Source organism: Streptosporangium sp. G12, assembly GCF_052983175.1.
Genome location: NZ_JBRIQO010000015.1, coordinates 113151 through 168920, shown reverse-complemented (window position 1 = coordinate 168920; position 55770 = coordinate 113151). Strand labels below are relative to the sequence as shown.

Genomic DNA, 55770 nt, shown 5'->3' with positions numbered 1-55770 from the left:
GGAAGATCGTCGGCACTGTGCACCAGGCCGACCTGCTGAAGGTCTTTTCCCGGCGGGCCTGTGATGTTCTGGCGGATGTGGCGGTGGCCGTCGCGCGTCTGAGTCTGGATCCGAGAGCGCTGACGATCACGGTTGAGGCGGGGGTGGTTCGTGTCGCGGGAGAGCTCGCCAGGCGTTCGCAGGTCGCTGAGATCGTCGAGGCTGGGCGCCGAGTGGACGGGGTCGTCGATCTGGACGTCGATGCCACCTATGACGAGGACGATGTGCGAGGGGGATCGACGTCACTTTCGTAGTCATGACGTCCTTTGCCTTCGCGTGCGTCGCCGGCCTTCTTCGGGCTGTGGATCCGCGGGGGTGGGGTGCGTCCACGTATTCGTTCTTGTGTGGATCGGGTCGCGTCGAGGATGTGGCGGCTCGTCTGTTTTTCGATTGTTTTCCTCTGGGGCGTCCGCTGGTGGGGTCGTTCTTGGGGGTGCGGAGCGGCGAGTCGTGTTCACCCGGTCCGCTGACGCGATTCTCCGTTCGTATGCTCGGCACCCCTCGTTTCCCGGTGGGGGGTGTTGTCCCGGTCCCAGGTGAGTTCGTCGATCACGTCGACGACTCCGTTGATCTGCCGGGTCATCCACAGTGTGGTCCGCGTGTCCGCGCGCAGGGTCATCCGCCCGCTCAGGGTCACCACGCCGTCCTTGACCGTGACCTGGACACGGGAGGTGTCCATCCACAACGATCGCGTCAAGACCTCCACGCGGACCTCGTGTTCGATCTCGCTGTCGGAGCGGATGAACATCTTCAGCAGGTCGCAGCGGCTGATGATGCCCGCCAGGCGGCCGTGTTCGTCGATCACCGGGAGCCGTTTGACGGCTTTCTCGTGCATCAGGCGGCCGGCGGCCACCACCGAGGCGTCCTTTGAGATCGTGACCGCGGGGGTGCTCATCAGGTCTCGGGCCACCTCGCCCCCGGTCCTCCCCGCGCGCGGCTTTTGTGGTGGTGTGGTGGGCGATGGGTGGTGCTCGCCGGGAAACTGCTCCCAGAGCTGCCGTCCGCGCAGCAGGTCGGCTTCGGAGACGACACCCGCCACGTGGCCCTCGTCGTCCACCACCGGCAGGGCGCTCAGCGCGTGGGTGAGAAGCATCTCGGTGATGTCCTTGAAACAGGTGTTCTCACCCGTTGAGATCACCTGACAGGTCATCACGTCCTTGACGGTGACATGGTGCATCTCTGCCTCCGGACACGTGGTGAAAATTGGTCCATAGGGGCAGGATCGGTCATGCTCACGGCATTCTGTAGGGTCCAAGTGCTCTCCGGGCGGGGACTGTCGGCTCTAAGAGGTGCGGTCGAACCGATCAGCGGTTGCACTTCTTCCCTTCAGCCGTGGTTCGGCCGGATCGGAAGGGGGCGGCCGAAGGCGGGTGGTCATTCGAGTGGCCGCCCCGGCGTGGCTCACCGGCCGTGCCGGATGCGGCGGCCGGTGATCTCGGCGGGGGTGATCTTGACGTAGAGCTCGCGGTCGCCGCCGGCCCAGGGCTGGACGCTCAGGGCCGTCACGGCCGTCTGCTCCTCGGCGGTGGAGACGTGGTGGACGCCGCCGCGGATGAGCACGCTCCAGCCCTCGCGGTTGGCGTCGTCGATGCGATCGACCTCGAAGGCGATTTTGAACTCGACCCCCTCCACCCCGGTGCTGAGGTTGGCGTCGAGCGGGCCGCCGAAGGCGGTGCGGAAGATCACGCAGCCCTCGTGGAGGACGTAGTTGACCGGCAGGATCGTCGGGCCACCGAGGTCGTCGAAGGCCAGCCGTCCGACCCCGCCGGGTGAGATGAGCCGCAGACACTCCTGCGTGTCCAGGCTCTCCAGCTCGGGATGAAGGGCGGCTCGTCCCTGCCCGGGCGGCTGGTCGATGGTCGCTCCGAGGAGTTCGGCGGTGCTGGTGTCCAGAGCGGCGGCCAGGCGCTCTATGGTCTCGACGGCGGGTGCGGCCGCCCTCTGCTCCACGTAGGCGAGGTAGGAGGGGGTGATTCCCGCCCGGTTCGCCAGCTCTTCCCGGTCCAGGCCGAGGCTTTCGCGTCGGCTGGCGATCCGGCGGCCGAGGTCGCCGGCGGCGGCGAGGCGTTCAGCCATGGGATTCTCCCCTCAAAAGGCGGACATCGTCGGCGGAGGCCGACTTCGTGCGGCGTGCGGCGGGGCCGCATCGGACACGGCGCCGGGCTCTGGTGGGCGGCCTCCGGCGACGTCTTCTCACTGGGAACGCTATGGCCAGGGGAACGGGAGGCAACAGGGCCGAAAGTCCTGTTCATCGCGGCCGGGTGCCCTTGTCGGTTCAGGCACCTGACCCGGGCGGGCACCGTGGCCGGCTCATCGCACCGCTCATCCATCGTGGCCGCCGGGTGCTCGTCCCCGCGACGGGCGCGTTCGCCTGAGCTCGGCGAACTGCCGGGTGCGCTTGGCCCGGCCGGCCACTGTCTCGCCGGCCCTCGGTATCTTGGTGAGGAGGACGAGGACCTCCAGCCCAAGCCGTACTCCGAACGGGCACAGCAGATCATCGACGAAGAGGTCGCCCGCCTGATCCGCGAGGCCGAGAGAGGCCGAGAAACGCGCGGGCGACGCATCTGGACCTGGACGCCACCACACGGGGCCGCTAGTCAGGACCTTCAGCCCTATCGCCGGCGTGGGTTTCCCGTCGATGGTGGTGAGTGAGGTCTCGTTGTCGCAGGTTGCGAGGTGGGCGAGATGTTCGTTGATCGCCATGACGCGGGGACGCGGCTGGCCGAGCGGCTGCGCGGGTTCGCCGGTGCTGGGAACGTGGTCGTCGTGGGGCTGCCCAGAGGTGGCGTGCCGGTGGCGTTCGAGGTGGCCAGGGCCCTTGGTGCTCCGCTGGATGTGATCGTCGTCCGCAAGCTCGGGGTGCCGTTCCAGCCGGAGGTCGGGTTCGGCGCCCTGGGGGAGGGCGGGGTGCGCGTGGTCGATCGCGACATCGTGCGGCGCGCGAATCTCACCCGGGAAGAGATGACCGTGGTGGAGGAGCGGGAGCGGGCCGAACTCCTGCGCCGCGGGCGCCGCCTGCGTGGTGAGCGTGCCCCAGTGGATCTGGCGGGCCGTACGGTGATCGTGGTGGATGACGGCATCGCCACCGGCGGGACGGCTCGCGCCGCCTGCCGGGTGGCTCGCGCGCGTGGTGCCTCGCGAGTGGTGCTGGCGGTTCCGGTGGGAGCGCCGGAGACGATCGAGAGCCTGCGTGAGGTCGCCGATGAGGTGGTCTGCCTGCGGGCGCCGGAGTTCTTCTACGCGATCGGTGCCTGGTACCGCGATTTCTCCCAGGCCACCGATGATCAGGTGGTCGAGCTGCTGAGCCGGGCCGCAGCCTCGGAGGGCGAGCGCGAGGGAAATGCGCGGGAATCCGATCCGCCCGGCCCCGCCGGGGAGGTTTGGATGGATGCCGGAGGGGTCCGGCTGCCCGGCCGGCTCGTCGTTCCGCGGAACGCCGCGGGGGTGGTGGTGTTCGTGCACGGCAGCGGCAGCAGCCGGCACAGCCCGCGCAACCGGCGTGTGGCCTCGATGCTCAACCGCGCGGGTCTGGCGACGCTGTTGTTCGACCTGCTCACTCCGGAGGAGGAGTTCGACCGGGGCAACGTGTTCGACATCGGGTTGCTGGCCGGCAGGCTTGTCCGGATAACGGGCCGGCTGGATGGTCATCCTGAGGTGGCGGGTCTTCCGGCCGGTTATTTCGGGGCGAGCACCGGAGCCGCGGCCGCGCTGTGGGCGGCGGCGGAGCCGGGCGTCGAGATCGCCGCCCTCGTCTCCCGGGGTGGGCGGCCCGATCTGGCCGGGCCGCGACTTCCCGCGGTGCGGGCGGCGACCCTCCTGATCGTGGGAGGCCGCGACGAGGCGGTGATCGGCCTCAACAGGGCGGCACAGAGGCGGTTGCGTTGCGAGAACATGCTCCAGATCGTCCCTGGCGCCACACACCTGTTCGAGGAGCCTGGAGCGCTTGAGCGCGTCGCGGCTCTCACCCGGGACTGGTTCGCCCGCCACTTCGAGCCACCGCTGAGCTGACGTGGCGGCGGAGCGTGTGGATCTCATCGCGCTGGGATGGTCACAGCGCCTCGACGGCCGCCCGGGCAGGCCGAGAGGCGAAACACCTCACCAAAGGTCGAGAAAGGGTAGTCAAGGACTAAAAGTCCCTCCCGGGTGGATCCATGGAACCCGATGGGGTGGAGGGAGCGGGTCCATGATGAAGGTATGGGTCCGGCCGGCCATTTCGACGCCTTCCGCGCGCCGGCCAACCGGCGTGGACGTCCCGGTGCCCGGACAGGTCTTCTGCGCCTTTCACTTCCCCTCCGGCGGGGTCAACACCCTGACCTCCGATCACGCGGACACCGTGACGTCATGCCCGGAGTACAAGGTGACCGCGGTGCGGCTGGTCCCCGGGTCCGCCGCCGCGGCGCGACGGGGTGAATGACCTTCGCGCGCCGCCCGGATCATCCGCGGGCCCGTCCCGGGCCGGCCGGCGGGTGCGGTCCCGTGCCGAAAGGCGGAAGGTTCTCCGAGGACGGGATCTTCCGCCCTGCTGATGAAGCTCGGCATCGCCGAACGATGGAACAGAGGTGAGGACCATGACGAAACAACGCGGGATCGTCATCGGCTATGACGGTTCGGACTTCTCCCTGCGGGCCCTGGAACGGGCGACGGAGGAGGCGGAGTGCCGCAGGCTCCCGCTCACCGTCGCCTACGCGTGGCGGTGGCCGTACGGCGAGGCCGACGGCGAGGCCAGGCTCCATCTGAGCAAGGCGGCCGAGCACGTGCTGCTCCACGGCGCCAAATGCGCCCACGCGCACTCCGCGATCGTCGAGGTGGTGACCGACCTTCACGAGGGCTCGGCCGCGCGGCGGCTCGTCGAGCTGTCCGCCGACGCGGAACTGCTCGTGGTCGGCGCCCACGCCCAGGGGGTGACCGCCCGGTTCATGATCGGCTCTGTCGCGGCGTTCGTGGCGGCCCGCGCCCGATCTCCGGTGATCGTCGTGCGTGAGGCGGGCCAGGTGCCCGTACTCCCGCAGCCGAGGCCCGTCGTCGTGGGGGTCAGGGACACCACGGCCGACGCGGTGCTGGATTTCGCGTTCCAGGAGGCGGCCCTGCGGCATCTGCCCCTGTGGGTGGTGCACGCCGGTCATCCGCGCTCGCTGGCATGGGGCATCGCCATGGCCCACGTTCCCGATCTCGAAGACTCGGCCCGGGTCTGCCGCGAGCGGGTGGAGGAGCGTCTCACACCGTGGCGGCGGAAGTACGCGGACGTCCGCCTCGAGGTGCGTTCGGCCACGACCGCGCCCAGGGAGGCTCTGCTGGTCTCGTCGGCCGAGGCCGGCCTCGTCGTGGTCGGCAGGGGCCGGACGGCGTCTCGCACCGGCCACCTCGGAGCGATCCCCGGATCCCTGGTCAGGCACGCGTCCTGCCCCGTGGCCGTCGTGCCGTCCTCCGAGGAGCACGGCTCCTCGCCCACGCCGCCCACCGGGTAGGCGAGGGCCCCGGGAGGGCCCCGGGAGGGCACCGCGAGGCCCGCCCGGCGGTCGGCCCCTCGGGAGAACGGGCTGGTGGCGGGCTGGTGACGGAGGTCGGAAGTCCCTGACGGACGGGTCTTTGGGCCGCTGTGGAAAGCGCCGCCGGCCGGTGGAATGGAGGGGAGAAGCCAAGGAGGTCGGTATGGCAGCGCATGTGGTGGTGGGTGTGGATGGGTCGTCTCCCGCGGACGGTGCGGTCGAATGGGCCGTTGATGACGCGGTGCGGCGTGGGTGCGCCTTGAAGATCGTTCATGTGTGTGAGCCGTGGCCCGGCGACATCCCGCTCCAGACCCCGCCGGGTTTTCGTGATTCCGTCGCCGAGCACGGCCAGGGGGTGCTGGAGGGCGCGGCCGCGCTGGCGCGGGGGCGTGCGCCACATCTGGAGGTGGAGACCCTGCTGGAGGCGGGCCGGGTGAGTGAGGTCCTGCGGCGCGAGGCCGAGGACGCCGAGCAGGTCGTGCTGGGCAGCCGCGGGCTGGGCGGGTTCACCGGGTTGCTGCTCGGATCGGTCTCCCTGGCTTTGGCCGGGCACGTGGCCACCCCGGTGGTGGTCGTCAGGGGCTTACCGGAGCGGACCTACGACCGGGTCGTGGTGGGCTTCGACGGCTCCGATCATTCGGCGGTGGCGCTGGAGTACGCCTTCGAGGAGGCCGCCCGGCGCGGTGCCAGGCTGCAGGCGGTCCACACCTGGCAGATGCCCGCGGTGGGACCGGGCGCCCTGGTCTACACGCCGTTGGTCGAGGACATCCTCGCCGCTGAGCGGCAGGTGTGTGCCGGCACGCTCACCCCGTGGCGGGAGAAGTACCCGCGGGTCGAGGTGGAGCAGACGCTGGTCTGCGGGCATCCGGTCGGTGTCCTTTGTGAGGCCTCGGCCGCCGCGGACCTGGTCGTCGTCGGCTCGCGGGGGCTGGGCAGGTTCGGCTCGGCGGTGCTGGGCTCGGTCGGTCACGGCGTCCTGCATCACGCCCGCTGTCCTGTCGCGGTGGTACGGGCCCGGGGGGAGGCGTGATGGACATCGGTGCCCTCACGGTGGCGCAGGTGATGAGCCGGACCCTGGTCGCCGTCGATCTTGAGGAGTCTCCGCTGCTGGCGTGGGAGATCATGCGTCGTGCGGGGGTTCATCACCTGCCGGTCCTCGACGGGCACGGCTGCCTGCGCGGGATCTTGACCCGCGAGGATCTCACCGCCCACTGGTCCGGTGGCCCGGTCGAGCAGTCACAGGTGCGGGTTCGCGCGCTGCTGGCCGATCGCCGCCGCCCGCACACCACGCCCGGCACGCCCCTGGCCGACGCGGTGGCCGCGATGCTCGACGCCGGCGTCGACGCGATCGGGGTCATCGGAAAGGATCACCGGCTGGCCGGGATGATGACCTCCACCGACGTGCTACGGGCCGTGGCCGGCCGCGTCATCGAGCGCCAGGAGCCGCCCGAGCTGATGACGGGAATGTTCCGCCTGGTCCCGGTCCTGCCCTCCCATGTCCCCGCAGGATGAGACCGGACTTCGGGCTCGGTGAGCCAAGGCCCGCGCCAAGCGAGTAGGCCGGCCCGCCCGGAACGAAACAGACCATAAGTCCCTCTGATCGGGGGACTTTCGCCGCTGACGCTTTCCGGACCGCTTTGCGATGGTTGCAGTGAGGAGGTGCGTCATGAAGGTCAGGGAAATCATGGGCGCCGTGGCGATCGCGGTGCGGCCGGAGGCGACGTTCACCGAGATGGTCGACGCCATGCGGCGCTTCAAGGTCGGCGCGCTCACCGTCATCGACGCCGACGATCACCCGATCGGGGTGGTCGCCGACGATGATCTCCTGCTCAAGGAGACCGATTCCGGTGCGCGCACCGGCAGCGTCTTCGACAGTCGCAAAAGACGTCAGGAGCATCGCAAGGCCGCGGGTGGTACGGCCAGGCAGATCATGACCACCCCTGCGATCACCATCACGAAGGACGCCACCGTCCGGGACGCGGCGCGGCTGATGCACCGGCATCGGATCAAGCAGCTGCCGGTGATCGACGCGGTCACCGGGCGCTTCACCGGCACCGTCCACCAGAGCGATCTGCTCAAGATCTTCGTCCGTCCGGCCGAGGAGATCGAACGCGAGGTCACCGAGATCTGTGAGCGGCTCGCCGTCAACCCCGAGACGATGACCGTCGGCGTCGAGGCGGGGGTGCTCACGCTGAGAGGCCGGATCGCCTTCCGGTCACAGATCGCACCCCTGGTCGCGGCGGCGCGCGAGATCGACGGCGTCCTCGACGTCGAGAACGCCCTCACCTGCCGATCCGATGACCTGGCCCCCGTTCCGCCGTTCCTGTGACAGAGGTGACATCATGAACGCCCATACAACCGAGGAGATCACCTCGTTGCTCCGTACGGCGGTCCGGGCCGCCACGTGGGCGCCGTCGGTGCACAACACCCAGCCCTGGTCCTTCGGCGTCGACGGCGACGAGATCGCACTGCGTGCCGACAGCGACAGGAAGCTGCGCGCCGGCGATCCCGGCGGCCGGGAGCTGCTGATCAGCTGCGGCGCGGCCCTGACGAACGTGCGTCTGGCGTTGCGCGTGCTCGGTCACGAGCCGCAGGTGCGCGTGCTGCCCGATCCCGACCGGCCGGCCCTGCTGGCCACGGTGCGGCCGGGAGCGGCCGTGGCCGCCGATGAGGACACCCGGCTGCTGCACGCCGAGATCGAGCGTCGCCGCACCCACCGGGCCGGCTTCACGGAGCTGCCCGTCCCGGAACGTCTGCTCGAGGCGCTGGTGGCCGAGGCGGGCGGGGAGGGGGTGCGGCTGACGCCGGTCCGCTCCGAGCCGGCGATCCGGGTGCTTTCCGCGATCACCTGCGCCGCCCAGGACGTGCAGTCCCAGGACCGGCCGCTGTCGCTGGAGGTGATCGGCTGGGCGCGGCCGCCGGGCAGCCCTCGCAAGGACGGCGTGCCGGCCGAGAGTTATCCGCGCGCCCCCCGGCAGACCCACCCGCACTTCGCCCAGCGCGACTACGCCCACGGCCGCCCCTGGGGCAGCGACGCCGACCAGTCCTTCTCCGCCTCCACCGGCGTCGTGGCGGTCCTGACCACCAGGGGCGACACCCGCCAGGACTGGATCGCGGCCGGCCAGGCACTGCAACGGATCCTGCTGCACGCCTCCGCCTACGGTCTCAGCGCGGCCTTCCACACCCAGGCGCTGGAGATGTTCCACCTGCGGGAGTTCCTGCGCCAGGAGCTGTGCTCGCAGGAGTACCCCCAGATGATCATGCGGTTGGGCATCACCTTCGACGACAGCCAGGGCGTCCGCCGTCCGGTCACCGAGGTGCTGGAGGAACGCTGACCGAACCGGCCGGCAGCCCCAGGGGCGGGGATGCGGTGCGGAGGTCGGCTACGGGGCGCCCTCGCCCAGGACCTCCTCCCCGAGGAAGGTGTTCACCGCTTCCACGTACCGGCGGGGTCTCGACATATGGATCACGTGATTGGCTTTGATCTTCCTGTATCGACTGTGCGGTACGAGCCGCCTGATCCGGGCCGCGTCCTCGTCGTCCATCGCGCCGATCAGGCCGCGGCCCGGCACGCGCCGCCAGTCACCGTGCAGCACCAGCAGCGGGCACGACACGTGAGTGAGCGCGTCGGCGTGGTCGAGTCCCTTGTAGAACCGGCCGTCGACGAAGGCCCGCGCGAAGTCCACGTCGTACATGGACAGGCACTTGAGCAGCAGACGGAGCTTGAGAGGAAAGTAAGGGATGTCCACCGGCCGGCCGGGATGGCGAGTCTGGAATGCCTGGACGCGGCGGGACAGAAAGGAGACGAACCAGTCCGGGACGCGCTTCTCCCGGGTTTCGGAGACCGGGAGCGTCAGGCCGCGGAAGTAGTCGGCGAGATCGCGGTGGCGGGGGTCACCGAGGGTGTCGACGAGGTGTTTCAGCCCGCCGTACACGAAGCGGTCGCGGTCACGGAAGCGGGGCATCTCCGCGGAGAAGACCGGGGCGTCCTCCAGGATCGCCGCGGCGACCTGGTCGGGGAGGTTGGCCGCGCACCACAGGGCGAGGAGCCCGCCGGAGGAATTGCCGGCGATGACGGCAGGGGATCGCACGACCTCACAGAGGAAGGCCGTCATGTCCGCGCCGAGGTGTTTCCAGGAGTACTCGCCCGGGGTCCAGCTCGACGTGCCGTGCCCGCGCACGTCGACCGCGTAGACCCGCAGCCGCCGTGACAGCGGCACCAGTACCCGCTGGTAGCTCTCCCAGGTCCCCATCTGCGCCGGCAGCAGGACCAGCGGAGGTCCGTTGTCCGGGCCCACCACGTAATTGAGCCGCACGACCCCGGTATCGAACCGGTGTTGCCGGAAACCGGCGTCGCGGACGGCCTTGATGTCGATCGTTTCGGATAGGCCCTCATAGGGGTTGCGGTACGGATACGTGCTCATGAGGGTCCTTCTTCCGTGCGGTAGGGGTCGGGGCCCGGTGCGCGGTCTTCGGAGAGGTCCGACGACACGAGCTCGATGAGCTCGTTCAGGGCGCCGGCCAGCGCCGTCCGGCCCTGCGCGCTCATGCGTCCCAAGATGGCCGCGAACCTCTCCGCCGACCGCTGGTCCGTCGTCGTCAGCATCCGTTCCGCCTCGTCGGTGAGCTTCAGCCGTATCCGCCGGTGATCGTCGGGATCGCTCACCCGGTACAGAAGCCCGGCGCGGACCATCCGGTTCACCAGAGCGGACGTGGCCGCGAGTCGCCGTCCGAGGGTTTCGGCCAGCTCTGAGACCGTGCAGCCGTTTCGGCGACGGACGGCGAACAACACGCGCAGCTGCGGCAGCGTGAGGTCGAGGTCCAGCCATGCGTCCGAACGCTGCAGGGTCAGCATCCGCAGCCGGGACGCCAGGTGCTCGACGTCGCGACCTCCACCCGATGTACTTGCCATGATGTGAATAGTCTACATCGCGTTGACCATCGGGTGTCCTTGCCCGATCCGTGATCTCGAGGCCCTTCCTGCTCCACGGGGGGCGTAGACGATCTCCGCAGGGGGCGGGCCGCGGTGCCGCCGGGTGCCGGGCTTTCCCGTACGACGGAGCCTGCTGGACGACCACTTCGCCACCATCGTCGGCGCGGTCGAGCTGGGCCGGGCCAGCTACGCCGACGTCCGCCGCTTCCTCACCTGCCACCTGACCGACAACGTCGCCGAGCTCACCCCGTTCCCGGCACGTGTCCCCTCCACCGGCTGACCCGCCTACCCGACACCGCGATCTGCGGCAGGTGATCGATCGCCGACACGGAGGACGGCGGCGCCGGTGACACGGTCGGCGGCCAGGTCCGCCAACGCCTGGTCGGCCTGCTCGAAGTCGTAGGCGGTGGTGGTGACGCGCAGTGGATGGCGGGTGGCGTGCTCCAGCAGGGCCCGGCCGTCGGCGCGGGTGTTGGCGGTGACGCTGCGCAGCGTGCGCTCCTGGAACAGGTGGTCGGAGTAGTCCAGCGGCGGGATGTCGGTGAGATGGATTCCGGCGACGGCCAGGGTGCCGCCGCGGTCCAGGGCGGCCAGCGCCACCGGGACGAGGTCGCCGACCGGGGCGAACAGGACGGCGGCGTCCAGCGGTTCGGGAGGAACGTCGTAGGCGCCGCCCGCCGAGGCGGCGCCCAGCTCCAGGGCGAGCCCGCGGGCGGAGGCGGAGCGGGTCAGCACGTGCACCGTGGCGTCCTGGGCGAGGGCGACCTGGGCGGTGAGGTGGGCCGAGGCGCCGAACCCGTACACGCCCAGCCGCCCGCCTGGCGGCAACTCTGCGCGGAGCAGTGCCCGGTAGCCGATGATGCCCGCGCACAGCAGCGGGGCCAGCTTCTCGGCGGGCTGGTCCTCGGGCAGAGGATAGGCGAAGTCCTGCGGCACGGTCAGGTACTCGGCGTAGCCGCCGTCGGCGTCCCAGCCGGTGTAGCGCGAGTACGGGCAGAGGTTCTCGCGGCCCCGGGTGCAGTAACGGCACTCACCGCAGGCGGAGCGAAGCCAGGCCACGCCGATCCGGGTGCCGACGGAGAGCCGCTCGGCTCCGGGGCCGCAGGCCGCGACGCGCCCGACCACCTCGTGCCCGGGCACCGTGCCGGGCCGCCGGGGGGCCAGGTCGCCCTCGGCCAGATGCAGATCGGTGCGGCAGACGGCGCACACCTCGACCCGGACGAGCACCTCACCGGGGGCGGGCTCGGGCACGGGCAGCCGTACCCGCTCCAGCGGGTGGGTGGCCATGGGGCCGGGGCGGCGGACCACCCAGGCGGTCATCGTCTGCGTCACCCTCCCATCGTCACACGCACCGCCGTCTCTGCCGCTCCTAGGCGCGTTCGGCCAGGGTGGCCCGGCGAACAGGCGCCGTAGCGCGCCGCGGGCGCTGTTCGGGGGCCACCGGGACTCAGCGGACCAGGCGAAAGAACGTCCGTACCTCGTCCACGAACGCCTCGGGTTGTTCGAAGGCGGCGAAGTGGCCGCCCCGGTCCAGCTCGTTCCAGTGCCGGATGTCGGTGAAGCGCTTGGCGGCCCATCGGCGGGAGGGGCGCGGGTTCTCCTTGGGGAAGATCGAGCATCCCGCCGGCACCGTCACCACGTCGGTCGTCGCGTCCGCGAAGCGCCGCTGGACCTGCTTGAAGCTCTCCCAGTACAGCTGGGCGGCCGACGCGCCGGTGCCCGGCAGCCAGTAGAGCATGAGGTTGTCCAGCAGTTCGTCGCGGCCGAGGGCGTTCTCCGGATGCCCGTCGCAGTCTGTCCAGGAGCGGAACTTCTCCACGATCCACGCGCACAGCAGCGCCGGGGAGTCCACGAGGCCGTAGCCGATGGTCTGCGGCCGGGTGGACTGCTCCAGCGAGTAACCGTCCTCCCACTCCTGTGCCTGCTCCAGCGCGGCCAGCGCGGCGCGTTCGGCGTCGGTGAGGTCGTCCATCGTGGCCGGGTCGGGGGCGGCGAGGGGCGGCATGAGGTGGATGCCCGCCACGTGCCCGGGGTCCTGCCGGCCGATGCTCGTCGTGATGCTGGTGCCCCAGTCGCTGCCCTGGGCGCCGTACCGGTCGTAGCCCAGCCGGGCCATGAGCCGGACCCACGCGGCGGCGATCCGCTCGACGCCCCAGCCGGTGCCGACCGGCTTGTCGCTGAACCCGTAGCCCGGTAGCGACGGGCACACGACGTGGAACGCGTCGGCCGCGTCGCCGCCGTGGGCCGACGGGTCGGTCAGCGGGCCGATCACCTTCAAGAACTCCACTATCGAGCCCGGCCAGCCGTGCGTGAGAACGAGCGGCAGCGCGTCCTCGTACGGTGAGCGCACGTGCACGAAGTGGATGCCGAGCCCGTCGATGGTCGTGCGGAACTGCGGCAGCGCGTTCAGCCGCCGCTCCGTGGCCCGCCAGTCGTACTTCTCGGCCCAGTAGCGGCACAGTTCCCGCAGGTAGGCGAGCGGGACGCCCTGGGACCAGTCATCCACGGTCTCCTTCTCCGGCCACCTGGTACGGGCCAGGCGGTCGCGCAGATCGCGCAGATCGGCCTCGGGGACGTGCAGGCGGAACGGGGTCACCGGATGAGACATCGTGTCGTCCTTTCGATCGATCGGCCTTTGCGGGGTCCGTTACGGGCTCGACCTCGTCATGGGCGAGCGCCGGCGGCAGTGCCGTGACGAGGAATGCCGTCCGCCGGTCATCGAGCCGCTGGCAGGAGCGCCTGCTGCGGCGCGAGGCGGACCCGGCCGCACTTGGGGCGGTCGGCGGTGACCGCCGGATCGTCGCTGTCGAACACTGCGGGCACCGGCGGCTCCACCTCGGCCGACGGCGTGTCGCGCAGGTTCGCCACCGCCCGCGGATCGCCCCGGCGGTAGGCGGTCACCGGTGCGCCGGCCTCCTGCCTGGTCACCGCGTCGGTCACGGCGAGGAGCCCGGCCAGCCGGCGCCGGACCGTCAGGAGGTGGCGCAGGGCGTTCAGGCACGTTCGACTGATGCGTCGGAGTCGACGAGGGTGCCGTCCATGTCCAGGAGCACCGCTTCGAGCGCTTCGAGATCCAGCCGTTGTCGCCGCACAGGGGCCCCCTCGGATAAACTCGTTACACGAGGATATAGGAGGCGTCGGCACCCATGACAAGCCCCGCAGGCCGCGCGCGGTCCGTCCGCGCGCGGGACGCCCGCTGGCGCGGCGCGCTGGCCGTGCTTGAGGAGATGCGCCGCGAGCCGGGCGTGACCCGGGCGGGCGTGGCGCAGCGGCTCGGCCTCACCACGGGGTCGACCACCGAGATCACCGCGCGGCTGCGCGAGCTGGCGCTGCTCGTCGAGAGCCCGGCCGCCGTCTCCGGCCGGGGCCGCCCGACGACCGTCCTGCGCCCGCATCCGGACGGCCCGGTCGTCGTCGCCGTCGACGTACGGCAGGAGGACTGGCGGATCGCGGTCGCGGAGCTCGACGGCAGGCCGCGCCTCGCCGAGGCGGCCACGCACGCCGGCCGCGACCCCGGCCAGGTGATCCGCACGATCGCGGAGGCGGTACGGCGGGTGCACGAACGTCACGGGGGCCGCGTCCGGGCCGTGTCGGTGGCGGTCGCCGCGACCGTGCGGCACGGCCGGGTCGTGCAGTCCGCGGCACTGGGCTGGGACGCGGTGGACCTCGCCGCACTGGCACCCGAGCCGCGCCTGCCGCTGTTCGTCGGCAACGACGCGACGCTGGCCGGCGCCGCCGAGGCCCGCTACGGCGCCGGGTCCGAGGTCGGCACGGCGTTGCACGTCACGATCGAGGTGGGCGTGGGCGGCACTTTGGTCGTGGACGGCCGCCCTGTCACGGGCGCGACCGGCACCGGCGGCGAGCTCGGCCATCTCCCGCTCGGCGATCCCGCGCTGCGCTGCCCGTGTGGCGCGCTGGGCTGCTGGGACCTCGCAGTCGACGGCCGGGCCATCGCCCGTCACCTCGGAGAGCCGCCGCCTCGCGACCCGCGCAGCTACGCGCAGACGGCCCTGGCCAGAGCGAAGGGGGACGCGGCGGTCCGGTCCGCGGTGGGACGGGCCGCGAGCGGGTTCGGCCGCGGCCTCGCCGGACTGATCAACGCCCTGGATCCCGGTATCGTCACGCTCGGCGGCTTCGCCGAACCGCTGCGCTCCGCAGCCGCCACGGAGTTCGACTCGGCCCTGGCCGACGGGCTGATGAGCTTTCGCCGCCTGGACCCGCCACCGGTGGTGGCTGCCGTCCTCGGCGAGGACGGAGCCTTGCACGGGGCAGCGGCCACCGCGCTGGACCAGGTCCTCACCGAAGAAAGCCTCGGCGCGTGGGCGGCTGAGCGCTCCGGCTGAGCGGCGGGCGGCTCACAGCGCATCCGGCCGACGCGGCCCCCGCCGTCGCACCCGGTGAGAAGGTTCCACTCATCTCGCGGCAGGGTCCAGCGCTCGACCAGAACATCGACGTCCGACGGCGGCTTGCCCATGTCCTCACATCAGTTCGCGCCCGTCGGACATCACCCGGCTTCAATCAACATGATCATCCACGTTGTCGGGTCGGACCGGGGCGCGGTGCTGACCTTGCGGCCACTCCGTTTCCCTGGCCCGCCCGCCGAACGAGGAACGCGCCGCCACCGACGGGCAGACAGGTGATGTCGCCCACGTAGCGGCCGTTCGGCTCCTCCGCGGTGAAGCCGGGTTGTCGGTAAGAGTCGTGCAGCCAGGTACACGCGATTGAGTTCACCCAGGTCAGCGACACCGCTGACGGACCACTAAGGGATCTTTCTCGGATTGTCCGACGTCGGCGATCGTGTGTGGCCAGTATTGATCCGGATTCGTGAGGTATGCGGCGGCTCGACTGACCGCTTCGCGAGAGAGCCGGATGCCGCGTGGCGCGTGTGCCGGACGAGAACGAGCTCGTTGGGAACTGGACGCCGGTCAAGGACTTCATTGAGCCGGCCCGTGCGCAGGTAATCGAGCCACTCGAAGTGGGGTGCTCACGAAGGACAGTAGAGCCTTTTGGGTGGTAGATGCTGAATTGGGCGCTTTAGTGTGGTCTTTGGTCGACGTAACCGCTAGATGACCGTCCTAGCAGCACGCAATGCGGCTGGAGGTCATTTCCGGCCGGGTCGGCGCCGGTTCAGGCACCGGCCTCGAGCACGGCGAGGTCGCGCACCGCATAGCGGTGATGCTCGGCCTCTTCCTTCAGCACCACCTTGAGGCAGCGGCGCACGACGTACTCCTGGTCGGGATACGGGTCCGCCGGCCTGCGACCGCATACCCGATCGAGCTCGGCCTCGGTGAGCCCGTCGACGACACGCCGCATCGTGGCCATGCGGGCGAGCCGCGGCGCGAGCACCTCGTCGAGTGTCGGGGTGGCGTCGAGGGTGAGACCGAGCTTCGCCGTCGCGTCGGACGGCATCCCGCCGTAAGGGAAGCCCAACGGATGGTACGGCGCTTCCTCCTCCAGCACGGCATTGCCGAGCCAGGCATCGCCGGCGAACAGCAGGTGCCGTTGGGTCTCGACCAACGACCACTCGCCGTTGACCTGCTCGTGCAGCTTGGCCTCGGGCAACAGCCTGGCGCGGTCGAGTGTCGCCGCCCACAGCGCCTCGATGGCATCCCAAGTAGCCCGGTAGTCGTCGGGGGACGCGGCCTCACGCGCCAGCACCCGCGTGGGGTGCCGCCGGTCGAGCTCGGCCTCGACGTAGGCGGTCACGTCGATGTCGTTGACGACGAGACGCTCGAAGTCGCCACCGAGGTAGACGTCGCTCCCATAGCAGTCGACGATCTTCAGGCCGCTGACCTCGCAATCGCGGATCTCGAGACCGGAAAGGTCGCACAGGTGGATGCGGGCACCACGGAACCGGTCACTCTGGGCGTACTCAGCAGCCATCGAGGCAGTCTTCCGCACCCGTCCCGCCCGCGCCACCTTCGGCAACCAAGTTTCGGGGCCAACGTGCTCACGCCCGCGTTCCGTTTCGCTTGGGCGACATAGGCCGGCCGCGGGGCGCCGATCGCCCGCTTCTTCACCCAGCTCGGACTCGGCCCCGCCGTCGTCCGCCGCGACGACGCCCCCAAGCTCGCGCCCCGCGCCCTGGACGCTCGCCAGGGGTTCTGGCCCGGTGGGTTCGCCTGGACCTCGGGGTGCGTCCGGGACCGGTTCAGTGCTGGACGGTGACGACGATCTTGCCGAACTGAGTGTTCGATTCCAGGTGGTGGTGGGCCTCGGCGACATCGGCCAGGTCGAACGTGCGGTCGATGACGGGGGTGAGTGTCCCGGTGCGCAGGCCCGCCCCGATGAAGGCCCCGGCGCGCGCCAGGCGCTCCGGGTCGGCGGTGATGAGATCCACGTTGAAGCCGTGCACGGTCAGCGGCCAGTTCAGCGGCAGGGGGGCCGGTCGCGGGTCCAGCCAGCCGTACACGATCAACAGCCCGCCCGGTGCCACCGCGAGCGCGGTCTCGCTCAGCCCCGGACCGGCGATCGCCGGCGCGCTGCACGCCCTGCACCGCAACCCCGCCCACGCGTGGACCGTGCAGGCGCTCGCCGCCCGCGCCGGGTTGTCGCGGGCGGCCTTCGCCAGGCGGTTCGCGGCCGTCGTGGGGCAGCCACCGATGGCGTACCTGACGTGGTGGCGGATGACCGTGGCCGGCCGGCTTCTCGCCACGAGCGAGGCGCCGCTACGCGTGGTCGCGCAGAGCGGCGGGTACTCCTCGGAGTTCGCTTTCGCCAAAGCGTTCAAACGGGAGTTCGGCATGCCGCCCGGACAGTACCGGCGCACCCGGCCGTGGTCGTGACGGGGGTGGACGGTTGCGGCCGAGGCGGTCGACCTCCTGGACGCACAGCAGGTCCCCCTCCGTCAAAGCGATCTGCTCGCGTTGACGCTCTCGGCTCCCAATACGTTCAGAAGAGCCAGAACCTCGGCGTCACGGGATCCTGACGGCGCACTGTAGAGCACGAGGTTTTGGTCACGGTCGGTGAGCGTGAGTGAGTCGCAGTCGACGGTGATCTCCCCGACGACCGGGTGACGGAAGGTCTTCGTGAGCATCGGTGCGGCCTGCACGTCGTGTCGTTCCCAGAGCCGGGCGAACTCGGGGCTGCCGTCGCGGAGTTCGTCGACGAGGTTGATCACCGCGGGGTCGGACGGGTACCGGGCGAGGGCGGATCGAAGCCCCATGACGGCGTGGTGCCGGAACTCCGCGGCGTCGGAGATCCCGTACAGCGCCGCGTCGGTGCGCGCCGAGCCGAGGAACGCCCGGCGCGCGAGGTTGCGGTCCTTGGGGGCGAGGGCGGAGAAGTCCTCCATGAGCGCGGCCGCGAGATCGTTCCACGCGAGCACCTCGAACGCGGCGGATGTCACGAAAGCGGCCGTCTGCGGCAGCCGTTCGAGGAGCGTGAGGATGCTCGGCCGGACGTCGCGCCGGTGCAGTCCGCTACGGCTGGGCGCGGTGCCCGCCAGGACGTGGAGATGATCGGACTCGGCGTCGGTCAGCCGCAGCGCGCCCGCGATCCCGGAGAGGACCTCGCCCGACGGGCGCGGTGCCCTGCCCTGCTCGAGCCGGACATAATACTCCGTGGAGATGTGGGCGAGGACCGCCACCTCCTCGCGGCGAAGACCCGGTGTCCGGCGTCGCGAACCCGAGGGCAGGCCGACGTCACGCGGCCGGAGCCGCTCGCGGCGGCTCCGGAGGAAGGCTCCGAGCTCCTGCTTGTCCATACCCCCAGTGTGCACGCCGGGCGGCGACGGATCCTGGTACCGCCTGTGCCTGTATCCGGCCGGGAGGCCGGCCTGACGCTGTCGTCATGACGAAGACCATCGAAATCGCACCCATCGGCCTGCTCACCGGCAAGGTCGTGTTCATCACCGGTGCCAGCCGCGGCATCGGGGCGGCCGCGGCCCGGCTTTTCGCCTCCGAAGGTGCCGCCGTGGTGCTCGCAGCCCGCAGCACCGACGCCCTCCAGCGGATCGTCACCGAGGTCCGCGCCGGCGGCGGCGTCGCGGATGCCGTGACAGTGGACCTTGCTGACCGGGCGAGTGTCCGCGCGGCGGTCGATCACGTCGAGGAGCTGCACGGACGGCTCGACGGCGCGTTCAACAACGGCGCGGCGATCCAGCGGCCCGGGCCGCTGGACACGACGAGCGACGAGGACGTCGAGGAGCAGTTCGCGGTGAACTTCCGCGCGCACTGGACCGCGATGACGGCCGAGGCCGCGCTCATGCGCCGGGGCGGTGGCGGGGCGATCGTCAACACCTCGAGCATCGGCAGCCGCCGCGCGAACCCGGAGCTTCCCGCGTACGGCGCGATGAAGCGCGCGCTCAACAGCATCACCGAGACTGCCGCCGTGACCTGGGGACGGCAGGGGATCCGCGTGAACGGCATCACCCCCGGCGGCACCGCGACGGAGATGATCGACACGTGGGAGGCGGCGTCCCCGGGTACCGTCGAGCGCATCAACGCGGGCATCCCGCTCGGCCGGATGGCCGAGCCTCGTGAGGTCGCCGAGGTGGCCGCGTGGCTGCTCAGCGACCGGGCCTCGATGGTGACCGGCGCGATCGTGCCGGTGGACGGCGGCGCCGGCGCCTGAATCGTGCCGTCGATGTCCGCGCGCTGAAGGGATGGATCGCGGCCATCGCCACCCCACATGGGGTTGCCCGGTTCCGGCCATGTTGAAGGAATTCCTGGACGCCATTGTGGTCAAAGCCAGAGACGACCACAGCGTCCAGGCCAGGCCTGCCTACCTCGCGGTCGGACATCGACGCCGACGGCGAGAAGCACGTCCTCGGGATTTGGCCGGCCAAGACCCCGCTCGACCACGCCACCGCCGGCGAATCCGCCCGCTTCTGGACCTCGGTAATGACCGATCTGAAAAACCGCGGCGTGCGCGACATCCTCATCGCCTGCGCCGACACCGACGGCCTGAACGGCTTCGAAGACGGAGGTCGGCGAGTTCATTGCCGAGGGATGCGAGCCTGAGCGTCGGCGCAGTACACGTGAGCAGCTGTCTCAACGGCGCCGACCACTCAGCGGTGGCGAGCCGCTGGTGTTTTGTGCGGGCCCGGCGAAGATCAGGCGTTTCGGGGTATTCGGTCGGGGGGCATTCCGGGGCCGATCGTGGCGTGGATCTCGGTTGGGTCGTCCACGCGGCCGCAGTGGGCGCATACCGTTTGCTGGGTGATTCCGGCGCCGCACTCCGCGTGGGTGTAGAGGATCGGCGGCTCGCCGTCGGTTGACCACTGGTCGCCCCATTCGGTGAGGGCGACCAGTGCGGGTGCGAGCGCACGCCCTTTTTCGGTCAGCAGGTACTCGTAAAGTTCGGGCTGCTCGGAATACCGGTGGCGCCGCATGATCCCGGTCTCGACGAAGCCGTCGAGGCGGGTCTTGAGGATGTTGGTCGCGATGCCCAGGCGGCGGTGGAAGTCGCTGTAGCGGGTCGCTCCCGCGAACAGGGCGTCGCGGATGATCAGCAGGCTCCAGCGTTCGCCGATCAACTCGAGGGCGCGTGCGATCGAACACACCTCTGAGTCGTAGGTCTTCCCCAGCATGCGTCACAGTCTACCCACATGCTTGCGTCATGAAAGTTGCTTGGTTAGCATGACTTTCATCACGCAAGTTGCTCCCGGCCTCTCCAGCGGGTGTACGCCGACGCATGCGAATCCCATACCGATCGGGACAACGCGCCGCTGACGTGGCAAGCCGCCCAAAGAGTCCCCCGTTCCACCTTTCACCAGCGTCGAGCGACAAGGAGTCCGTAATGGCCGGAAGCGCATTGTTTCTGGGGTCATTGGACGAGGCGCACGTAGACGCGGGGCGTTCGCCCGGCGCGACGCTCTTCTCCGTAGTGAGGCCTCGGCGGCCTGCGTGCCTGGCTCGAATCGGCCACACCCGAGCATCGAAGGACAACGATGAACCGAAAGAAACTTCTCCTTCTCGTAGGCGGATTCCTCGTCCTGACCGCGTCCGTTTCGGCACCTGTCGCCGCTGATGCGGGAACGACCGCGTACAACTCCAAGACCCAGTACCTTTCCCAATGGCCGATAGACAACTGGGACACCTCGTGCGTGGACCGTCGGATCTACCTGGCCGCCGGCAACTATGACTGGGAGCAGTCCTGGAGCCACGCTGTGACGCCGCTGCGGACGAATTTCTACCTGGGCGCCGGCTGGTACACCTGGATCGACTGTTTGGATCCCAGGAACAACTACTACGACCACACCACTTCGCTGGACCCCGACAACCCCAGCTGGGAGACGGTGGTCGGCCAGGTCACGTGGCAAATCAACAGCTCTGGCCAATACACATGGGGCTCGTTCCTTGAGCCGAAGTCCTTCTAGGCAAGCCCGAAGGAGTCATCGGACGCGAGCCCGACGGTCATGTCGCGCGCCGAATGACAGCGGCCGGAGAGTGGGGGGGGCGGGCCACCCGTCGCCCGCCCCCCGGGTCGCTCCTCCCGTGGGTGAATCGGGACGCTGGTCAAAGGCGTCGAAGAGTTCGGTGTTCCGCCGCTGCGACACTCCTTCGTACAACCAGGAGGACCAAGGACAGCCGCCAGAGGGACAGACCCGCCGCGGTCGGATGATCAGGATTCATCTGGGGGTCCGGTAGGAGCGAACGGTGAACCCGGGCTGGTGTCACATCCGTTGACAGGATCGCCGCGAGCCGGTGTGTCACCAGGCACGACAGCCGTGTTTGGGGGTTGAGGAACATCGGAACGAAAAGTGGCGCCAAGGGAACGTGATCATGGTTCTTATCGTGACCGGCCGTTCCGCTGTGCTGGGCTCCCAGCTGGACAGGGTGGCAAAAAGGTACGTAGGGAGCATCACGACCTGCAGGAACAGGACCCCGGTCGTTACCGCGGCGCGAGATGCCGGACCTGATCTCGTGACGTTCAAGCCCGAGACCTCTGCCTGTGACGGCCAGGGGCAGGCAGCCCGCAGCGGGGGACCTGACCTGGGATAATGGGGCTTAGCGTTACTTTTCGTTCCGATGTTCCTCAACCCCCGCAACCTGAAGGATCACGCGATGGCCGTCCTCATTTCACGGCACCACGCCCTCTACCTGGGAAACTCGTACACCACCTCCGTGGAGGCAACCGCAGGAAGAGCCTCGATCAGCGTTGGTACACCTTGGTGCTGAGGTACTTCAGCCCCGAGTCGACCAGCAGGGTCGCGACCCTGGCCTGCGGCCCCAGCCGCTGCCCGAGCTGGATGGCGGCGAGGACATTTGCTCCGGACGACGTCCCGGCGAATAATCCCTCTTCCCGAGCCAGACGCCTGGCCATCTCCTCGGCGTCGGCGGTGGAGATGGGAACGATGTCATCCGGAAGGGTGGGATCCCACATCGGCGGAAGGTAGCCGATGCCAATGCCTTCGATGCGGTGTGCGCCGGGCTGGCCGCCGGAGAGCACGGCGGACTCCGCTGGTTCTACCGCGACGACTCGAAGCGCTGGATTGTGACGCTTGAGGGGAGTCATCGCTCCGCGAAGTGAGGCCGTCGTCCCGATCGAGTGGACGAATGCATCGACTCGTCCCCCTGTCTGCTGCCAAATCTCCTCGCCCATGGGGTGGTAGCCGACGATGCTGTCAGCATTGTTCAGCTGATCGGTCCAGTACGTGCGCGGTTGCCGGCTGAACTCCCGGGCGGTTTCGATCATGCTCTGGATGAGGGCCTTGGTGATCAGCCCGTTCTCGCTGGGCACGAGGGTGAGCTCCGCGCCGAGCGCCGCCATTTGGATCAGCTTGTCCTCACTGAAGGCATCCGAGCTGACAATCCGCAGACGGTAGCCCTTGGCCGCGCACACCAGAGCGAGGGAGGCACCGGTACTGCCCCCCGTGTACTCGACGACGGTGTCACCGGGCCTTAACCGCCCATCGCCCTCGGCTCTCGTGATCATTGACTGGGCCATTCGGTCCTTCATGCTCCCAGTCGGGTTCTGGCCCTCCACCTTGACGAAGATCTCCGCGCATCCGGCCGGTACGACCCTGCGCAGTCTCACCAGCGGCGTGTTTCCAATCGCCGTCAGTACGCTGTTGTCACTGTCCATGATCCATTATTTCCTTTCGATGTCCGTGCTGCGCTTCGATCGTCTGGCCGATCGCACGCCGCATCCAGTTCAAATTTTGAACCGCTGCGAACGTCGCATCGGGGGTTGAGGAACATCGGTACGAAAAGTAACGCTAAGCCCTATCGCCCCAGGTCTCCCACTGTGACGGGCTGCCTGCTCCTGGCCGTCACGGGCAGGGGTCTGGGGATTGGATGCCTATCCCCAGACCGGCCGGGGCCGGTGTCTGCTCATCGGGTGATCCGCCGCCGTTGTGATCGATGGATGCCGGGCTGATGAGCCTGACTTTGGGAGGGTCTTCAAGACCTGACCCCAGACCGGCCCTCCTGGCGTTCGCCCGCCACGACTACGGCTTTTCGACGAGCGTGGTGTTCGTGGTTCGAGCCCGTCTGCGGGGTCGACCTCCTAAACGCGGCCGAGCTGGTGAGCTCTTGCAACAGGAGGCCCCGTGGATCGCTGGGGTCGCGAACGGCTGATCGGATGTCGGACCGGCGAGTCCTTCGATTAGCGGGCCGCGCGTCTTCGCTGCGGTTTTGAGCTGCACCGATGATCGGCTGCTTGTCTTTGGAGGAGCACTGGCGAAGCTGTTTTGCGGGATCGACTGGGCCGAACACCACCACGACATCGCCCTCGTCGATGGCACCGGCGGCAGGGTCGCCGAGACCCGCATCAGCAACGACGCCGCAGGCCTGCGCGCGCTGCTGGAGCTGCTGGCCGGCGTCGGCGACCATTCTCGGCCAGCGGATCCGGTCGCTGTTGCACGACTACTTCTCCGCCGCCCTGGAGGCGTTTGCGCACCTGCGCAACGGCGGCGTCACCAGGGCCGAGGCCCGGGTCATCCTCGCGCCGGCACCCACTCCCGCCCGCGCCGCCGTCCTCACCCGCGGGCAACTGCGGGCCGCGCTCGAACGGGCCGGGCGAGTTCGCCACGTCGACCAAGGCGTCGAACGACTTCACGCGATCTTCCGCGCCGAACACATGCGTCTACCTGATCTGGTCAAGCAGGCCATGGGTCACCAGCTCACCGCGCTGCTCAACCAGCTCGAAGCGGCCTGCACAGCCGAGCAGAACCTGGCCACCCTCGTGGAGGAGGCCTCCACCCGGCACCCCGACGCCGAAATCATCACTGTTTCCCGGGGGCCGGCCCGCTGATCGGTGCCCGCATCCTGGCCGAGATCGGTGACGACCGGACCCGCTTCGCCGATGCTCGCGGCTTGAAGGCGTATGCCGGCTCGGCGCCGGTCACCCGAGCCAGCGGCACGTCGCGGCACATCATGACCCGCAAGGTGAAGAACGACCGCCTGGCCGCCACTGGCTACATCTGGGCGTTCGCCGCACTACGGCCCTCACCAGGGGCGCGGGCGCACTACGACCATCGCAAAGCAGCCAACGACGCCCATACCGCAGCTCTACGGCACCTGTTCAACCGCCTGATCGGCTGCCTTTATCACTGCCTCCAAAAGCGCCGAACCTACGACGAGTCCGTCGCGTTTTCACCTCGCCTATCAGCCATCGCTTGACACCACAACGTGCTCGGATGTCTAGGGACACGTTCGGGAGCAGGAGGCCAACCACGCCGCCAGCTCGACGACGACTTCTGATCACCGCCCGCGCCCGCTGCCAGCACCATCACGCCGTGTCGAGGCGGGCCAGCAGCGCGGCCGCGGCCGCCGCCCGCACCCCCGCCACATCTACGCCGACGGCATCAGCGTGGTGTGGTCGATCCGCCGCAAGTACGGCGCCCGGCTGGAGCGCATCGCCGGCATCGACCTGTGGCACGCCCTGATGCGGCACGCCGGCCGCGACCAGGTGCCGGTGTTCCCGCTCGGCGCCTGCCCGGAGGTGGTCGCCGTCGTGGAGCAGCGGCTGAAGGACGAATGGCAGGTCAGCGTCGTCGGCACCCAGGCCGGAAGCTCTCCGCGGGTTCTGCGCCATGCCTTCAGGCGCGTTTCCAGAAGCCGGTGGCTGATCCACTTCCGGAATCGAGTGATTCCGGAAGTAGCACCTGACGTGCTGACGACACCTTCGTGACCGGCGATCATGCTTTGAGCGTCAACAGATGTGACACCAACCCGGGTTCACCGTTCCACACCAACATGACCCCCTACGGTGAGATCCGGCTGCGCACCGACCGGCGCCTGGACCTCACCGACCTGCCGACTGCGTAACGCCGGACGCTCGCCCGTTCCGGCGGCAGCGCGGCTGGACATCCCGGCGCTCGATGCCGGCGGGGCGTCGGCGATACTGTGGGCGTGGAGTACATGTCCAGAGTGCCGCGACCGCCGCTGGACGGGCTGATCGACGACCTTTACTACCTGGAGGGTGCGCCGCCGTACGCCCGGCTGACGCTGCCGCCGAGTCCGTCGGCGTTGCTCATCGTCAACCTCGGGGCGCCGTTCCGCATCCGCGCCGGCACCGACATCGAGACGGCCGAGTACGCCGACGGCTGCGTGGTCACCATGCCCACCCGCGCCTTCGAGTTCGGCTATCCGCCGGGGACCCGGTCCGTCGGCGTGCACGTCAAGCCGTGGGGGCTGGCGCCGTTCCTGCCGATGCCCGCGGCCGAGCTGTGTGACCGGCCGGTGACGGTGGAGCAGGTTTGGGGCCGGCCCGCCGTTGCTGAGCTGCGAGACCGGCTGGCCACGGCGGACGGACCGCACGAGATGCTGACGCTGCTCGAGGAGGAGCTGATGCGACGGCTGTGCGAGACCGCCGGCCTGGGGCTGGTCCGCCATACGAGCAGCGTCATCGCGGCGGCCAGCGGGGCGGTGGCGATCGGCGACCTGAGCGTGGCGGCCGGTGTCAGCAGCACTCATCTGGCACAGCGGTTCAAGGAGCTCATCGGTGTCACGCCGAAGCGGCTGGCCCGCACCTACCGCTTCGCCGCCACCGTGTTCGCGATCAACCCCGCCGGACCGATCGACTGGGGCGACCTCGCCGGTGGCGCAGGCTACTTCGACCAAGCCCACTTCGGCCACGAGTTCCGGGCGTTCACCGGGCTCACACCGACCCGGTACGTCGAAGTCCGGCGGCGGTTCCTGCGCGAACATCCCGGCCACGTGATGAACGGCTGGCCGCTGCCGGCCGATTGATTTCTTACAAGAGCGACAGCTCACGACACGCTAATTTGGGGCACCCCAAAGTAGAGGAGAGCCCCGTGGGCAAGGTGGTCATGTACAGCTCGGTGTCGGTGGACGGCTTCGTCGCGGACGAGAATGACCAGCCCGGACCGCTGTTCGACTGGTTGTCCAGCGGTGACGTCCCGTTGGACGAGAGCGGTGAGCTGAAGGTGTCGCAGACGTCCCACGACTACACCCGGGCGTACTGGGACCAGATCGGAGTCACGATCGTCGGCCGCCACGTCTTCGACATGACGGACGGCTGGGGCGGCAAGCCGCCGGGCGGGATCGACCACGTGGTCGTCGTGTCGCACCGGCCGATGCCCGAGGGCTGGGACCCCGAGGCGCCGTTTCACTTCGTCGACGGCGTCGAGGCAGCCGTGGCCAAGGCGCAGGAGCTCGCGGGTGACCGCTTGGTCGAGGTCGCCGCCGGCGACGTCGGTGGCCAGCTGCTTGCCGCGGGTCTGGTCGACGAGGTGCGCATGGACGTCGTACCCGTGGTGTTCGGGTCCGGCAAGCGCTACTTCGGGTCGGTCGACGCGCAGCACCTGTTGGAGGATCCTGACGTGGTGATTCAGGGCAACCGGGTGCTTCACCTGCGCTATCGGGTGCGCCGTTGACCGACCGGATCGCCGAGCTCGTCGCCCTGGACGACGACGTCCCGCTCTCGGCGCGCAAGGGCAAGGTCATCGTCCGCTCCGGCAAGGGCGATACCTCCCGCGAGATCCCGCTCCCGGACGGCACCGCGCGGACCTCCATCACCGAGTGGCGCACCGACCGCGCCTCCTGGCCCGGCGCCGACACCCCGGCGTCGTTCCTCAACCGCCGCGGCGGGCGGTGGGAGGCGGCCAACGGTTCGAGAAGTGTCGCTCATCGCACCGCCAGCCGTCATACGGTTTCTGCACGCAACATCCCCAATTAATGCGACATATCTTCACCAACACCGACACCCTTCGCGATCTTGCTCTGCGAGAATGCCTTCATTCCTCTCACACGGGGTGAGGGCATCCTCGTAAGCATTCACGTGAAGCGCTTCATCGCCGGGCTCACCGGCGTCGCGACCGCCGTCGTGGCCCTGCCCGCTTCCCCCACGACCGCACCCGCCCAGGCGGCCACCGTCTCCTTCGCCGTGGTCAATCCGGTGAACGCGCTCAAACAGCAGTTCCGCACCGGGTACGGCGTGCGGCTCATCGAGACCGTCCGTCTCGACTGGAAGAAAAACGCAACGACCGTGCGCCGCAAGGGCACGCTGCAGTTCGGCCCCTCCGGTGTCGTCGCCGCGGACGTCGTGCGGCGCGCCACCTCCAACCGGCCTGATGGTGCGGACACTGCCGTCTACGTACAGCACATGATCGACGTCGATGGGAAGCACTACCACTGCGACGTCGCTCCGGCCAGCACCTACCTTCCCGCCGGCAAGACATGGGAACGCGCCGGCGTCGACAGGCCCTCACAGAAATGGGGCACCGTCTTCGGCGATCAATCCATCAACGTGTTCGAGCCGGCCACCTTGGCGCTTCTGCTGCGCGCCTCGACCCACCGCCTGCCTGATCAGGGCGGCACCCAGTACCGGGGCACGATCACTCCGGCGCAACTCCGCACGGCCTCCCGCTCCTACCGCGAGATGACCTCCTTCGGACGGGGCGGCAAGGACAAGCAGGGAAAAATCACCTGGCGGCTCTGGGTGAACAACAAAGGGTTGGTGACCCGCCTGGTGACCCGCGACGCGTTCGCCTTGCGGTGAGCTGGGGGCTGTGATGTGCGACTTGGGCGGAGTGGATTCACGTGGCGCACGGCGACCTCACCAGCCCCGGACCGCGGCCGGCGGCCGCTTGCCGTGAGGCTATGAGCGATGACGAGCCGAAGTTCGGCCACGGCCTGGGGCGGCGGCCGCTGTCGGGCGAGCGCGGTTGATGTCGATGAGGGAGGTGAGGGTGGGTTTCATGGTGGTTTCCACTTCTGGCTCACGCGAAGGAGAGGGGGTGAGGGGTCGGCCGCGCGGGTGGCCTATGGGTGATCGGCAGGGCCGGGGTCGGGCTCTGGGGTGGCGCGCAGGCCGCGGTCGACGAAGTCGATGAGCCATTCGAAGCTTTCGTCGATGTCGGCCGACCATTGGAATCCGTTGGCGGCCTGCAGGGTGGCGAAGCCGTGGAAGGCGCTGCGTAGCGCGCGTAGCGCGTGGGGTATCTCCTGCGGGGCGATGTCGTATCCCCGCAGTACCGCCTCGAAGGGGCCGAGTCCTCGCCTCTCGGCGACCGTGATCGGGTCGTCTGGGCCGGTCGAGGTGATGCCGATGGTGGCCGCGTAACGGCCGGGGTGGGCGAGGACGAAGTCACGCAGCGCGCGGGCCGCGGCGGTCAGGGCGTCACGCCCGGCGCGGCCCTGGGTGGCCGTGCCGATCGCATCAGCGGCCTCGGCGAGGGTGAGCGCCGCGATCTGCCGGTTGAGCTCGGCCTGGCTGGCGATGTGCTTGTACAGCGACGGGGTGCGTACTCCGACCCGCTCGGCCAGCCGGCCCATGGTCAGCTCGGTGAAGCCGATCTCGTCGGCGAGCGCGGCGCCGGCCGCGGCGATCGTGGCCGCGTTCAGGCCTGCCCTAGGCACGGACGCCGCCCAAAAAGCGCAGGATCGCGGCGAGGGTCTGCCGGGGGTGTTGGACGTGCGGGTAGTGGCCGGCGCCGTCGATCATCTCCAGCCGGCCCAGTCCGGTCGGCAGGCCGGCGACGATCGCCTCGCCCTCGGCGCGAGGTGAGGCCCAGTCGGGGTCGAGGCTGCCCTGGACGATGAGCGTCGGGCAGGTGACGTTGCCCAGCTGTTCACCGGCGTCGGCGGGTGAGGTCTTGCCCATCGCCTGCAGGACCTTCATCCGGCCCGGCTCCTGCAGCATCGCGGTGATCTGTTTCATGCGCACGTCCCAGTCGGCCGGCTTGACGCCGGGGTAGGCGAGGTCCAGGTACTTGGCCCACTGCCGGGTGCTGCCCAAGATGGTGGTGCCCATCAGATGGGTCGCACCCCGGCGGTAGGCGGACACCCGCAGGTCACCGAGCCGGACCTGCTGCTTGCGGGTGAAGGGTGCGAGCTCGACCAGCGCGGTGACCAGTTCTGGGGCCTTGGCCGCGGCGATCGTGGCCGCACCGCCGGCGATGGAGTGCCCGACGAGCACCGCCGGCCCGCCGAGGTGGCGCATCAGGGCGATCAGGTCACCGGCGAGGGCGGTGCGGGTGCAGGAGGCCCACCCGACGCTGGACTCACCGTGGCCGCGCAGGTCCACCGCGGCGACCCGGTACCCGGCCTCCACAAGGGCGGGGGTGAGGAACCGGTAGGCCTCGCGGCTGTCGCCCATGCCGTGGGCGAGCACCACCAGCGGGCCGGCGGTGCCGGTCACCTCGTAAGCGATGGTCCCGCCGTCGACGTTCAGGAACTCGGTCATGACTACCTCCAGGTGGTTCGTCAACGCCTAGCTAATCACATTAGCTAAAAGCTATCTGCTTTAGCTGGCGAGTCAACCCCTGGAGCACGCGCCGTTGACGGCAGAGGTGGGGGATGCCTCCAAGCCCTGGACGCACCCGGTCCCACAAAGATCTGGTTGGGCGTCCTTCTCTCGAAGGTGGATGGGGTCGTCTGGTCCACGTGCCCGCGGTGTCAAGTAGGCGGTCGATCAGATCGTTGGACATCGGGCCGGGTTCGAGCAGGCCGCGATACGTGGGAGTCGTCACAAAAGTGTCATTGCAAAATCGTCGCTTCGTGTCAATGTCCAGCTCAGAGGCTATTTCGACCCTTAATGAAGATCGTTTCGAATGACGAAAAGCTTCGTCGAGCTCTTCCTGACGTACAGTGACGGTTTCTGCTGACATGAAGTGGCGAACCTGCTGGTCAAAGCCTATGGATGTCTGCTTTATCGCAGCAGTTCGTCATCGGATGTCGGTGGATGTCATTCGGCGGGCCATGGTCACCGCCACCGTGACGGCCGGGGGCGGCAAGGCTAGCGGGGGAGCAGGTAGGGCCGTCGCAGCGGGAGATCCAGCCGACACTCGGATCGTGCTGCTCTTTCGTGTGTCCTACCAGAGGGTGGACGGTCCCGCGACGACCCAGCCGGCGTCGGTAGGCTTGACCCAAAAGCCCAATGACACCTCGATCATCTGCGCGCGGTAGGTGACCTCGACGTAGAAATGGCTGCCAGTGTGGCCCCAGTCGAAGCCCCCGAGATCGAGTTCGCAGAGCCAAGACAGATCCTGCTCCCACCCGTCGGTAGCAAGGTTGCAGCTCGCCTCGTCCGCATCGGCGCTCGCTCCAACCGAGCCGGCCCATAGCGACTTGAGCACATGCCGGACCGATGAGTGATCGACGAGCTGTTCGGCCTCAGGGATCTTCCCTGCTCGGAGCAGGCTGAAGTAGCGGCGAACGACCGCTTCGACGTCGGTCTTGGTCGGGCGCTCCGTCCAGATCTCCACCGCGAGATCATAAAGGTTGGATGACGCCGCCGAATGTTTTCATCCCGCTTCGCGGACCTGAAGAACGAGGATCGCTTTGACGAGCTGACCTGCGAGAAGTGGGCAGCATCGGAGTTTGCGCAGGATGCGCCAGGTTTTCAGTTGTGCGTTGGCGCGCTCGCCGGGTCCGCGGAGCTTGGCGTGGGCGGCGTTGGCGGCCTTCTGCGAGGCGGGCTTGTTGCGGCCCTTGTAGGGCACGTGCACGTGCTCACCGGCGTCGACGTACCTCCTATCAGGCAGGGTGACCAGGTCGGCGGTCTGCAGGCGGCGCAGGATGCCCCAGATCCGGGCGGCTTTGAGGTCGTGCACCGAGCCGGGCAAGGAGCCGGAGGTCCACAGGAGGATGCCGTCAGGAGCGGCCAGGACCAGCGGCGCCTGCCGAGCCGGGTCCAACCGCCGCCACCGGCAGCGGCGTTCGGTCCGCTGCGCGCGGGTCAGTTCGGCCAGGCGGACCAGGGTGCGGTTGGACAGCGGAATCGCGGCGGGTAAGACAGCAACGAGGCTCCCGGCTGGGGCATCGGATCTTGGTCGACTGCTGTCTTACCGGGAGCCTCCTCTCGCCCGCCACTGCTCTGCGCAGTTCGTCGTGGCCAGGGCCGTCAGGCTGAAAAGAGCTCCATGATCAGATATCCCTTGGATGCTCTGCGGACGACCCGCCGCCTACGCATGGTGCAGCCGGTCACAAGCACACGACCGGCGTGCACGGCGTCGCCGACACTGCCGGGCCGCCCACCGGGGGGCGCCATGAAAACACCATGAAAACGATCATGGGCGGCGATCCGCCTGACCAGGCCGACATGATCGGACCGGCGCTGCCGGCTTGACACGGCCCGCGCGCCAGGTGATCGTCAGGGCCCGGCCTTCCCGGGTCACTCGCGAACCGCCCTCCACGGCAGGGAGACCCATGCCCGTACGGAAAGCCCCCCTCGCCTTGCCGGCGGCGCTCGCCGTCGCCGTGGCGATCGGGCCGGCAGCGGGTGGGGCGGCACCTGGACGACCGGCTCCCAGGACGTGGAGTCATTCCGGCCGCGGAGAACGCGACCATCCCGGCGGGCGGCTCGGTCACGGCCGGCTTCGTCGGTGTCGACGAGGGCGCCTACCCCTCGCCCGCGGTCTTCCGGATCAACGGCACCATCTGCACCACCCAATAGCACCCCCGGTCCGTCGTCCGGCGCCCCGGCGCCGGGCCGGAGCAGGGCAACGGGACGGCGATGCCCGCGTCGCGGGCGCCGCCGTGGGAGGGGCCGACCGGCGGACGTGCACGCACGAAGGACGGAGAGTGACGACATGACGGACACCACGGGCGGCTCCCCAGACGGCACTCGCCTGCCCCGGGTGACACGGCTCTCGGACCACGCGGCCCAGGCCCCCGCCTCCCGGGAACGGGGCGCCGCGGCCGCGGCTTCGGTGGCACACCGCCGCGGGCAGGGGAGCGCGGGCCGTGCTCCGGACGTGCCGCGCGACGCGGGAGGGAACGGCACGAGCGCGGTCCCGGCCGCCCCGGCACGCGGGCGGGGCCGGTCCGGACGCCTCGTCCGTGCCGTGACGGCCACCGCGCTCGCACCGGTCGCCGCCTTGGCCCTGGCCGCCCCCGCGGTCGCCGCACCCGGTACCGCCACCGGGGGCAAGGGACTGCGGTGGGAGGCGTGCGCCGGGGTGAGCACGCCGGACCTGCGATGCGCACGGGTCACCGTCCCCCTCGACCACCGCCGCCCGCGCGGCCGCACCATCTCCGTCGTCATCTCCCGGCTGCCCGCCACCGACCCGGCGCGGCGCCGGGGTGTTTTGCTCACCACCGGCGGCGGACCCGGTGGGCCGGGCGTCCCGCTGCCCGTGAGCCTCGCCCCGGCGCTGTCCGCCGAGGTCCGCGCCCGGTATGACCTGGTCGGGTTCGACATGAGATTCGTCGAGCGCAGCACGCCCATCGGCTGCGGGCAGCCCGAGGAGGAGCCCGGCGGGTTCTGGGTACGCCCCGCGACCCCCGGACGCTTCCCCGCCGAAGCCGCCGAGGCCCGGCGGTACGCCGAAGACTGCGTACGGGCCTCCGGCTGGGCCCTGCCGCACGCCACCACCGCGAACGCCGCCCGCGACATGGACCTCATCCGCGCGGCCCTCGGCGAGGAGAAGATCTCCTACCTGGGCGGCTCGTACGCGGGACTGCTCGGCACCGTCTACGGCACGCTGTTCCCGCACCGCGTGGACCGGTTCGTACTGGACAGCCCGGTGAACGCCGATACGATCTGGCGGCCCTACGAGATGGGCCGCACCCCTGCGTTCGAGGAGGGAACAGTGGCCCTCGCCGCCTGGGTCGCCGGGCGGCATTCCGAATACGGTCTGGGGGAGACCTCCGCACAGGTGCACGCCACGCTCACCGGGATCCTCGACCGGGCCACCCGAGCGCCCATCGTCATCGGCGGTCACGCCTGGACCGTCGGCGAGCTGGGTGCCCTGCTGGTGGCCGGGATCTACGACGAGCGCGCCTTCGGCGTCGTCGCCGCGGCCTTCGCCGCCGTCGCGGCCGGACGTGAGCCGTCCCTGCTATTCCCCATCCGCCCTCCGCGGCCCGAGGGCGTGCCCGGCGTGCCCGGCGACCACCACACCGCCACCAACATCGCCTACCGCTGCGCCGATGCCCCCTGGCCGCGCGACCCACGCGTCTACCTGCGCGACATCGCCTCCCAGCGGGACCGCCACCCGCTGTTCGGCCCGGTCAACGCCAACATCAACCCCTGCGCGTTCTGGCCGCCCGCCAAGGACGAACCGGTGCGGCTCGACGGCAACCGCGCGCCGGCCGCCCTGGTCGTCGCGGCCCTGCGGGACGTGGCGGTGCCGCCTTCTGTGAGCAGAGCCGTGGCCGCGCGCATCCGCGGGTCACGCCTGGTCACGATCGACGCCCACACCCACGCCCCGTTCCCGCACTACGGGAACGCTTGCCTCAACGCCACGGTCACCCACTACCTCACCACCGGTGAACTGCCGGCCACCGACACCGCCTGCTGACCCCGCCGCCCAGCGCAACGTCCGGCTCCACACCCCGAGGTACGGGCTGATCGAGATGCGGGCCAAGGCGATCGAGTTCCCCGAGCCGGACGGGTCGCCGAGGCCCGGGCACGCCTATCCCAAGCGGTTCACGGTCGACCACGTCAGGGGCTACCGTCCCGTCGCCACCGCCCGCCACCCGGACGCGGGCCGGAGGGACGGAAGCACGCGACGGCCCGGCGGCGGGAAACCGGCACCCGGGCCGCCGAGCACGCCGCCATCTTCAGGTCCGCCAGTCCTGGCGCATGGCCCAGGCGTGCAAGCTCGTCGGTCCGGTCCTGATCACCGTGGGGTCCGGGGCCGGAGGGGGTGGCGTTCCCGGCGGGGGTGGGGTGTAGGCGGCGGCGACGCCCGCGGCGGCCTCGGCTCCGACGTACGGGGCCAGCATCCGCTCGTACTCACCCGGCTCGACGCTCCGCCACCGCACCTCGTACCCCAGCGCGGCGGCGAGCTCGGCGGCGACCTGGTCGCCCGTCATCGCCTGGGGACCGGCCATGATCCGCAGGGACGGCGGTTGCGGCTCGGTGACCAGCGCGGCGATGGCGGCGGCCAGGTCGTCGAGCGCGAGCCAGGGCACCGGCAGCTCCGCGGGCAGCGGGTAGGCCACCTCCCCTGCGGCCACGCGCGCCAGTGACCAGGGGGCGGTCAGGTTCTCCATGTACGTGAACGCCGGACCGACGACGGTGGCGGTGCCGACGACGCCCGGCAGCTCGGCGGCCAGCAGCGCCCGCGCGTCCACGAACGGCACCCCGACGGGCTCGGCGACGGGCGGGCCACCGGTGTTGAACACCACCCGCGGCACCCCCGAGCCCTTGAGCGCGCCAAGCACCGCCTCGGCCTGCGGCACCGCCGCCTCGGCGGCGAAGACCAGCGGCAGCTGCACGACGACCGCGTCGGCCCCGGCGTAGGCGTCGGCCAGGGACGCGGGAAGGGACAGGTTCGCCAAGACCGGCTCGGCACCTGCGGGCAGGCCGGGCGCGGCGGTGTCGCGCACGGCGGCGCGCACGCGGTGACCCGCAGCGAGCAGGCGCCGGACCACGGGGCGCCCCTGGGCGCCGGTCGCTCCATGAACGACAACAGTTGATCTGTTCATGGAACGGCACATTAGTTTCCATTGTGAAGTAGTACCTAGAAGGAAATATAGTGTCCGCATGGAAACCAACGGCGGGGACGTGGCCTCCCGCCTGGCGACGGCGTCGCCGCGCGGCTGCGGCGTGGAGCGGACGCTCAGGGTCCTCGACGGCAAGTGGTCGACGCTGATCATCCGGGAACTGCTCAGCGGCCCAAAGCGGTTCGGGAAGCTGCGTACCGCTTTGGGTGACCCCAGCGCCAAGACGCTCACCGACCGGCTCCGCACCCTGGAGAACCAGGAGATCCTCACCCGCACGGTGCACGCGGAGGTGCCGCCGCGGGTCGTCTACGAGCTCACCGAGCAGGGCCGGAGCCTCAGCGGCATCCTGTACGCCATGCTCGCGTGGGGCGAAGAGCACCCGCTCGCCGGGGAGCCGCAACGACCGTGATCCCGGTTCCGGAAGCAGATCAGCCACCGGCTTCTGGAAACGCGCTCGAAGGCATGGCGCAGAACCCGCGCAGAGCTTCCGGAAACACGACTGTCGTGCCCGGTGACACCCCTGCTCGCGGCGATCCCGTCAACGGATGTGAGACTCCTCCCTGACGACCTTCACGATCTTCGGCAGGGCGACGGGACGCGCCCCCGCGTCCCACCGCCCGGCGACAGCTCGCTTCGCGCTGCTTCTCGCTGGACGTGACCTGGTTCCGGTGCTCCCACGGGCGGCCACGGGACAGGGGCAGCGGAGCCGACCCGGTTTGGTGGTCACCCGCGCGGGAGCCGGAGTTCGAACGCGGCGCCCGAGTCGGACGGCAGGGCTCGGGCGTGCCCATGGTGCGCGGCGGCGACAGCCGCGACGATGGCGAGCCCCAGGCCGGTGCCGGAGCGGCGGGTGGGGTCGGCGCGGTAGAAACGCTCGAAGGCGCGCACCGCCTGCACGGCGCTCAGCCCCGGACCTTCGTCGCGCACCTCGACGACCGCGTCGTCGCCCTCCGCCCGGACGGTCACCGTCGCCGCCGTGCCCGCCGGGGTGTGCGTACGTACATTGACCAGCAGGTTGTCCAGAGCCTGGCGCAGGCGCGTGCGGTCGCCGCGGATGAGGACGGGTCCGGTCGCCCGGAGGGCGAGAGGACGGCCGAGATCCACGGCCGCGGAGGCGGCGACGGCCTCGGCGGCGAGATCCGCGAGGTCGACCGGCTCGCGTTCCAGCGGGCGCCGCTCGTCGAGCTCGGCCAGCAGGAGGAGCTCGTGCACGAGGACGCCCATGTGCTCGGCCTCGGCCTCGATCCTGGCCATGGTCTTGGCCAGGTCACCGGGGCGGTTCGCGGCGCCCCGCCGGAACAGCTCCGCGTACCCCCGTACGGAGGCCACGGGCGTGCGCAGCTCATGCGAGGCGTCGGCGATGAAGCGGCGCAGCCGTTCCTCCGAGGCGGTGCGCTCGCGGAAGGCGGCCTCGATCTGGCCGAGCATCGCGTTCAGTGCCAGCCCGAGCCTGCCCGCCTCGGTATGCGGCTCGGCCGGCTCGACCCGCCGCGTGAGATCGCCGCCGCCGATGGCCTGGGCGGTCTCGGAGATGTCGTCCAGGGGGCGCAGCGCGTGGCGGATCGCTCGAAAGGCGACAAGGGCGAGCACGCAGAGCACGAGCAGCGTGATGGCCGCGAAGACGCCGGTCAGCCGCTTCGTGACGGTGTCGTACTCGGCCGTGCGGATCCCGCTGACCAGGATCCGGCCGTCCGGCAGCCAGGAGTGGCGAAGCCACCACTGGTCCTCGCTCGCGAAAGGGCCGCCCAGGTCGGGGGCGGCGTCCTCGCGTACGTAGACGGCCCCGTCCGGGTCGGCGGTGGTCGGGCGGCGGGGCGAGGTGGCGCCGATGTGCACGTCGGCGGAGAGAACAGTCCTGATCATGTTGCCGCGGGTGTCCCGTACCTGGAGAAGAACCGGGGTCGCCGCGGCGGAGAACAACCGGGCCGTCTCCTCGTCCGGCGAGCGGCCCTCGGCGAGGAACGGAGTGACGGCCGCGGCGAAGCGGTCGAGCCGGTCGCGGGCGCGTTCCGCGCCGGCGTCCCTGGTGATGCCCCACGTCACCAGAGGCACGCCGACGAGCCCCGTCGTCAGCAGGGCGAGCACGGTGAGGGTCAGGCGCGCCCGTAGCGACCGCGTGCGGATCACGACCGCGGCAGGCGCAGCATGTAGCCGACGCGCGGGACGTTGTGAATGAGCGGCGGGTCGCCGATCTTCCTGCGCAGGTAGCTCACGTATGTGTGGACGAGGCCCTCGCTGCCGCCGCTCTCGGACTCCCAGACGTGGTCGAGTATCTGCTGTTTGGTGAGCACCCGCCCGGCGTTGACCAGCAGGTAGCGCAGCAGCGTGTACTCCTTCGGACTCAGCCCGATCAGGCGGCCCTCGCGGCGTACCTCGCGGGGGCCGTCGTCGATCTCCAGGCCCGCGTAGGAGAGCCGGTCGGCGGACATCGTGCGGCGCAGGACGACATGGGTCCGCACGATCAGCTCCTCCAGACTGAACGGCTTGGTCAGGTAGTCGTCCCCACCCGACCTGAGACCGGCGATCCTGTCCTCGGTGCGGCCCATCGCGGTCAGGAAGATGATCGGGAACCGGTGTCCCAGCCGCCGCAGCCGCCGGCAGGTGTCCAGCCCGGAGCCGTCGGGCAGTCCGATGTCCAGGACGAGCAGGTCCGGCGCGTTTCCGGCCACCCGGGAGACCGCCTCGCCCCCCGATCCCGCGGCCTCCGCCTCGAAGCCCTCGTGACGCATGGCCATGACCACGAGGTCGGCGAGATGGGGGTCGTCGTCCACGACAAGGATGCGAGCGCTCATCCGGCCAGTCTGCCGTGGAGTTCTCAAGGAACTCTGTCACAGCGGAACTGAAGAGTGCGCTGCTGCACTGGGCGCATGAATCATCTAGACGACCGGTTCACCGCGCGGCTCGGACGGTTCGTGCTGCGGCACAAGCTGGTGGTGGTGCTGGCCTGGCTGACGGTCACGGTAGCGGGAGTGTTCGCGACCGTCGCCGTGGGCGACCGGCTGACGGAGGACTTCGCCCAGCCCGGACGACCCGGGTACGAGGCCAACCAGGCCATGCACCGGCTCTACGGAACCGGCGGCGACGACCCGCCCCTCGTCGTCGTCGTCACGTTGCCGGAGGGCGGCACGGCGGCCCGGCAGCGCGCGGAGATCGGCAGACTGTTCTCGGCCGCCGTCTCGGCCATGGGCGTGCGCGTCGTGTCGTACGCCGACACGGCCGACCCGCGATTCGTCGGCGACGACGGGCGGACCACGTACGGGCTGGTGTTCACCGAACCCACGCGCGGCATGAACGCCGACCTGAGCGAGCCGCTCGAGAAGGCGTTACAGCCGGCGTTGATGCCGGGCGCGACGCTGCGCGTCACCGGCATGGAGGCCTTGGCCGAAGCCGAGGCGAAGGGCATCGACGTGCTCGCCGAGACGCTCATCGGCGGGCTGGGGGCGCTGGTCGTGCTCGCATTCGTGTTCGGCTCGGTGCTCGCGCTGGTGCCCCTCCTGGTGGCGGCCGTGTCGATCCCCGTCACCTTCCTGGCGGTGTACGGCCTGACCGGCGTGACGGACGTGCACACGATCGTGCAATTCATCGTCTCCCTCGTGGGGCTGGGCGTGGCCATCGACTACTCGCTGCTGCTCATCACCCGCTGGCGGGAGGAGCGCGCGCTCGGGTACGAGGGCGAGGCGGCCGTCGAGCGCGCCATGGCGACGGCGGGCCGCTCCGTGGTGGTCAGCGGGGTCACCGTGGGCATCGGCCTGCTGGCCATGGTGGTCATCCCGGTGCCGTTCCTGCGCAGCGTCGGGTACGGCGGCATCCTGGTGCCGCTCGTCAGCGTGCCGGCCGTACTGACCCTGCTGCCCGTCCTGCTGGCCAAGGGCGGGGCGCGACTCGACTGGCCCCGCCGTCGGCTCCCCGCCGAAACCGGCCGGTGGCAGGCCTGGGCACGGGGCGTGGTCCGGTTCCGCTGGGCCGGGCTGGCCGCCTCCGGCGCGCTGCTCGCGGCGCTCGGCTGCGCGGCGTTCTCGCTTCAGCTCGGTCAGCCGGTAAGCGACTCCCTGCCCCGCACCGGCCCCGCCTACGAGGGGCTGTCCGAGCTGCGGCGGGCGGGCATTCCCTCCGGGGTGCTCACCCCGCTCGACGTGATCCTTCCCCCCGGCGACGATCCCGCCGTGCGGGCGGCGCGCCTGGCGGAGCTGCCCGGCGTGCGCACGGCGGTGGCCCCGCACGGCTGGCGGAGTGGCGGAACGTCGCTGATCACGGTCATCCCCTCGGACGAGACGGGCACGGAGGCGGGCCGGGCCACGATCGCCCGGGTCCGCGCGGCCGTACCCGCGGGCGCCCAGGTCTCGGGCGAGGGGCCGCAGAGCCTCGACTTCGTGGCCGCGGTCTACGGCGGCTTCCCCGCTGTGCTCGCACTCATCTCCGTCCTGACGTTCCTGCTGCTCGTGCGGGCTTTCCGCTCGCTGCTGCTGGCGGTCAAGGCGATCGTGCTCAACGTGCTCTCCCTCGGCGCCACCATGGGCGCGGTGGTGCTCGTCTGGCAGTACGGCTACGGCTCCGAGCCGATCTGGGGGCTGGCCGGCACGGGCTCCATCGCCGAGTTCATCCCGGTCATGATCTTCGCGTTCCTGTACGGGCTGTCGATGGACTACGAGGTGTTCATCCTGGCCAGGATGCGGGAGGCGTATGACCGGACCGGCTCCACCGACGAGGCGGTCGTCGAGGGCCTGGGGCGGACCGGACGGCTGGTCACCAGCGCGGCGCTGATTCTGTTCCTGGCGTTCGGGTCACTGGCGGCGGCCCCGCAGCCGGAGATCAAGATGTTCGCGACGGGGCTCGGGCTGGGCGTGCTGCTGGACGCGACCGTGATCAGGGCGCTGCTGTTGCCGGCGTTCGTCGCGGTGATGGGCCGATGGAACTGGTGGCTGCCCGGCCGCCCGGCCCTGCTCGTACGGGTGCTCGCCGGTCGGCGGCCGGACATTCCGGTCCCGGTTCGTATGCCTGGACCGCGGCCTGAGTCCGATCCCGCGGGGCAAGGTCGACGGATCCACGAGTAGGCCGGCGGCGCGGTGCCGGGCGTCGCCTGCGGTCCGTACGGCAGGACCTGGTGTCAGCAAGATCCAGCTGAGGCCGCTACAGCGCGCGAGACCCTGGCCACCCACGCCGACCTGGAAAGAGTGCGCCAGCGCCACGACGAGCAGACCCAGCGTCTGCGCGCCGATCTGGAGGCCGCCCGGCAGCACGCTGAGACCCGCGCCACCGAGCTGATCCGCCTCCAGCTGCACGAGGCCGCCCTAGGCAAAAGCGGCAAGGAAGTGAGTGGGAGTCGTCACAAAAGTGTCAGTGTAAAATTGTCACTTCGTGTCAATGCCCAGCTCAGAGGCTATTTCGACCCTTAATGAAGATCGTTTCGGACGATGATCAAAAGCTTCGTCGAGCTCTTCCTGACATACAGTGACGATTTCTGCTGACATGAAGTGACGAACCTGCTGGTCAAGGCCTGTGGATGTCTGCTTTATCGCAGCAGTTCGTCATCGGATGTCAGTGGATGTCATTCGGTGGGCCATGGTCACCGTCACCGTGACGGCCGGGGGCGGCAAGGCTAGCGGGGGAGAAGGTAGGGCCGTCGCCGACGATGGCACCCGCGTCCCAGCATCTGCTCCGTCGGCAACGACAAGATCATCACTCATCGGATCTACTACGACCAGCTGGAGCTGTACAGCCAGTTTGGTGGCGAACTCGTCTTCGGCGGTCCCTCACCGGCATAGCCCGGCGTGCGGTCGAACTCCGCATGCCGTAGGCGGGAGCCCTGCCTGGCAGGCGAGCAGGAAAACTGGTCGCCGACGTGTTGTGGACGCAACGGTCGCCCGAGTTCGGCGGTGAAGACGCAACCGCTGTCGCCGCTGTTGTAGCGGTGCAGGAAGTCTCCGAGGACATCGGTGCGTTCGTCATTGCCGGCGTAGGGCCGTAGGTGGGCCCATTCCCCTACCAGGCGCCCGACGGCATCGAATCGATTCGTTTAACTGTGAAAGTTCGACACCGGTCTGGATGGTCCTGAGCATGCTGATTCGATCTTGGAACCGTGTTCGAGGCGTCCCACGCAGCATGAAAATTACACGACGTCCAGGACCGCGTGATCTCATCGGGCCTGATGGGAACCAGACGGCCGAAGTGTCCGATCTCTGTGGAACCCTGATCATTGACAGGTAGGGGTTTGGGCCTTATCTGTGATGTTCGGCCATGCCGTCGAACCGATACGACGCTCCCATTGCGAGGAGACAGGATGCCCCCCTCAAGCCGTCGGCTTTCGCCGGCGAACGGCGACGGCCTGAACGGCCGGGCGGTGGCGCCCGCGGAGGGGCGGCCGGCCCCGGGAAGTGCCTCACGAACGGGATTCACCTGAAAGGATTACCGATGAAGCGGAGCGATCCCTCCTTTCGTCCTCGACGTAGGGCGAGGAGGTGGCCGGCTGTGGTGGCGGCCTTGCTGCTGGTCCCGTTGATCGGGCCTCAGCCGGCTGTGGCGGCACAGCGGTCCGCGTCGTCGGAGTCCACCGCGTCGGAGTCCACCGCGTCGGTCGCCGCCGCCGCTGGAGACCTCGACGGCTTCACCGCGGGCAATGCCGCGGTCGCCTCGGTCGATCTGGCCGGGACGTGGAGCTTCACTCCGGCGGGCCGGTCGACGACGTCGATCAAGGTGCCCGGAGGTGGCTGGTACAAGCAGGGTTTCACCGATGTGTCCCAGGCGGTGTACTCGCGTACGGTGACGGTGCCGGACTCGGGGCAGCCGCAGTCGGCGTGGATCGAGTTCGGCGCCGTGAACCACCAGGCGACCTTGTCGGTGGACGGCCGGGTGGTCGCGACGCAGACCACGGCCTTCACTCCCTCGAAGTTCGACATCAGCGCCTACGCCGCCCCGGGCACCACTCATACGATCAGCGTCGATGTGAAGGGCCGCGACGCGTTGAAGGCGTCCAACGGCCGGTACCTGGTGCCCGACGCCGCCGACTGGTCCGAGGCGGTCCCCCAGGGGATCTTCCGGTCGGCGTTCTTGCGGGTGTACCCGGAGGTGTACGTCAGCGACACATTCGTGCGGACGTCGGTGGCGAACAAGACGTTGAGCTACGACGTGTCGGTGCGTAACACGTCGGGCAGTTCCCGGTCGGTGACGTTGACCGGGTCGCTGTCGTCCGACAACGGAACGGCTTTCAGCTACCCGCAACTGCCCAGCCGAACGGTCACCGTGGCGGCCCGCTCGACCGCGACCGTGACCGTCGGGCCGGTCGCGTGGAACCTCGACAGCACCTCGTACTGGTGGCCCAACGTGCCGTACCGGTCGGGGTACCGGGCGCAGCTGCACCGGCTGGCGGTGAATGCCGCCACCGATGACGGGCACACCAGCGACGCCACGTACCGGTTCGGGTTCCGGGAGGCCACCCAGAACGGTGAGTACTACTACCTCAACGGCGTGCGCGTGAACTTCCGCGGCGACAACCTCCAGGGTGCCGACTACGACCGGGTCAACAACGGCGGCAAGGGCGACGCCTACGACACGCTGCCCGGATTCCTTCCGCCTTCGTCGGGCAACGGCGGCTGGCCGCAGGCGGTGGACAACTACCAGCGGCTGAACTTCAACGTGGTGCGCATCCACCAGGAGCCCGCCAGCCCGTACATGTTGGATGTCGCCGACGAGATGGGCCTGATGATCATCGGTGAGACCGCGATTCGCGGCTCCTCCGGCAAGCAGGATTGGATCGCCGGGCACGACAACATGGTCAACCACGCCCGTGCGCTGGTCCTGCGCGACCGCAACCACCCCGCGATCATCCGCTGGAGTCAGTCCAACGAGCCGAACCAGAGCGGCCAGGATTCCGAACAGTTCGAGAAGGACCTGTACACGGCGATGAACGGCGCCGACGGCACCCGGCCGATCATCACCGAGGTGGGCGTCAACGGGAATGTCAACGGCTATCCCGGGATGACGTACGCCAACTTCGCGGTGATCCCGCACTACGTCGACGGCTTCGCCAGGTACGGGGAGCGCCTGATCACCGTGAACGGGCGGCCCGACGGCGAGGGCGAGTACATCTGGCCGGCATGCAACACCAAGCAGGGCTTCGAGTGGTTCGCCACGGCAACCTTGGCCAAGCGCGGCAAGGACGCCAGCGACCTGCGTCCGTACACGCTGCTGTCCGCCTGGGCCAGCGTCGTGCCCGGAGTGCGGACCACCGACTTCGTCCCGGAGGAGGGCGGTCGCCCTGTCTACGGCGCGGACAACCTCCCGAACCCCTGGAGCAACCCGCAGTTCCAGCGCGTGCAGGCGGCGTTCAACCCGGTGGCAGCGGTCGACCTGCCGTACTGGTCGGCCTCCGGCGTCTCGGACGCGAACGGCACCTTCCCGCTGCCGCAGGCCGTGCCCACCTACGCCCGGAACGCCACGGTCACCCGCAACATCACCGTCTTCAACGACGACTTCGCCGACACTTCGGTGGGCTTCACCTGGACGGCGCGGCTCGACGCGCCGGACGGCGCGGTCGTCGCGTCCGGAAGCACGACCCTGACCGTCCCGCTCGGCTCGCGGGTCACCCAGCCGGTCACCTTCACCACCCCGGCGAGCGGCTCACGGGTGTACCTGGTACTGACGACCACCAAGTCGGGCACCACGACGTTCAGCGACGCGGTCGAGTACTTCAACCTCGGCGCAAGCGGACCCGCGCCGGGCAACTACCGCATCGTCAACCGCAACAGCGGCAAGCCGCTCGCTGTCGCGGGCAACTCCACCGCGGACGGCGCCAAGGTGATCCAGCAGAGCGGCACCGCCACCTGGACCATCGCCACGGCCTCCGACGGCTCCTACACCCTCAAGTACGTCCCGAGTGGAAAGATGCTCGACGTCAACGCCGGCAGCAGCACGGCCGGGCTGCAACTGCAGCAGTGGACGGCCAACGGCGGCACCAACCAGAGGTGGTATCTGCGATCCACCGGCAACGGCTACTACACCATCGTCAGCCACAGCAGCGGACTGGTGGCGGACGTCTCCGGTGCGGCGACGAACGACGGGGCGCAGGTCGTGCAGTGGGCCGCCAACGGCGGGACCAACCAGCAATGGCAACTGAACCCGGCCTGACCGGACAACCCGGTTCTCGCCTGCTGCCGCGGCGTTGACCGCTACCCCTGGCCGCTCGGCCCTGCGGCCAGGGGCGGCGGCGAGATGTCAACTCCGAACGTCGGCAAGCGACCACCACCGAGCACCTTGTCTCCGCTCCCATCGGTACGGGCCGGCAGACCACCGCAGTGAACGCATCGAACCGCCTCGCTCGCGAGCGGTAGGCACTCGTCATTGATCGAACCCCCATGGGGGTTCGATCAATGACGGCTCAATGGACCCCCACGCTGATGGAGGTTCCGCAACCATCGGCCAGCTCCTACAACCATGAGGAGCTTGTTCGCACAGCTCAGGGGCCTGTCAATCCCCCGAAATCGTGGAGGGCTCCGTTATGCGGCTTGAGTCATCCTGGCTTCGGCCATGAAGCGTTCGTAGTCGATGGGTGACATGCCGTCGCAGGCGCTGTGCCTGCGACGCAGGTTGTAGAAGTCGACGATCCAGGTGGAGATCTTCAGTCGGGCTTCGTGGCGGGTGGCGAAGCGGTGCCGGTGGATGTACTCGACCTTGATGGTGGAGTTGAAGGCCTCGGCGGCGGCGTTGTCGAGAGCGGAGCCGACTCGCGCCCAGCTCACCTCGGCGTCGGTCGGCGAGAAGCTCTCCACCAGCTCCCGGCCCGAGACCACTCGGGCGAAGCGTGGATAGGCGGTCCGGTCGATCGAGGTCACCAGCAACCTCCAGACCATCATCAACAAGACGAAGTCCACCCTAACGATCAGTCGTCAGACCGCGGTGTGTTTCCGTCGTATTCCGGCCGTGCCCCTTTCGCGGTGCCGCGCTGCGGCGGGAGGCTCCCCAGCGACGCCCATGACGCGCTCGTCGGCCCGGTCGGGGACTGGGCCGCCAACCGAGCCGGGAGATGTCCACTCACCTCTCCCAGCCGGTCCAGTCGCGGCCGACTGCGCCACACTCCCGTCCCAGGGGTGGTAACCCCTGCCCGGTGGGCTCGTCGAACAGACCGGCCGGGCGCTGCTGTGCCCGGTAGGCTCCCCAGGTTGCTGTAGAGACCAGGGAGGCCGTCGTGACGCACGGGGTGCAGGAGATCGAGGTCAAATACCGGGTGGGTGACCTGGCGGCATTGGAGGACGCTCTCGCGCAGCAGGGGGCGCTGCTGTCGGCTCCCGTGCACCAGGACGATCAGGCCTACGCCGAGGACGGGTGGACCTACGCCCTGCCAAAGGTCGGCCGGTCGTTCGCCCGGCTGCGTACCCAGGGCGGTCGGCACCTGTTCACGGTGAAGCGGCCGCTGGACAATTCGATGGCGTGCCTGGAGCACGAAACCGTGGTCGCTGACCGCGAGCAGATGCACCACGCCATCACCCTCATGGGCTTTCACCCCACGGTCCGGATCGTGAAGACCCGCCGCATCGCGGCGTTGGGGGACATGACGATCTGTGTTGACGAGGTGCAGCACGCCGGGGTCTTCGTGGAGATCGAGCGCACGGTGAGCGGGCAGGAGTCCGGCACCGTCGTGCAGGCCGAGCTGGATGACTTCGCGCGAGGGCTCGGCGTCGCCCTGGAGCGGATGACCGACACCTACGACTCGCTGGTGCGCGCCGCGCTGGCCCCGGCTTAGAACAGCGGCGGTTCGCCGGATCCGACCGGGTCTGTACACGGCAGGGTGGCCGCTTTCACGTCCACGGCCAGCCGGACAGTCGCATGATCGGTCAGCTTCGCTTCTCTGGTCGCGTGCAGGTACGTACACGAGCGCACGAGGTGGGCCAGGGCCGGGCCGACGTGGAAGTAGTCGTAGCGGTAGCCGTTCAGCCCGATCGGCTGGACGGAGTTCGACAGGCTCATCTGGAGAGCAGATCTCGATCGAGGCGGGGCGTTCCGACGGTCCACGAGAACGGCTTCCCCTGTTCCGCCGTCACCTCCTCCCGTGCTGCTCCTGGAACGACGCGTGTTCCTCAAGGCCGTAACCGGCTTCCCCGGGCATGCGGACCCCGGGCTTCATCCTGCGGGACCCGTACGTACCTGTCGCCGCCCGGCGAGGGCCACCCGAGGGGCGCTTCCAGGATCGCCAGCTCCCCCAGGCCGGCCCCTGGTCCGACTCCCCGGTCCGAATCCGGGCTCCGCACACCTGCCCACGCCGACGCCCGACGCCCGTCGCCCGTCGCCCTGAGATGCCGACCAACCGATGTCCGTCGCCCTGAGATGCCGACCAACCGGCGCCGTGAACGCGCCCGGATCCGCAGCGAGAGGGCATCCACCGAGGCGAACGCCCTCTCACATCCGAGCCTGGCCGCCGACTCGGCCGACGTTTCCGCTCACAGCACCGGCGAACGCCCTGTCATCCGAGGTGACGGGCTCCTTTACGGGTCCGGCTCCCGCGACGCCCCTGCGGTCGCGATGGTCAGGCGGCCTGCCCGCGGGCGACGTAGAGCTTCATGTCGGTGAAGTCGAGGGTGATGGTGTTGGGCTTGTGGAAGCTGTGGAAGAAGACGGCCGGCACGTTGAACCCGTCGGGGGCGAGCGGCGCGTCCGGGTTCGTGAAGCAGTAGATGTCGTCGGCGGCGACGTCGCCGAGGCGCATCTCCTTCGGGTAGCAGGGGTAGGCGACGGCCGGGTGACTGCCGGCAAACGTCTCGACCGGGCGGTCGCGGTCGACGCGGACCTGCAACTGCTTGGCCGTTTCCTTTTTCACGATTCCGGCGACCTCGCTGTGTCCGCCGAAGAGCACGCCCACCACCCCTGTGCCGGAGCCGGCGGCACCGGCGATGCTGCCCCTGCTGTGGAGCCCGTGCTCGCGGGCCATCCACATCGGCAAGGGATCGGCACCTGCCTGTTTGGCGGCGGCGCGCGCCTTACCGGCCGTTTCGGGGGTCCGACGCCGCAGAATCAGCTGCCGGCCCGCGTAGTCGAAGGTGGTCAGCAGGTGGTAGAAGACCCACATGCCGATCATGCCGTCGTTGTCGGTGCTGACATCTCCGCCCGACTCCGTCGTCGACCAGCTCACGGGGACGTTGCGCAGTTCGATGCCGCCCAGCCTGAACGAGTCCAGAACCCCGTGGTGTGCCCATACGACGCCGTCCAGGAAATCCATCTTCTCGCTGACGACGAGGCTCAGACCGGCCTCCTTGGCCACCTTCGCCGACACCTGCAGCGACGGGGCGCCGGTGTAGAACGTGAAGCGCTTCGTCGATCCGCCGTTGATCGAGGCCTCCACCAGCGGCTCCGGGTCCATCTGCTTCCAGGGCAGCTGCGCGGTGCCGCCGTGGACCTGGTACGGCTTGCCGGAGAACGCCGCGAACCATTTGGCGTAGGTCTCCTCGCCGGCGACTCGCCAGTGCGGTGCCGAAAGGGAGAGCTTGTCCTGCCGGATGTAGCAGTCGGCCAGGAGCCGGTTGGCCTGCTTGTCTCCGGGTGCCAGCTCGACGGCCATCTTGAGATACCTCTCGGCGTCGGGGAACCGGTTTGCCAGCAGCCCCACGTAGCCGCGCTGGCGAGCCGCGTGCACGTTCCCGGGGTCCTTTCTCAGGATCTCCTCGTACGCGCGACCGGCCTGCTCGAACCTCCCGGCCTTGAACAACGCGTCCGCGTCACCGCCACCGGCTTTGAACAACCCGTCCGTGTCACCGACGCCGGCCACCGCCGTGGCCGCCTTGTCGAGCAGCGGCACCGTCGCGGCCGCACCGGCCAGCACGGCGGCACCCCGCAACAGCGAACGCCGGTCCCATTGCCTGTCATCAGTCATGCCTTCTCCTATTCTTGATCATCTTCGCCGTGACGTTCCGCCCGGCGGACGGGCACAGCGGCTCCGGCCGGTCCACCTCGCCCTACTTGACCCGGCCGGTTCGGCTCGCCCCGCTTGACGAGGACGACGCCGAGTCGCCGGGCCCACCCGGGCCGCACCGCATCGGCCCCATCCAGGCGACCCTGGATCGGTGGCCGCGCTCCGGGCCGGGACCGCCTGGACGGCCGATCCGTCCGGCTTCGACCAGCCAACCGGTACGGCCACCGTGCCGCGGTCCGCCTCCGGCTCGCCCGGACATACGGCCTGCTCGGAGGCTTGCCCGGACGTCCGGCGCCCGGACATACGGCCTGCCCGGGCACGGCGTCCCGCCCACGTTCTCGTCCGCGGTGAACAGTTCGGGTCAAGACCGGCTCAAGGCCCTCCCCACGGCCTGGTCGTTTCTGATCGACAACACTCACGACACGCCGCCGGGTCTCGCCGCACCCTCGATGACCGGCCCGCGGCTCGCCCGTCGACGCCACCCACTGTCTCCGAGCCGTGTCCACGCCCCGTCCGTGCCGTGTCATGGTCGTGTCACGGCCGCGTCGGCGGCCGTCGAGAGACCACGGGATGCCGCAGCCGACGCGCACACCCGGCACCGATCATGGTCGGTGACGAACGAGCCAGGCCCCCTTTCACCGTCGAGGCCGGAAAGCGCGCCGCGCTCTTCTCGGCTTCACAGAAGCGGCAGCCGTACAGGTGCAGGCGATCGATACCGATTGATCTCCAGGTCTCTGACCCTTCGCAGAATTCACGTTCCTGTACGACCAGGGCCGCCGCCGCACAGCATTCCTCGCCCGTGGTGAGATACGGCGTGGCCTTTCGTTGAACCGGCGTCGAGTGACTCTCTCGAGATTGGCTTTGAGCCAAGATGAACTGAGTACCCTGATCCGGGAGGGTGCATGATCGTATTCGCGTGTACGGGCTGTGATGCCTCGCTGACCTTGCCCGTGTCGCGGGTCGTGCTCCCCGCTCACGCCCATCAGAGGTACGGCAACGAACTCCTGCCCGTGCTCATGGAGCCTGGGACTTAGACCGTGTCCTATGTGGTGAGTCGGACGAGCCGCTTGTAGCAGCACAGAGCAGCAGCGAGGCCGAGAAGGGCCGGATAGTTGCCGGAGTAGCGTTCGTAGCGGATGGTGAGTCGTCGATAGCCGGTCAGCCAGGACATGGTCCGTTCGATCACCCAGCGATGCCGGCCTAATCGCTGGCTGGACTCGATGCCCTTGCGTGCGATACGGACGGCGATGCGCTTGCCGCGCAGCCATCGGCGCAGGTCATCGCGGTCATAGGCCTTGTCCGCGTGGAGCTTGCCAGGCTTGATGGGACGGCCCTGACGAGGGTCGCTACAACGCCGGGAACGGCGTAGGGGACGAAGAACAGGAGTCGCAGGGCTTTGGGTGCTCGGATGCGGCTGCTGTCGAGGGCGAGGGCGAAGAACAGGGCCAGACCGAGCATGATCGGCACTTGGATGACCAGGAAGATGGCCATCCGTCCGAGTCCACCGAGGAACGACGGGTCGGTGAAGGCACGTAGATAGTTGGCGAGCCAGGCGAACTCCTCACCGCCGACCAGCTGAGTGCGGAAGAAGCTCAGGTACGCCGAGTAGGCCAACGGCACGATGAGCATCGCCGTGAAGATGATGAGGAACGGCAGGACGAGGATGTAGGCGGCGCGGTGCTGCCTGCGGGTCGTCGTCGCGTGGGCGTTCCGTCGCGGTGCCGTGCCGGCGCTGACGGTCATATGGGCTCCTGTTCCCGAGGCTCTCGAGTGGCGAGTCGGGTGCTCGCTCCGATCTGGTGGGGCGACGCCGGGAGGTGCGTCGCCCCCCTTCCAGGGCGCTCACTGCTGGACGGTGAAGCCCTGCTGCTTGGCGTAGCCGACGAGCTTGTCCTGCCACTGATCAGCCGCTGCCGACAGGTCGCCCTTGTTCGTCATGGCGTTGCCGACCGTGGTGTTGAACTCGCTGTAGGCGTAATCCATGAACGGCAGCCACTGGACCTTCGTGTTGACCGTCGGGGATATCTGCGCGAACAGTTCGTTGACCTTCTGCCCGCCGAAGAAGTCAGAGGTCGCGTCGGTGAACGACGCGTCGCTGAGCATGGAGTTCATCGTCGGGAACAGGTTCTGCCGCTCGTTCAGCATCTTGGTCGAGGTCGGGTCGGTATTGATGAACTTCGCCAGCTCGTAGGCGGCGATGGAGTTCTTCGTGGTCGACAGGACCGCGTTGGTGGAACCGCCCCAGTTGCCGGAGGCGTTGTCGCCGGAGTTCCACTGGAGCAGCGGGGCGGCGGACCACTTGCCGGCGGTCTCCTTGACGGTGCCCTGGAGGAACAGCGGGCCCCAGGCCGCGGTCAGCCATCCGGCATACTTGTCGTTGGAGAACCCCTGGTACCACTGGTCGTTGAAGTCCGGGTCGGTGGAGACCAGATCCTGCTGGATGAGGTTCTGCCAGTAGCTGTAGACCTTCTTGGCCTCGACGCTGTTGACGTCGATGGTCACGGTCTTCTTGCCGTCGAAGCCGAACGGCTGGGCCCCGGCCTGCCACAGCAGTCCAACCATGCCAGAGGGCTCGTTGGAGGCGATGTCGCTGATGTAGGAGCCGGTCTTTTCCTTGACGATCTTCGCGTCGGCCGCGTATTCATCCCACGTCTTCGGCGAGGAAGTGATGCCGACCTTCTTCATGATGTCCGAGCGGTAGAGGTTGCCCATCGGCCCGGCGTCCTGCGGCACCGCGTAGACACTGCCGTCCAGGGAGATCTGGTTCCAGATCCACTCGGGGTAGTTGCTCTTCAGGTCGCCGGCGCCGTAGGGCGTCAGGTTCAGCAGTGACTTGGTGATCGTGAAGGACGGGATGTACTGGTACTCGACCTGCGCCACGTCGGGAGCGCCGTTTCCGGACTTCAGCGCGGTGCGCAGCTTCTGGTACTAGTCCAGGCCCTGGCCGACGTTCTCGATGTTGATCTTGATCTTCGGGTACTTCTGCTCGAACGGCTTGACCTCGTCGTCGACGTTCGACACCCAGGTCCAGAAGGTGAGCGTCGTCGGTGTGTTCATCGCCTTGTCGATCTCGGCCTGGCTGGCCTTGCGGCTGCTGGGAGCAGGACTGCCGCCGTTGTCCGAGGAAGAGCAGCCGGCGAGGGCCAGCGCGGTAACCGCCACGCTCGCTGCGAATGCCGTTGCTCGCTTTGTCGCTTTCAGTATTTGTGTTCTTCTTCTCGTGGGTGATGGTGTCGGAGCTTCGTTGACCTGGGCGGACTCAGCCGTCGAGCAGGATCCGCGTGGACCATGCGGGGATGGAGAGGGCGGCCCCGGCCTCGTGGGCGGTGCCGGCCACCGGGTCGGTGGTGGGCCGGAGGATCGTGACGGAGGTCTCGTCCCAGCTCCAGTTGAAAAGGAACCAGGCACGTCTGCCGTCCGGAAGGGTCCCCGACGAGATCGTGACGGGCAGTGCGCGCGACGGGGCGAGCTCGTCGGCGACCGCCGCCGGTAGCGCCCAGGCGATCACTGCCGCAGACAGGGTCGGGTCCGGGACGGTTCCGACCGTGGTGATGCGACCAGACCCGTGGGCTCGTGTCACTGCGGCAGGGAAGGCGCCGAAGCGCGGGTGGATGTATTCGGCGATCGGTTCGGCCTCCTCCGGGATGAGGCCGTCGATCCAGCAGGTGGCCGCCGCGGTCGCGGGGGAAGAAAAATCACCGCGGCCGGTGACCGGGATCGGCTCATCGATGTTGGAGAATTCCTCGTAGTGCACTCCGGCGGGCTCTCGCAGGACCGCGGGGGCAACATCGACGCGCGCGCGGGCCTCGTGGTCGCCGTAGCCGGTGCGGATGCCGATGATGAGGTGCCCGCCGGCTGCCGCATAGTCGCGCAGCAGTTCAAGCTCGCGGTCGGCCGCCACATAGAAGGCGGGTGCGATCAGCACCGGGTAACGCTTCGCCAGCTCGGCTGCACCGAGTTCGACGGCCTGCTGGGCGTGCAGGATGCGCGCCTGCGCGCCCGCATCGATGACGCCGCGGTGGAAGGCGTCGAAGATGCGCTCGTAGGATGCCGGGTCGGGGCGGCCGGCCACGCTCAGCGGCGGGAAGAACTGGAATGCCCACCGCGTGTCGTTCGACCACAGCAATGCCACGTCACCGTCGGGCTCGAAACCGTCCAGAGCGTCGCCGATCTTCTCGAGCGCGGCACCGATGGCGGACACTTCCTGGTACACACGACCCGGCTGCAAGGAGTGCGGGAGCACACCACCCCAGTAGGTCTCCGTCCCGTAGGGAATGGTGTGCCAATGCCAGTATTCGATCATGGCGGCGCCGCGGCTGATGAGGGCGAAGGCCGCCTGCTGCAGCTGACCAGGCCACGGGGGCAGGTTGTTGGCGCTGCCGTCGATGCTCTGCGCGTTCGTCTCGGTGACCAGGAAGCGTTCCTGCCGCGAGGAGAACAGGCGGTCGGCCTGCCGGAACAAGCCGGCGACGCCCGTGGTGGTCCATTCCGTCTGCGGGGCCAGTTCCTTGGTCACATCCAGGTGGTCCTGCATGGAGTAGTAGGGGTTGCCGGCGGTCACACTGAGCGCTGCGGAGAGCTTCAGGTCGTCGTGCGCCTTGCGCGGGTAGTTGATGCAGGTGGTCACGAACTGGTCCTCGTGCGCGTACTCACGCACAATGTCGGACTGCCACGAGATGAACTCGGTGGTCAGTTCCGACTGGTACCGCCGCCAGGCCAGGTCGTACTGCGGCAGGCTGTTGCCGTCGGGGCGCCACAGCTCGGACCAGTCGGCGATCCGGTGGGACCAGTACGTCAGGCCCCACTCCCGGTTGAGCGTGTCCACATCGCCGTACTGCACCTTCAGCCGGCGCACGAAGCGGATGAACGCCCCGCGGTTGTGAAACAGCTCCAGGCCCGGCTCATTGTCGACCTGGTAGCCGATGACGCTCGGGTGGTCGGCGTAGCGGCCCACCACCTTGCGGATCACTCGCTCCGCGTGGAACAGGAACGCCGGATGCGAGTAGTCGACCTCTTGACGGGCCCCCCAAGGAATCGAATTCCCTGTCGCTCGCTCGGCGGCGATCTCGGGGTAGGCCTGCTGAAGCCACGGCGGCACGGCGTAGGTGGGCGTGCCCAGGATGACCTTGATGCCGCGTTCATAGGCACTGTCCAGCACCGGTAGCAGCCACTCCAGCTCGAAGCGCCCTTCTTCCGGCTCCCAGCTCGACCAGACCGACTCGCCCACCCGGATCACTGTGAACCCGGCCTGCTTCATCAGGTCCAGGTCCTGCTTGACCCGGTCGCTGAGGTGGTACTCGGCGTAGTACGCGGCGCCGAAGAGAACACCGGTCGGCCGATAGGGCGACACAAGACTCACGCAAGGACTCCGTTGTTTGTTGAAGAAGATGCCCGGCGGCACCTCTCACTGGCGGCTGACGGGCACGCTACCTCTAATTCGTTACCGGTAACAATATTGCGCGACAGATTCGTTATCGGTAACGAATTGAGGGTCTAGCCTCTCCGAACCGGGCCACTGGAGGCGCGTTCGACCAGCTCAGCGGTCATGATTCCGGGCGGTAACGAACGCCCCTCGATCTGGGCGATGAGGCGGAGGAACGCATCACGGCCTTGCTCCTCAAAGTCCAGGCGGACCGTCGTCAGCGGCGGAGAGAGATACGCGGCCTCAGGGATGTCGTCAAAGCCGGTGATAGAGACATCCCCGGGGACGTGTAAGCCCATAGAGGACAGGGCGAGGATCGCCCCCAGGGCCATTTGGTCGTTGGCGGCAACCACAGCGGTGACGCCGAGCCTCGATGGAATCTTCAGTGCCGCCTCATAGCCGCTGGCCGCCGACCAGTCACCGTAGGCGGTACCGAGCGACGTGATTCCGTACCGACGCAGCGAACGCTCGTACGCCAGCTCACGGTTGCGGGCGGCCACCCAGGTACGGGGGCCGGCGATGTGGAAGAAACAGCGATGGCCGATTCTGACAAGATGGTCGACGACCTGATCCAGTCCTCGCGCGTTGCGTTGAGCCGGGTGCTCCCCCATGGCGTCGTCCTCTTCGGCACCGATGAAGGCCGGGACGCGGAAGTCGGCGTGGGCGAACGCGGCGATCATCTCGTCGGTGGAGGCCAACGCAAGTATTCCCGCGATGTCTTCCCCATTGACCTGACGGATCGCCTCGTCGATGGCGGACCGATCGCTGACATCCAGAGTGATGATGTCCAACAGGTAGCCCGCCTGACGGGCCTCGGCACCAGCCCCCTGGAGGATTCGACCGGGGCCGACCTGGCCGATTTCCTGGGTGAGGATCGCGATCCGGTGCGACTTGTTGGTGGCCAGCCAGCGAGCAGCCAAGTTAGGGCGATACCCAAGTTCCTCGAGCGCCTGCAGAACGCGCTCACGGTTCTTCGGACGAACCCCCTCACCTTTCATCAGACGGCTCACGGTCTGATGCGAAACGCCAGCAACCTTGGCAACGTCGTAGATCGTCGGGGAACGCCCATCGCTCGCTCTCGCCGTCGACGCGCCCAACTTGGCGCTCTCGCTGCTCATCCCGACCTCCAGTTTGGTCCGCTCACAGTAGGCCGCCCAACATCGACCCAGGCGGTGAAAAGACGACGCCAGCGGGCCTCGGGGACTCACGCCCGCGGTGCGCGGCGAAAGGCTTCAGCTCACCTAGCCCGCAGAGCAGTGCCTGCACTATCGTAAAATGCAAACGTTACCGCTCACGTTTCGTGTGGCAGCGTCCTCCGACAGGTCACGTCCAGCGGAGTGGTGTATGAGTTGATCTCCGCTTGATCCTATTTCTGCAGGTTAAGCGGTAAGTGTCTGCGGGATGAGGTTCTGCTGCGGTGTGTCGCCGCAGATCACCCGTAGTCGGGCCTTGGCCAGCACATCCAGGCCCATGTAGCGGCGGGCCTCGATCCACTCGTCGGTCTGCTCGGCCAACACCGCACCGACAAGCCGGACGATCGAGCCGCGATCGGGGAAGATCCCGACGACGTCGGTGCGGCGGCGGATCTCTTTGTTCAGCCGTTCCTGCGGATTGTTCGACCAGATCTGCGGCCAGATCTCCCGGGGGAAGGCGGCGAAGGCCAGCAAGTCCTCGCGTGCGGCGTCCAGATGCTCGGCCGCGGCCGGATGGCTGCTCTCCAGCGCCTGCAGCACCCAGGTGTGCCGGGCCCAGGCCGCCGCGGCGTCGGGCTCGGCGAAGATGGAGGGCGGTTACATCGTCTGGGCTCTGTCGGTTCCCACCGGACGAGCGTCCGAGCCGCCGAGGTCGCCGACGTCCAAGCCGCCATCTCCATGCTGGCCGACTGGTATACCCCGAGTTCGGTGGAGTCGGCTTGGTTGACTTTCATACCGTCCGGTCGTTCGAGGAGAGCATCCGTGTGCGGCTTGCAGCAGCGCCACGTCTAAACCCCGGCCGCCTCGCTCGAAAGGCGGATATTAAGATCACAGAAGTGAGTTATTCTCACTGACAGCATATGCAGATCTACTGACACCTCATGCAGAATGCGCAGGTGAGTAGCACTGACATCTCGCTGCAGATTTGCACATCCCTTGACCGATCCGGTGGCTGTCTGGAGGGACTGGACCGCCGTGCTCGGCGAGACCGGGGAAACCTCCGGGCGGCTGCTGCGCCGCATCGACCGCCACGGCAACCTCGGTCCCCGCCTCGGCGCCGACGCCGTTAACGTCATCGTCCGCGACCTCGCCGTCCGCGCCGCCGTCCCCGGCGCGGACACCTTCACCGCGCACAGCCTGCGCGCCGGCGGCGCCACCGTCGCCTACGCCGCGGGCGTCCCCGTCTCCGTCATCGCCAAGCATGGCCGCTGGGCTCCGGCCTCCCCGGTCGTGCTGCGCTACATCCGCGCCGTCGACCGCTGGCGCGACAACGCCATGCGAGGCGTCGGCCTGTAGCCACCAGAACGAAGGCGAGACTCGAACCCAACGCACGGATGGCGATCACGCAGATTCCGCACCCTCCACCACTTTGCTGTAGCGAGCCGATGCCCAATGCCTCTCTCCGCCGGACCACAAGAGGGGCACCTTGTCGGCAGAAAAATAGCCGTTTACTTGCGCGATCAACCACCCGGAGGCCAAGTACTTCTCCGTATGACTTCTGGGGCCTCGTGAACGCGGGTGCCGCCCGCGCGGCCCCGGTACGGGACGCGCGACCGGAGCTCGAGTGCTCTCAGCGGTTCCCAGGCGCCGTCGGCGCCGTCGAGTTCGAGCGCTTGGCGCGCTCCACGAGCCAGACCATGACGACGACCAGGACGTTCATCACCATGAGGATGATGATGGAGGCGCCGGGCCCGGAGCCGACGGCACGGTCGATCACCGACGGGCCGCCGCCTGCGAAGAGGCCATTCACGATGCCTGCGAGAACGTTATTGGAGACGTGGAATGCCATCGCGGCTTCCAGCCCGCCGCTGATCAGGCCCATGAGCGCTGTGCACGCAGAGAAGACGAACAGATAGCTGACGAGCCACGGGTCCAGGGACACGTGGACCACTGCGAAGAGCGCTCCGGAGACCATAATGCCGAACGCCATGGCGAGACGGACGCTACGGAACCAGGCGCCGGCGGCGGGGATGGCCGCTCCTCGGAAGGCTATCTCCT

53 protein-coding genes and 5 pseudogenes (2 of these 58 running past the window's edge) are annotated in these 55770 nt (G+C 69.0%); 27 read left to right on the top strand and 31 right to left on the bottom strand.

Going from position 1 to position 55770, the window contains the following annotated elements:
• Positions 1–293: the final stretch of a CBS domain-containing protein gene (locus ACVCAG_RS23515; RefSeq protein ID WP_440085902.1), read on the top strand. It extends 376 nt beyond the left edge of the window; the window shows 293 of its 669 coding nt (coding positions 377–669); the start codon falls outside the window, past its left edge; its stop codon occupies positions 291–293.
• A gap of 200 nt (positions 294–493) precedes the next feature.
• On the opposite strand, the gene ACVCAG_RS23510 is transcribed toward ACVCAG_RS23515, so the two are convergent.
• From ACVCAG_RS23510 to ACVCAG_RS23500, 3 genes are all read right to left on the bottom strand, one after another.
• The gene (locus ACVCAG_RS23510) at positions 494–1216 is read right to left on the bottom strand and encodes a CBS domain-containing protein (protein WP_447190281.1); all 723 of its coding nucleotides are present in this window, start codon (positions 1214–1216) and stop codon (positions 494–496) included.
• Positions 1217–1440: 224 nt separating this feature from the next.
• On the bottom strand, positions 1441–2115 hold the full coding sequence (locus ACVCAG_RS23505) for a pyridoxamine 5'-phosphate oxidase family protein (protein ID WP_447190280.1): 675 nt from the start codon (positions 2113–2115) through the stop codon (positions 1441–1443).
• A 246-nt stretch (positions 2116–2361) separates the two neighbouring features.
• Positions 2362–2742: a hypothetical protein gene (locus tag ACVCAG_RS23500; RefSeq protein WP_447190279.1), complete on the bottom strand. Its 381-nt coding sequence runs from the start codon at positions 2740–2742 to the stop codon at positions 2362–2364.
• Between ACVCAG_RS23500 and ACVCAG_RS23495 the strand changes: the two genes are divergently transcribed.
• The 6 genes from ACVCAG_RS23495 (at position 2725) to ACVCAG_RS23470 (ending at position 8860) form a co-directional block, all read left to right on the top strand.
• Positions 2725–4047, top strand: coding sequence for a phosphoribosyltransferase family protein (locus tag ACVCAG_RS23495; protein ID WP_440085907.1), 1323 nt, complete (start codon positions 2725–2727; stop codon positions 4045–4047). The two genes, ACVCAG_RS23500 and ACVCAG_RS23495, sit on opposite strands and share 18 nt — an antisense overlap.
• A 560-nt stretch (positions 4048–4607) precedes the next feature.
• Positions 4608–5504, top strand: a complete 897-nt coding sequence (locus tag ACVCAG_RS23490) for a universal stress protein (RefSeq protein ID WP_440085908.1) — start codon at positions 4608–4610, stop codon at positions 5502–5504.
• A 184-nt stretch (positions 5505–5688) separates the two neighbouring features.
• Positions 5689–6555 (top strand): universal stress protein, encoded by an 867-nt coding sequence (locus tag ACVCAG_RS23485; RefSeq protein ID WP_440085909.1) that lies wholly within the window; start codon positions 5689–5691, stop codon positions 6553–6555.
• Positions 6555–7037: a CBS domain-containing protein gene (locus ACVCAG_RS23480; RefSeq protein ID WP_440085910.1), complete on the top strand. Its 483-nt coding sequence runs from the start codon at positions 6555–6557 to the stop codon at positions 7035–7037. Before ACVCAG_RS23485 ends, ACVCAG_RS23480 begins: the two co-directional genes overlap by 1 nt.
• 154 nt (positions 7038–7191) lie before the next feature.
• On the top strand, positions 7192–7854 hold the full coding sequence (locus tag ACVCAG_RS23475) for a CBS domain-containing protein (RefSeq protein WP_440085911.1): 663 nt from the start codon (positions 7192–7194) through the stop codon (positions 7852–7854).
• Positions 7855–7867: 13 nt separating this feature from the next.
• Positions 7868–8860 (top strand): Acg family FMN-binding oxidoreductase, encoded by a 993-nt coding sequence (locus ACVCAG_RS23470; protein WP_440085912.1) that lies wholly within the window; start codon positions 7868–7870, stop codon positions 8858–8860.
• A gap of 48 nt (positions 8861–8908) precedes the next feature.
• Here ACVCAG_RS23470 and ACVCAG_RS23465 read toward each other — a convergent pair whose 3' ends face one another.
• Together ACVCAG_RS23465 and ACVCAG_RS23460 are read right to left on the bottom strand one after the other, a co-directional pair.
• Complete coding sequence (locus ACVCAG_RS23465) at positions 8909–9949, bottom strand: alpha/beta fold hydrolase (protein ID WP_440085913.1); 1041 nt, start codon at positions 9947–9949, stop codon at positions 8909–8911.
• The gene (locus tag ACVCAG_RS23460) at positions 9946–10437 is read right to left on the bottom strand and encodes a MarR family transcriptional regulator (protein ID WP_440085914.1); all 492 of its coding nucleotides are present in this window, start codon (positions 10435–10437) and stop codon (positions 9946–9948) included. Before ACVCAG_RS23460 ends, ACVCAG_RS23465 begins: the two co-directional genes overlap by 4 nt.
• 124 nt (positions 10438–10561) lie before the next feature.
• Between ACVCAG_RS23460 and ACVCAG_RS23455 the strand changes: the two genes are divergently transcribed.
• A complete protein-coding gene (locus tag ACVCAG_RS23455; RefSeq protein WP_440085915.1) occupies positions 10562–10738 on the top strand; it encodes a hypothetical protein in 177 nt (58 codons plus the stop codon).
• A gap of 5 nt (positions 10739–10743) precedes the next feature.
• Here ACVCAG_RS23455 and ACVCAG_RS23450 read toward each other — a convergent pair whose 3' ends face one another.
• The 3 genes from ACVCAG_RS23450 to ACVCAG_RS23440 form a co-directional block, all read right to left on the bottom strand.
• Entirely contained in the window at positions 10744–11790 is a 1047-nt protein-coding gene (locus tag ACVCAG_RS23450; protein WP_440085916.1) for a zinc-dependent alcohol dehydrogenase family protein, read from the bottom strand.
• Positions 11791–11905: 115 nt separating this feature from the next.
• Positions 11906–13066: an alpha/beta fold hydrolase gene (locus ACVCAG_RS23445; RefSeq protein ID WP_440085917.1), complete on the bottom strand. Its 1161-nt coding sequence runs from the start codon at positions 13064–13066 to the stop codon at positions 11906–11908.
• 107 nt (positions 13067–13173) lie between these two features.
• Positions 13174–13398, bottom strand: coding sequence for a hypothetical protein (locus ACVCAG_RS23440; RefSeq protein WP_440085918.1), 225 nt, complete (start codon positions 13396–13398; stop codon positions 13174–13176).
• Positions 13399–13604: 206 nt separating this feature from the next.
• Between ACVCAG_RS23440 and ACVCAG_RS23435 the strand changes: the two genes are divergently transcribed.
• Positions 13605–14801, top strand: coding sequence for an ROK family protein (locus ACVCAG_RS23435; RefSeq protein ID WP_440085919.1), 1197 nt, complete (start codon positions 13605–13607; stop codon positions 14799–14801).
• A gap of 784 nt (positions 14802–15585) precedes the next feature.
• Here the strand turns inward: ACVCAG_RS23435 and ACVCAG_RS23430 are convergent.
• Together ACVCAG_RS23430 and ACVCAG_RS23425 are read right to left on the bottom strand one after the other, a co-directional pair.
• Positions 15586–16341 carry a DinB family protein gene (locus ACVCAG_RS23430; RefSeq protein ID WP_440085921.1) on the bottom strand — a complete coding sequence of 252 codons (756 nt, stop codon included), beginning with the start codon at positions 16339–16341 and terminating at the stop codon, positions 15586–15588.
• 268 nt (positions 16342–16609) lie between these two features.
• The gene (locus ACVCAG_RS23425) at positions 16610–16870 is read right to left on the bottom strand and encodes a zinc-binding dehydrogenase (RefSeq protein WP_447190278.1); all 261 of its coding nucleotides are present in this window, start codon (positions 16868–16870) and stop codon (positions 16610–16612) included.
• Between the two features lie 52 nt (positions 16871–16922).
• Between ACVCAG_RS23425 and ACVCAG_RS23420 the strand changes: the two are divergent.
• Positions 16923–17243: pseudogene (locus ACVCAG_RS23420) on the top strand (helix-turn-helix transcriptional regulator); the annotation flags it as partial.
• A gap of 62 nt (positions 17244–17305) precedes the next feature.
• Here ACVCAG_RS23420 and ACVCAG_RS23415 read toward each other — a convergent pair.
• Entirely contained in the window at positions 17306–18163 is an 858-nt protein-coding gene (locus ACVCAG_RS23415; RefSeq protein WP_440085923.1) for an MmyB family transcriptional regulator, read from the bottom strand.
• A gap of 86 nt (positions 18164–18249) precedes the next feature.
• Here ACVCAG_RS23415 and ACVCAG_RS23410 point away from each other — a divergent pair, with 86 nt between their 5' ends.
• Positions 18250–19032: an SDR family oxidoreductase gene (locus ACVCAG_RS23410; protein WP_440085924.1), complete on the top strand. Its 783-nt coding sequence runs from the start codon at positions 18250–18252 to the stop codon at positions 19030–19032.
• Positions 19033–19123: 91 nt separating this feature from the next.
• Positions 19124–19382 (top strand): annotated as a pseudogene (locus tag ACVCAG_RS23405) (transposase); the annotation flags it as partial.
• A 131-nt stretch (positions 19383–19513) separates the two neighbouring features.
• On the opposite strand, the gene ACVCAG_RS23400 reads toward ACVCAG_RS23405, so the two are convergent.
• Complete coding sequence (locus ACVCAG_RS23400) at positions 19514–19990, bottom strand: winged helix-turn-helix transcriptional regulator (RefSeq protein ID WP_440085925.1); 477 nt, start codon at positions 19988–19990, stop codon at positions 19514–19516.
• Positions 19991–20350: 360 nt separating this feature from the next.
• On the opposite strand from ACVCAG_RS23400, the gene ACVCAG_RS23395 reads away from it, so the two are divergent.
• Positions 20351–20779, top strand: a complete 429-nt coding sequence (locus ACVCAG_RS23395) for a hypothetical protein (RefSeq protein WP_440085926.1) — start codon at positions 20351–20353, stop codon at positions 20777–20779.
• A gap of 776 nt (positions 20780–21555) precedes the next feature.
• Here ACVCAG_RS23395 and ACVCAG_RS23390 read toward each other — a convergent pair.
• Together ACVCAG_RS23390 and ACVCAG_RS23385 are read right to left on the bottom strand one after the other, a co-directional pair.
• Positions 21556–22488 (bottom strand): pyridoxal-phosphate dependent enzyme, encoded by a 933-nt coding sequence (locus ACVCAG_RS23390; protein WP_440085927.1) that lies wholly within the window; start codon positions 22486–22488, stop codon positions 21556–21558.
• A gap of 317 nt (positions 22489–22805) precedes the next feature.
• Complete coding sequence (locus tag ACVCAG_RS23385) at positions 22806–23237, bottom strand: hypothetical protein (RefSeq protein ID WP_440086074.1); 432 nt, start codon at positions 23235–23237, stop codon at positions 22806–22808.
• Between ACVCAG_RS23385 and ACVCAG_RS23380 the strand changes: the two are divergent.
• From ACVCAG_RS23380 to ACVCAG_RS23350, 7 genes and pseudogenes are all read left to right on the top strand, one after another.
• Positions 23130–24026 (top strand): annotated as a pseudogene (locus tag ACVCAG_RS23380) (transposase). The gene ACVCAG_RS23385 and the pseudogene ACVCAG_RS23380 overlap by 108 nt on opposite strands.
• Positions 24027–24123: 97 nt before the next feature.
• Entirely contained in the window at positions 24124–24537 is a 414-nt protein-coding gene (locus ACVCAG_RS23375) for a WecB/TagA/CpsF family glycosyltransferase (RefSeq protein WP_447190314.1), read from the top strand.
• A gap of 14 nt (positions 24538–24551) precedes the next feature.
• Positions 24552–24674: a hypothetical protein gene (locus ACVCAG_RS23370; RefSeq protein ID WP_440086075.1), complete on the top strand. Its 123-nt coding sequence runs from the start codon at positions 24552–24554 to the stop codon at positions 24672–24674.
• A 93-nt stretch (positions 24675–24767) separates the two neighbouring features.
• Positions 24768–25598, top strand: coding sequence for a helix-turn-helix domain-containing protein (locus tag ACVCAG_RS23365; protein ID WP_440086064.1), 831 nt, complete (start codon positions 24768–24770; stop codon positions 25596–25598).
• 65 nt (positions 25599–25663) lie between these two features.
• Complete coding sequence (locus tag ACVCAG_RS23360) at positions 25664–26245, top strand: dihydrofolate reductase family protein (RefSeq protein WP_440085928.1); 582 nt, start codon at positions 25664–25666, stop codon at positions 26243–26245.
• Positions 26242–26547 (top strand): hypothetical protein, encoded by a 306-nt coding sequence (locus tag ACVCAG_RS23355; RefSeq protein ID WP_440085929.1) that lies wholly within the window; start codon positions 26242–26244, stop codon positions 26545–26547. The genes ACVCAG_RS23360 and ACVCAG_RS23355 overlap by 4 nt, the downstream gene beginning before the upstream one ends.
• 102 nt (positions 26548–26649) lie before the next feature.
• Entirely contained in the window at positions 26650–27369 is a 720-nt protein-coding gene (locus tag ACVCAG_RS23350; protein WP_440085930.1) for a hypothetical protein, read from the top strand.
• A gap of 263 nt (positions 27370–27632) precedes the next feature.
• Here the strand turns inward: ACVCAG_RS23350 and ACVCAG_RS23345 are convergent, their stop codons facing one another.
• From ACVCAG_RS23345 to ACVCAG_RS23330, 4 genes are all read right to left on the bottom strand, one after another.
• Positions 27633–28229 carry a WHG domain-containing protein gene (locus tag ACVCAG_RS23345; RefSeq protein WP_440085931.1) on the bottom strand — a complete coding sequence of 199 codons (597 nt, stop codon included), beginning with the start codon at positions 28227–28229 and terminating at the stop codon, positions 27633–27635.
• Entirely contained in the window at positions 28222–29055 is an 834-nt protein-coding gene (locus ACVCAG_RS23340) for an alpha/beta fold hydrolase (protein WP_440085932.1), read from the bottom strand. The genes ACVCAG_RS23345 and ACVCAG_RS23340 overlap by 8 nt, the downstream gene beginning before the upstream one ends.
• 628 nt (positions 29056–29683) lie before the next feature.
• On the bottom strand, positions 29684–30076 hold the full coding sequence (locus ACVCAG_RS23335; protein WP_440085933.1) for a hypothetical protein: 393 nt from the start codon (positions 30074–30076) through the stop codon (positions 29684–29686).
• A 39-nt stretch (positions 30077–30115) separates the two neighbouring features.
• The gene (locus ACVCAG_RS23330; RefSeq protein ID WP_440086065.1) at positions 30116–30592 is read right to left on the bottom strand and encodes a transposase family protein; all 477 of its coding nucleotides are present in this window, start codon (positions 30590–30592) and stop codon (positions 30116–30118) included.
• Between the two features lie 500 nt (positions 30593–31092).
• On the opposite strand from ACVCAG_RS23330, the gene ACVCAG_RS23325 reads away from it, so the two are divergent.
• Positions 31093–31266, top strand: coding sequence for a cellulose binding domain-containing protein (locus ACVCAG_RS23325; RefSeq protein WP_440085934.1), 174 nt, complete (start codon positions 31093–31095; stop codon positions 31264–31266).
• 136 nt (positions 31267–31402) lie between these two features.
• On the top strand, positions 31403–33115 hold the full coding sequence (locus ACVCAG_RS23320) for an alpha/beta fold hydrolase (RefSeq protein ID WP_447190277.1): 1713 nt from the start codon (positions 31403–31405) through the stop codon (positions 33113–33115).
• Positions 33116–33377: 262 nt separating this feature from the next.
• On the opposite strand, the gene ACVCAG_RS23315 is transcribed toward ACVCAG_RS23320, so the two are convergent.
• A complete protein-coding gene (locus ACVCAG_RS23315; protein WP_447190276.1) occupies positions 33378–34247 on the bottom strand; it encodes an NmrA family NAD(P)-binding protein in 870 nt (289 codons plus the stop codon).
• A gap of 58 nt (positions 34248–34305) precedes the next feature.
• Between ACVCAG_RS23315 and ACVCAG_RS23310 the strand changes: the two genes are divergently transcribed.
• On the top strand, positions 34306–34674 hold the full coding sequence (locus ACVCAG_RS23310) for a winged helix-turn-helix transcriptional regulator (protein ID WP_440085938.1): 369 nt from the start codon (positions 34306–34308) through the stop codon (positions 34672–34674).
• Between the two features lie 314 nt (positions 34675–34988).
• On the opposite strand, the gene ACVCAG_RS23305 is transcribed toward ACVCAG_RS23310, so the two are convergent.
• A complete protein-coding gene (locus tag ACVCAG_RS23305; RefSeq protein WP_447190275.1) occupies positions 34989–36392 on the bottom strand; it encodes a sensor histidine kinase in 1404 nt (467 codons plus the stop codon).
• A complete protein-coding gene (locus ACVCAG_RS23300) occupies positions 36389–37057 on the bottom strand; it encodes a response regulator (RefSeq protein WP_440085940.1) in 669 nt (222 codons plus the stop codon). The genes ACVCAG_RS23305 and ACVCAG_RS23300 overlap by 4 nt, the downstream gene beginning before the upstream one ends.
• A 75-nt stretch (positions 37058–37132) precedes the next feature.
• Here ACVCAG_RS23300 and ACVCAG_RS23295 point away from each other — a divergent pair, with 75 nt between their 5' ends.
• Positions 37133–39316, top strand: a complete 2184-nt coding sequence (locus ACVCAG_RS23295) for an MMPL family transporter (RefSeq protein ID WP_447190274.1) — start codon at positions 37133–37135, stop codon at positions 39314–39316.
• Positions 39317–40730: 1414 nt separating this feature from the next.
• Complete coding sequence (locus ACVCAG_RS23290) at positions 40731–43385, top strand: RICIN domain-containing protein (RefSeq protein ID WP_447190273.1); 2655 nt, start codon at positions 40731–40733, stop codon at positions 43383–43385.
• Between the two features lie 368 nt (positions 43386–43753).
• Here ACVCAG_RS23290 and ACVCAG_RS23285 read toward each other — a convergent pair whose 3' ends face one another.
• Positions 43754–44128 (bottom strand): integrase core domain-containing protein, encoded by a 375-nt coding sequence (locus ACVCAG_RS23285; RefSeq protein ID WP_440085943.1) that lies wholly within the window; start codon positions 44126–44128, stop codon positions 43754–43756.
• A gap of 314 nt (positions 44129–44442) precedes the next feature.
• Between ACVCAG_RS23285 and cyaB the strand changes: the two genes are divergently transcribed.
• On the top strand, positions 44443–44997 hold the full coding sequence (gene cyaB, locus ACVCAG_RS23280; protein ID WP_440085944.1) for a class IV adenylate cyclase: 555 nt from the start codon (positions 44443–44445) through the stop codon (positions 44995–44997).
• Here the strand turns inward: cyaB and ACVCAG_RS23275 are convergent.
• The 8 genes and pseudogenes from ACVCAG_RS23275 to ACVCAG_RS23240 form a co-directional block, all read right to left on the bottom strand.
• Entirely contained in the window at positions 44994–45221 is a 228-nt protein-coding gene (locus tag ACVCAG_RS23275; RefSeq protein WP_447190272.1) for a hypothetical protein, read from the bottom strand. The genes cyaB and ACVCAG_RS23275 overlap by 4 nt on opposite strands.
• A 556-nt stretch (positions 45222–45777) precedes the next feature.
• A complete protein-coding gene (locus ACVCAG_RS23270) occupies positions 45778–47118 on the bottom strand; it encodes an aspartyl protease family protein (RefSeq protein WP_447190271.1) in 1341 nt (446 codons plus the stop codon).
• Between the two features lie 1081 nt (positions 47119–48199).
• Positions 48200–48529 (bottom strand): annotated as a pseudogene (locus ACVCAG_RS23265) (transposase); the annotation flags it as partial.
• A gap of 470 nt (positions 48530–48999) precedes the next feature.
• Positions 49000–50076 carry an extracellular solute-binding protein gene (locus ACVCAG_RS23260; RefSeq protein WP_440086067.1) on the bottom strand — a complete coding sequence of 359 codons (1077 nt, stop codon included), beginning with the start codon at positions 50074–50076 and terminating at the stop codon, positions 49000–49002.
• A 9-nt stretch (positions 50077–50085) separates the two neighbouring features.
• Positions 50086–50319 (bottom strand): hypothetical protein, encoded by a 234-nt coding sequence (locus ACVCAG_RS23255; RefSeq protein ID WP_440085947.1) that lies wholly within the window; start codon positions 50317–50319, stop codon positions 50086–50088.
• Positions 50320–50416: 97 nt separating this feature from the next.
• Positions 50417–52516 carry a beta-galactosidase gene (locus tag ACVCAG_RS23250; RefSeq protein WP_440085949.1) on the bottom strand — a complete coding sequence of 700 codons (2100 nt, stop codon included), beginning with the start codon at positions 52514–52516 and terminating at the stop codon, positions 50417–50419.
• 134 nt (positions 52517–52650) lie between these two features.
• Positions 52651–53697 carry a substrate-binding domain-containing protein gene (locus ACVCAG_RS23245; protein WP_440085951.1) on the bottom strand — a complete coding sequence of 349 codons (1047 nt, stop codon included), beginning with the start codon at positions 53695–53697 and terminating at the stop codon, positions 52651–52653.
• A 261-nt stretch (positions 53698–53958) separates the two neighbouring features.
• Positions 53959–54363 (bottom strand): annotated as a pseudogene (locus ACVCAG_RS23240) (transposase); the annotation flags it as partial.
• A 357-nt stretch (positions 54364–54720) separates the two neighbouring features.
• Here ACVCAG_RS23240 and ACVCAG_RS23235 point away from each other — a divergent pair.
• Complete coding sequence (locus ACVCAG_RS23235; RefSeq protein ID WP_440085953.1) at positions 54721–55068, top strand: hypothetical protein; 348 nt, start codon at positions 54721–54723, stop codon at positions 55066–55068.
• Positions 55069–55342: 274 nt separating this feature from the next.
• Here the strand turns inward: ACVCAG_RS23235 and ACVCAG_RS23230 are convergent, their stop codons facing one another.
• Positions 55343–55770 carry the 3' end of a CPBP family glutamic-type intramembrane protease gene (locus tag ACVCAG_RS23230; protein WP_440085954.1) on the bottom strand. Its footprint extends 535 nt past the window's final position, so 428 of the gene's 963 nt are visible here — the last part of the coding sequence; its start codon lies off the right edge, out of view; it ends in the stop codon at positions 55343–55345.

What these genes read in the sequence shown, in the direction of transcription:
- ACVCAG_RS23510 (WP_447190281.1), bottom strand. Translation starts at nt 1,216, where the DNA reads ATGCACCATGTCACCGTCAAGGACGTGATGACCTGTCAGGTGATCTCA.
- ACVCAG_RS23505 (WP_447190280.1), bottom strand. Translation starts at nt 2,115, where the DNA reads ATGGCTGAACGCCTCGCCGCCGCCGGCGACCTCGGCCGCCGGATCGCC.
- ACVCAG_RS23495 (WP_440085907.1), top strand. Translation starts at nt 2,725, where the DNA reads ATGTTCGTTGATCGCCATGACGCGGGGACGCGGCTGGCCGAGCGGCTG.
- ACVCAG_RS23500 (WP_447190279.1), bottom strand. Translation starts at nt 2,742, where the DNA reads ATGGCGATCAACGAACATCTCGCCCACCTCGCAACCTGCGACAACGAG.
- ACVCAG_RS23490 (WP_440085908.1), top strand. Translation starts at nt 4,608, where the DNA reads ATGACGAAACAACGCGGGATCGTCATCGGCTATGACGGTTCGGACTTC.
- ACVCAG_RS23485 (WP_440085909.1), top strand. Translation starts at nt 5,689, where the DNA reads ATGGCAGCGCATGTGGTGGTGGGTGTGGATGGGTCGTCTCCCGCGGAC.
- ACVCAG_RS23480 (WP_440085910.1), top strand. Translation starts at nt 6,555, where the DNA reads ATGGACATCGGTGCCCTCACGGTGGCGCAGGTGATGAGCCGGACCCTG.
- ACVCAG_RS23475 (WP_440085911.1), top strand. Translation starts at nt 7,192, where the DNA reads ATGAAGGTCAGGGAAATCATGGGCGCCGTGGCGATCGCGGTGCGGCCG.
- ACVCAG_RS23470 (WP_440085912.1), top strand. Translation starts at nt 7,868, where the DNA reads ATGAACGCCCATACAACCGAGGAGATCACCTCGTTGCTCCGTACGGCG.
- ACVCAG_RS23465 (WP_440085913.1), bottom strand. Translation starts at nt 9,949, where the DNA reads ATGAGCACGTATCCGTACCGCAACCCCTATGAGGGCCTATCCGAAACG.
- ACVCAG_RS23460 (WP_440085914.1), bottom strand. Translation starts at nt 10,437, where the DNA reads ATGGCAAGTACATCGGGTGGAGGTCGCGACGTCGAGCACCTGGCGTCC.
- ACVCAG_RS23445 (WP_440085917.1), bottom strand. Translation starts at nt 13,066, where the DNA reads ATGTCTCATCCGGTGACCCCGTTCCGCCTGCACGTCCCCGAGGCCGAT.
- ACVCAG_RS23435 (WP_440085919.1), top strand. Translation starts at nt 13,605, where the DNA reads ATGACAAGCCCCGCAGGCCGCGCGCGGTCCGTCCGCGCGCGGGACGCC.
- ACVCAG_RS23430 (WP_440085921.1), bottom strand. Translation starts at nt 16,341, where the DNA reads ATGGCTGCTGAGTACGCCCAGAGTGACCGGTTCCGTGGTGCCCGCATC.
- ACVCAG_RS23415 (WP_440085923.1), bottom strand. Translation starts at nt 18,163, where the DNA reads ATGGACAAGCAGGAGCTCGGAGCCTTCCTCCGGAGCCGCCGCGAGCGG.
- ACVCAG_RS23410 (WP_440085924.1), top strand. Translation starts at nt 18,250, where the DNA reads ATGACGAAGACCATCGAAATCGCACCCATCGGCCTGCTCACCGGCAAG.
- ACVCAG_RS23400 (WP_440085925.1), bottom strand. Translation starts at nt 19,990, where the DNA reads ATGCTGGGGAAGACCTACGACTCAGAGGTGTGTTCGATCGCACGCGCC.
- ACVCAG_RS23395 (WP_440085926.1), top strand. Translation starts at nt 20,351, where the DNA reads ATGAACCGAAAGAAACTTCTCCTTCTCGTAGGCGGATTCCTCGTCCTG.
- ACVCAG_RS23390 (WP_440085927.1), bottom strand. Translation starts at nt 22,488, where the DNA reads ATGGACAGTGACAACAGCGTACTGACGGCGATTGGAAACACGCCGCTG.
- ACVCAG_RS23385 (WP_440086074.1), bottom strand. Translation starts at nt 23,237, where the DNA reads ATGGTCGCCGACGCCGGCCAGCAGCTCCAGCAGCGCGCGCAGGCCTGC.
- ACVCAG_RS23365 (WP_440086064.1), top strand. Translation starts at nt 24,768, where the DNA reads ATGTCCAGAGTGCCGCGACCGCCGCTGGACGGGCTGATCGACGACCTT.
- ACVCAG_RS23340 (WP_440085932.1), bottom strand. Translation starts at nt 29,055, where the DNA reads ATGACCGAGTTCCTGAACGTCGACGGCGGGACCATCGCTTACGAGGTG.
- ACVCAG_RS23320 (WP_447190277.1), top strand. Translation starts at nt 31,403, where the DNA reads ATGACGGACACCACGGGCGGCTCCCCAGACGGCACTCGCCTGCCCCGG.
- ACVCAG_RS23315 (WP_447190276.1), bottom strand. Translation starts at nt 34,247, where the DNA reads ATGAACAGATCAACTGTTGTCGTTCATGGAGCGACCGGCGCCCAGGGG.
- ACVCAG_RS23310 (WP_440085938.1), top strand. Translation starts at nt 34,306, where the DNA reads ATGGAAACCAACGGCGGGGACGTGGCCTCCCGCCTGGCGACGGCGTCG.
- ACVCAG_RS23300 (WP_440085940.1), bottom strand. Translation starts at nt 37,057, where the DNA reads ATGAGCGCTCGCATCCTTGTCGTGGACGACGACCCCCATCTCGCCGAC.
- ACVCAG_RS23295 (WP_447190274.1), top strand. Translation starts at nt 37,133, where the DNA reads ATGAATCATCTAGACGACCGGTTCACCGCGCGGCTCGGACGGTTCGTG.
- ACVCAG_RS23275 (WP_447190272.1), bottom strand. Translation starts at nt 45,221, where the DNA reads ATGAGCCTGTCGAACTCCGTCCAGCCGATCGGGCTGAACGGCTACCGC.
- ACVCAG_RS23270 (WP_447190271.1), bottom strand. Translation starts at nt 47,118, where the DNA reads ATGACTGATGACAGGCAATGGGACCGGCGTTCGCTGTTGCGGGGTGCC.
- ACVCAG_RS23245 (WP_440085951.1), bottom strand. Translation starts at nt 53,697, where the DNA reads ATGAGCAGCGAGAGCGCCAAGTTGGGCGCGTCGACGGCGAGAGCGAGC.